The sequence below is a fragment of the Neisseria sp. P0001.S007 genome, assembly GCF_051963655.1.
Lineage (GTDB): Bacteria > Pseudomonadota > Gammaproteobacteria > Burkholderiales > Neisseriaceae > Neisseria > Neisseria subflava_A.
In genome coordinates this window covers 1-56,891 of record NZ_JBQCUB010000006.1, presented here as the reverse complement: position 1 = coordinate 56,891, position 56,891 = coordinate 1, and the positions used below count along the sequence as shown (strand labels likewise).

At 47.5% G+C, this 56,891-nt stretch carries 56 protein-coding genes and 1 pseudogene (1 of these 57 running past the window's edge); 30 read left to right on the top strand and 27 right to left on the bottom strand.

Annotation, left to right across the window (positions count from 1 at the left end):
• From hisH to ACTHRE_RS06760, 12 genes are all read left to right on the top strand, one after another.
• A protein-coding gene (gene hisH / locus ACTHRE_RS06815) for an imidazole glycerol phosphate synthase subunit HisH (protein ID WP_063069196.1) crosses the window boundary here: on the top strand, nt 1-243 show its end. It extends 402 nt beyond the left edge of the window; the window shows 243 of its 645 coding nt (coding positions 403-645); its start codon lies beyond the left edge, outside the window; it ends in the stop codon at nt 241-243.
• A gap of 73 nt (nt 244-316) precedes the next feature.
• Nucleotides 317-1,054 (top strand): 1-(5-phosphoribosyl)-5-[(5-phosphoribosylamino)methylideneamino]imidazole-4-carboxamide isomerase, encoded by a 738-nt coding sequence (gene hisA / locus ACTHRE_RS06810; protein WP_377073795.1) that lies wholly within the window; start codon nt 317-319, stop codon nt 1,052-1,054.
• 164 nt (nt 1,055-1,218) lie between these two features.
• Nucleotides 1,219-1,536, top strand: coding sequence for a hypothetical protein (locus ACTHRE_RS06805; RefSeq protein WP_003748653.1), 318 nt, complete (start codon nt 1,219-1,221; stop codon nt 1,534-1,536).
• 40 nt (nt 1,537-1,576) lie between these two features.
• Nucleotides 1,577-2,344, top strand: coding sequence for an imidazole glycerol phosphate synthase subunit HisF (hisF, locus tag ACTHRE_RS06800; RefSeq protein WP_107769204.1), 768 nt, complete (start codon nt 1,577-1,579; stop codon nt 2,342-2,344).
• A gap of 44 nt (nt 2,345-2,388) precedes the next feature.
• A complete protein-coding gene (gene hisI, locus ACTHRE_RS06795; RefSeq protein ID WP_070646206.1) occupies nt 2,389-2,796 on the top strand; it encodes a phosphoribosyl-AMP cyclohydrolase in 408 nt (135 codons plus the stop codon).
• 32 nt (nt 2,797-2,828) lie between these two features.
• A complete protein-coding gene (locus ACTHRE_RS06790; protein WP_003679440.1) occupies nt 2,829-3,152 on the top strand; it encodes a phosphoribosyl-ATP diphosphatase in 324 nt (107 codons plus the stop codon).
• A gap of 117 nt (nt 3,153-3,269) precedes the next feature.
• Complete coding sequence (locus tag ACTHRE_RS06785; protein WP_049329536.1) at nt 3,270-3,593, top strand: histidine triad nucleotide-binding protein; 324 nt, start codon at nt 3,270-3,272, stop codon at nt 3,591-3,593.
• Between the two features lie 35 nt (nt 3,594-3,628).
• Entirely contained in the window at nt 3,629-3,832 is a 204-nt protein-coding gene (tatA, locus tag ACTHRE_RS06780) for a Sec-independent protein translocase subunit TatA (RefSeq protein WP_003679438.1), read from the top strand.
• A gap of 3 nt (nt 3,833-3,835) precedes the next feature.
• Entirely contained in the window at nt 3,836-4,498 is a 663-nt protein-coding gene (gene tatB, locus ACTHRE_RS06775; protein ID WP_107868319.1) for a Sec-independent protein translocase protein TatB, read from the top strand.
• Between the two features lie 15 nt (nt 4,499-4,513).
• The gene (gene tatC / locus ACTHRE_RS06770; protein WP_377073794.1) at nt 4,514-5,290 is read left to right on the top strand and encodes a twin-arginine translocase subunit TatC; all 777 of its coding nucleotides are present in this window, start codon (nt 4,514-4,516) and stop codon (nt 5,288-5,290) included.
• Nucleotides 5,291-5,863: 573 nt separating this feature from the next.
• Entirely contained in the window at nt 5,864-7,249 is a 1,386-nt protein-coding gene (locus ACTHRE_RS06765) for a GntP family permease (protein WP_377073793.1), read from the top strand.
• Between the two features lie 91 nt (nt 7,250-7,340).
• Entirely contained in the window at nt 7,341-7,859 is a 519-nt protein-coding gene (locus ACTHRE_RS06760) for a gluconokinase, GntK/IdnK-type (RefSeq protein ID WP_377073792.1), read from the top strand.
• Between the two features lie 59 nt (nt 7,860-7,918).
• On the opposite strand, the gene dtd is transcribed toward ACTHRE_RS06760, so the two are convergent.
• From dtd to ACTHRE_RS06730, 6 genes are all read right to left on the bottom strand, one after another.
• Nucleotides 7,919-8,380 (bottom strand): D-aminoacyl-tRNA deacylase, encoded by a 462-nt coding sequence (dtd, locus tag ACTHRE_RS06755; RefSeq protein WP_293203834.1) that lies wholly within the window; start codon nt 8,378-8,380, stop codon nt 7,919-7,921.
• Nucleotides 8,381-8,476: 96 nt separating this feature from the next.
• Nucleotides 8,477-9,241 carry a peptidyl-prolyl cis-trans isomerase gene (locus ACTHRE_RS06750; protein ID WP_107868323.1) on the bottom strand — a complete coding sequence of 255 codons (765 nt, stop codon included), beginning with the start codon at nt 9,239-9,241 and terminating at the stop codon, nt 8,477-8,479.
• Between the two features lie 44 nt (nt 9,242-9,285).
• Entirely contained in the window at nt 9,286-10,158 is an 873-nt protein-coding gene (locus ACTHRE_RS06745; protein WP_440344918.1) for a peptidylprolyl isomerase, read from the bottom strand.
• A 69-nt stretch (nt 10,159-10,227) separates the two neighbouring features.
• Nucleotides 10,228-10,500: a BolA family protein gene (locus ACTHRE_RS06740; RefSeq protein ID WP_440344917.1), complete on the bottom strand. Its 273-nt coding sequence runs from the start codon at nt 10,498-10,500 to the stop codon at nt 10,228-10,230.
• Complete coding sequence (locus ACTHRE_RS06735; RefSeq protein ID WP_004519663.1) at nt 10,497-10,787, bottom strand: YciI family protein; 291 nt, start codon at nt 10,785-10,787, stop codon at nt 10,497-10,499. The genes ACTHRE_RS06740 and ACTHRE_RS06735 overlap by 4 nt, the downstream gene beginning before the upstream one ends.
• Nucleotides 10,787-11,320 carry a septation protein A gene (locus ACTHRE_RS06730; protein WP_070585001.1) on the bottom strand — a complete coding sequence of 178 codons (534 nt, stop codon included), beginning with the start codon at nt 11,318-11,320 and terminating at the stop codon, nt 10,787-10,789. Before ACTHRE_RS06730 ends, ACTHRE_RS06735 begins: the two co-directional genes overlap by 1 nt.
• Nucleotides 11,321-11,673: 353 nt before the next feature.
• On the opposite strand from ACTHRE_RS06730, the gene ACTHRE_RS06725 reads away from it, so the two are divergent.
• The 10 genes from ACTHRE_RS06725 to ACTHRE_RS06680 all read left to right on the top strand — a co-directional run bounded on the left by ACTHRE_RS06725 (nt 11,674) and on the right by ACTHRE_RS06680 (nt 25,920).
• On the top strand, nt 11,674-13,659 hold the full coding sequence (locus tag ACTHRE_RS06725; protein WP_440344930.1) for a FimV/HubP family polar landmark protein: 1,986 nt from the start codon (nt 11,674-11,676) through the stop codon (nt 13,657-13,659).
• A 231-nt stretch (nt 13,660-13,890) separates the two neighbouring features.
• Entirely contained in the window at nt 13,891-14,736 is an 846-nt protein-coding gene (gene truA, locus ACTHRE_RS06720; RefSeq protein ID WP_440344916.1) for a tRNA pseudouridine(38-40) synthase TruA, read from the top strand.
• 313 nt (nt 14,737-15,049) lie between these two features.
• The gene (gene porB / locus ACTHRE_RS06715) at nt 15,050-16,111 is read left to right on the top strand and encodes a trimeric porin PorB (protein WP_315037857.1); all 1,062 of its coding nucleotides are present in this window, start codon (nt 15,050-15,052) and stop codon (nt 16,109-16,111) included.
• A gap of 413 nt (nt 16,112-16,524) precedes the next feature.
• Nucleotides 16,525-18,870, top strand: a complete 2,346-nt coding sequence (locus ACTHRE_RS06710; protein WP_210400406.1) for a NosR/NirI family protein — start codon at nt 16,525-16,527, stop codon at nt 18,868-18,870.
• 109 nt (nt 18,871-18,979) lie between these two features.
• Nucleotides 18,980-20,947: a TAT-dependent nitrous-oxide reductase gene (nosZ, locus tag ACTHRE_RS06705; protein WP_070583437.1), complete on the top strand. Its 1,968-nt coding sequence runs from the start codon at nt 18,980-18,982 to the stop codon at nt 20,945-20,947.
• A 197-nt stretch (nt 20,948-21,144) separates the two neighbouring features.
• Nucleotides 21,145-22,506: a nitrous oxide reductase family maturation protein NosD gene (locus ACTHRE_RS06700; protein ID WP_432757690.1), complete on the top strand. Its 1,362-nt coding sequence runs from the start codon at nt 21,145-21,147 to the stop codon at nt 22,504-22,506.
• A gap of 59 nt (nt 22,507-22,565) precedes the next feature.
• The gene (locus ACTHRE_RS06695; RefSeq protein ID WP_107868278.1) at nt 22,566-23,459 is read left to right on the top strand and encodes an ABC transporter ATP-binding protein; all 894 of its coding nucleotides are present in this window, start codon (nt 22,566-22,568) and stop codon (nt 23,457-23,459) included.
• Nucleotides 23,456-24,286: an ABC transporter permease gene (locus tag ACTHRE_RS06690; RefSeq protein WP_070459269.1), complete on the top strand. Its 831-nt coding sequence runs from the start codon at nt 23,456-23,458 to the stop codon at nt 24,284-24,286. The genes ACTHRE_RS06695 and ACTHRE_RS06690 overlap by 4 nt, the downstream gene beginning before the upstream one ends.
• Complete coding sequence (locus tag ACTHRE_RS06685) at nt 24,283-24,777, top strand: nitrous oxide reductase accessory protein NosL (RefSeq protein WP_070459272.1); 495 nt, start codon at nt 24,283-24,285, stop codon at nt 24,775-24,777. The genes ACTHRE_RS06690 and ACTHRE_RS06685 overlap by 4 nt, the downstream gene beginning before the upstream one ends.
• 117 nt (nt 24,778-24,894) lie before the next feature.
• Nucleotides 24,895-25,920 carry an FAD:protein FMN transferase gene (locus tag ACTHRE_RS06680; RefSeq protein WP_440344915.1) on the top strand — a complete coding sequence of 342 codons (1,026 nt, stop codon included), beginning with the start codon at nt 24,895-24,897 and terminating at the stop codon, nt 25,918-25,920.
• Nucleotides 25,921-26,510: 590 nt separating this feature from the next.
• Here the strand turns inward: ACTHRE_RS06680 and ACTHRE_RS06675 are convergent.
• The 5 genes from ACTHRE_RS06675 to ybeY form a co-directional block, all read right to left on the bottom strand.
• The gene (locus tag ACTHRE_RS06675) at nt 26,511-27,422 is read right to left on the bottom strand and encodes a MetQ/NlpA family ABC transporter substrate-binding protein (RefSeq protein WP_440344914.1); all 912 of its coding nucleotides are present in this window, start codon (nt 27,420-27,422) and stop codon (nt 26,511-26,513) included.
• Between the two features lie 186 nt (nt 27,423-27,608).
• On the bottom strand, nt 27,609-28,295 hold the full coding sequence (locus ACTHRE_RS06670) for a methionine ABC transporter permease (protein WP_107868282.1): 687 nt from the start codon (nt 28,293-28,295) through the stop codon (nt 27,609-27,611).
• A 1-nt stretch (nt 28,296) separates the two neighbouring features.
• Complete coding sequence (locus tag ACTHRE_RS06665) at nt 28,297-29,034, bottom strand: methionine ABC transporter ATP-binding protein (protein WP_107868283.1); 738 nt, start codon at nt 29,032-29,034, stop codon at nt 28,297-28,299.
• Nucleotides 29,031-29,873, bottom strand: a complete 843-nt coding sequence (locus ACTHRE_RS06660; protein WP_107868284.1) for an HlyC/CorC family transporter — start codon at nt 29,871-29,873, stop codon at nt 29,031-29,033. Before ACTHRE_RS06660 ends, ACTHRE_RS06665 begins: the two co-directional genes overlap by 4 nt.
• Nucleotide 29,874: 1 nt before the next feature.
• Nucleotides 29,875-30,390 carry an rRNA maturation RNase YbeY gene (gene ybeY, locus ACTHRE_RS06655; protein ID WP_107868285.1) on the bottom strand — a complete coding sequence of 172 codons (516 nt, stop codon included), beginning with the start codon at nt 30,388-30,390 and terminating at the stop codon, nt 29,875-29,877.
• Nucleotides 30,391-30,508: 118 nt separating this feature from the next.
• Between ybeY and hemC the strand changes: the two genes are divergently transcribed.
• Entirely contained in the window at nt 30,509-31,444 is a 936-nt protein-coding gene (hemC, locus tag ACTHRE_RS06650) for a hydroxymethylbilane synthase (RefSeq protein WP_440344913.1), read from the top strand.
• A gap of 62 nt (nt 31,445-31,506) precedes the next feature.
• Here hemC and trhP read toward each other — a convergent pair whose 3' ends face one another.
• Nucleotides 31,507-32,862, bottom strand: a complete 1,356-nt coding sequence (trhP, locus tag ACTHRE_RS06645; RefSeq protein WP_070606783.1) for a prephenate-dependent tRNA uridine(34) hydroxylase TrhP — start codon at nt 32,860-32,862, stop codon at nt 31,507-31,509.
• 187 nt (nt 32,863-33,049) lie between these two features.
• Here trhP and ACTHRE_RS06640 point away from each other — a divergent pair.
• The 4 genes and pseudogenes from ACTHRE_RS06640 to ACTHRE_RS06625 form a co-directional block, all read left to right on the top strand.
• Nucleotides 33,050-33,154 (top strand): annotated as a pseudogene (locus ACTHRE_RS06640) (polymorphic toxin-type HINT domain-containing protein); the annotation flags it as partial.
• A 276-nt stretch (nt 33,155-33,430) separates the two neighbouring features.
• Entirely contained in the window at nt 33,431-33,745 is a 315-nt protein-coding gene (locus tag ACTHRE_RS06635; protein WP_377073803.1) for a GH-E family nuclease, read from the top strand.
• Between the two features lies 1 nt (nt 33,746).
• Nucleotides 33,747-34,277, top strand: coding sequence for an ankyrin repeat domain-containing protein (locus ACTHRE_RS06630; protein ID WP_296184646.1), 531 nt, complete (start codon nt 33,747-33,749; stop codon nt 34,275-34,277).
• A gap of 313 nt (nt 34,278-34,590) precedes the next feature.
• A complete protein-coding gene (locus ACTHRE_RS06625) occupies nt 34,591-35,337 on the top strand; it encodes an amino acid ABC transporter permease (protein ID WP_315037872.1) in 747 nt (248 codons plus the stop codon).
• Between the two features lie 75 nt (nt 35,338-35,412).
• On the opposite strand, the gene nagZ is transcribed toward ACTHRE_RS06625, so the two are convergent.
• The 10 genes from nagZ to ACTHRE_RS06575 form a co-directional block, all read right to left on the bottom strand.
• Nucleotides 35,413-36,498, bottom strand: coding sequence for a beta-N-acetylhexosaminidase (gene nagZ, locus ACTHRE_RS06620; RefSeq protein WP_440344912.1), 1,086 nt, complete (start codon nt 36,496-36,498; stop codon nt 35,413-35,415).
• Nucleotides 36,499-36,595: 97 nt separating this feature from the next.
• Entirely contained in the window at nt 36,596-38,116 is a 1,521-nt protein-coding gene (locus tag ACTHRE_RS06615) for a Na+/H+ antiporter NhaC family protein (protein ID WP_377073782.1), read from the bottom strand.
• Nucleotides 38,117-38,249: 133 nt separating this feature from the next.
• Nucleotides 38,250-39,749, bottom strand: a complete 1,500-nt coding sequence (locus ACTHRE_RS06610; RefSeq protein ID WP_070822867.1) for a DegQ family serine endoprotease — start codon at nt 39,747-39,749, stop codon at nt 38,250-38,252.
• A gap of 245 nt (nt 39,750-39,994) precedes the next feature.
• On the bottom strand, nt 39,995-41,248 hold the full coding sequence (gene hemA / locus ACTHRE_RS06605; protein WP_070646293.1) for a glutamyl-tRNA reductase: 1,254 nt from the start codon (nt 41,246-41,248) through the stop codon (nt 39,995-39,997).
• 147 nt (nt 41,249-41,395) lie between these two features.
• The gene (rpoH, locus tag ACTHRE_RS06600; RefSeq protein ID WP_377073781.1) at nt 41,396-42,259 is read right to left on the bottom strand and encodes an RNA polymerase sigma factor RpoH; all 864 of its coding nucleotides are present in this window, start codon (nt 42,257-42,259) and stop codon (nt 41,396-41,398) included.
• A gap of 282 nt (nt 42,260-42,541) precedes the next feature.
• Nucleotides 42,542-44,089: an apolipoprotein N-acyltransferase gene (gene lnt / locus ACTHRE_RS06595; RefSeq protein ID WP_371459871.1), complete on the bottom strand. Its 1,548-nt coding sequence runs from the start codon at nt 44,087-44,089 to the stop codon at nt 42,542-42,544.
• Between the two features lie 55 nt (nt 44,090-44,144).
• Entirely contained in the window at nt 44,145-45,011 is an 867-nt protein-coding gene (locus ACTHRE_RS06590) for a DUF808 domain-containing protein (protein WP_377073780.1), read from the bottom strand.
• 112 nt (nt 45,012-45,123) lie between these two features.
• Nucleotides 45,124-46,506, bottom strand: a complete 1,383-nt coding sequence (locus ACTHRE_RS06585; protein WP_107724174.1) for a TolC family protein — start codon at nt 46,504-46,506, stop codon at nt 45,124-45,126.
• A 63-nt stretch (nt 46,507-46,569) separates the two neighbouring features.
• Nucleotides 46,570-48,507: a MacB family efflux pump subunit gene (locus ACTHRE_RS06580; protein WP_377073779.1), complete on the bottom strand. Its 1,938-nt coding sequence runs from the start codon at nt 48,505-48,507 to the stop codon at nt 46,570-46,572.
• Between the two features lie 81 nt (nt 48,508-48,588).
• A complete protein-coding gene (locus ACTHRE_RS06575; protein ID WP_049331220.1) occupies nt 48,589-49,770 on the bottom strand; it encodes an efflux RND transporter periplasmic adaptor subunit in 1,182 nt (393 codons plus the stop codon).
• A gap of 289 nt (nt 49,771-50,059) precedes the next feature.
• Between ACTHRE_RS06575 and ACTHRE_RS06570 the strand changes: the two genes are divergently transcribed.
• Nucleotides 50,060-50,482, top strand: a complete 423-nt coding sequence (locus ACTHRE_RS06570; protein WP_107697200.1) for a type IV pilin protein — start codon at nt 50,060-50,062, stop codon at nt 50,480-50,482.
• Between the two features lie 117 nt (nt 50,483-50,599).
• Here the strand turns inward: ACTHRE_RS06570 and nusB are convergent, their stop codons facing one another.
• The 3 genes from nusB to ACTHRE_RS06555 all read right to left on the bottom strand — a co-directional run bounded on the left by nusB (nt 50,600) and on the right by ACTHRE_RS06555 (nt 52,046).
• Nucleotides 50,600-51,028 (bottom strand): transcription antitermination factor NusB, encoded by a 429-nt coding sequence (gene nusB / locus ACTHRE_RS06565; protein WP_070646317.1) that lies wholly within the window; start codon nt 51,026-51,028, stop codon nt 50,600-50,602.
• Between the two features lie 121 nt (nt 51,029-51,149).
• Entirely contained in the window at nt 51,150-51,629 is a 480-nt protein-coding gene (gene ribH, locus ACTHRE_RS06560; RefSeq protein WP_036493252.1) for a 6,7-dimethyl-8-ribityllumazine synthase, read from the bottom strand.
• 93 nt (nt 51,630-51,722) lie between these two features.
• On the bottom strand, nt 51,723-52,046 hold the full coding sequence (locus ACTHRE_RS06555; protein WP_070646332.1) for a DUF2185 domain-containing protein: 324 nt from the start codon (nt 52,044-52,046) through the stop codon (nt 51,723-51,725).
• 254 nt (nt 52,047-52,300) lie between these two features.
• Here ACTHRE_RS06555 and rnc point away from each other — a divergent pair, with 254 nt between their 5' ends.
• Complete coding sequence (gene rnc, locus ACTHRE_RS06550; RefSeq protein WP_440344911.1) at nt 52,301-53,038, top strand: ribonuclease III; 738 nt, start codon at nt 52,301-52,303, stop codon at nt 53,036-53,038.
• A gap of 65 nt (nt 53,039-53,103) precedes the next feature.
• Nucleotides 53,104-54,033: a GTPase Era gene (gene era, locus ACTHRE_RS06545; protein ID WP_036493257.1), complete on the top strand. Its 930-nt coding sequence runs from the start codon at nt 53,104-53,106 to the stop codon at nt 54,031-54,033.
• Nucleotides 54,034-54,097: 64 nt separating this feature from the next.
• On the opposite strand, the gene coaBC is transcribed toward era, so the two are convergent.
• Nucleotides 54,098-55,276 (bottom strand): bifunctional phosphopantothenoylcysteine decarboxylase/phosphopantothenate--cysteine ligase CoaBC, encoded by a 1,179-nt coding sequence (gene coaBC, locus ACTHRE_RS06540; protein WP_440344910.1) that lies wholly within the window; start codon nt 55,274-55,276, stop codon nt 54,098-54,100.
• 44 nt (nt 55,277-55,320) lie between these two features.
• Nucleotides 55,321-56,550 (bottom strand): tetratricopeptide repeat protein, encoded by a 1,230-nt coding sequence (locus ACTHRE_RS06535; protein ID WP_440344909.1) that lies wholly within the window; start codon nt 56,548-56,550, stop codon nt 55,321-55,323.
• Nucleotides 56,551-56,891 lie beyond the last annotated feature (341 nt).

Sequence of the window (56,891 nt, the reverse complement as noted above, 5' to 3'; positions counted from 1 at the left end):
GTGCGCCAAACCCGTCCGCATCCTTTATTTCAAGACATTGGGCAGAACGAGTATTTCTATTTTGTCCATAGCTATTATTTTGCACCGAAAAATGAAGAGATTGTTTTAGGCGTCAGTGAATATCCGAATGAATTTGCCTGCATTGTCGGTAAGGACAATGTATTTGCCACACAATTCCACACGGAAAAAAGCCATCAGGCAGGATTGTTGCTGCTGCGTAATTTTTTAAATTGGCAGATTTGAGACTTTTAACATAAATCTGCTAAAAATCGCTAATTTGTGTAAAATATACTGAAGTTGAGTAGAGGAGAAGAAAATGCTGTTGATACCTGCCATTGATTTGAAGGAAGGACGCTGTGTTCGCTTAAAACAAGGCTTGATGGAGCAGGCGACGGTGTTTTCCGACTCGCCGGCAGAGATGGCTTTGCATTGGCGCAATCAAGGTGCACGCCGTTTGCATTTGGTTGATTTGAACGGTGCATTTGCAGGAATTCCTCAAAATTTTCCGGCGATTAAAGAAATTTTGGCCGCCGTAGCTAAAGATATTCCGGTACAGCTTGGTGGCGGTATCCGTGATTTGGGCACCATTGAAAAGTATTTGGATTTGGGGCTGACCGATGTGATTATCGGTACGGCCGCGGTAAAAAATCCTGAATTTGTGCGCGAAGCATGTAAGGCATTTCCGGGTCAGATTATCGTCGGCTTGGATGCCAAAGACGGTATGGTGGCGATAGACGGTTGGGCAACGGTAACGGAGCATCATGTCGTCGATTTGGCCAAGCGTTTTGAAGATGATGGCGTCAACAGCATTATTTATACCGATATCGGTCGCGACGGCATGATGAGCGGCGTGAATATCGAGGCTACCGTCAAATTGGCTCAATCTGTGAATATCCCGATTATCGCGTCCGGCGGCTTGACGAATTTGGACGATATCCACGCATTGTGTGCCGTTGAAAAAGAGGGGGTGAGCGGTGCGATTACCGGCCGTGCAATTTATGAGGGAAGTATTGATTTCGCACAGGCACAAAAACTGGCCGATTCTTTGGCTTAAGTGTGTCGGATTATGCGGATAAGACCTTTCAGGCCATTAAAACGCAGCGGCTGACGCAGCACACAAAAATGCACTCAAAGGGATTGCCTGTATAGGTTATGGGTTTATATCTTTTTGAAATAATTATAAAAATAACCCAATCGATATTTTATTAAGGGATTAATATGCTTGAAGCGTTTGTTTTGGGTTTTTGGATTATCTGGTCATCCGATCGTGAAGTGTATCCGCTAAGCGAAAGTTTGTGGTTTACACTGATTGCTGTGATATTGCGGCAGCTGACGGCGTTTGATTTGCCGATTATCGATACCTATTGGATGATTTTCAATGGGATAGTGTGGGCATTTGCCGGTTTGATTTTTTCCATCGTCGGCCGTATCGACAGCAATTTCATTATTTCCTGTGTTTTGGCGATGATAGCCGGCATTGGTTATTTTCAGCTGTTGCAACATTTGCCGGATTGGTTGGGCAAATTTTTGGCCTGACAGTTTCAGACGGCCTGATAACGGATAAGAGGTGTTGAGTATGGCATTGGCAAAACGAATTATTCCTTGTCTGGATGTAAAAGACGGTCGCGTAGTAAAAGGCGTCAACTTTTTGGGTTTGCGCGATGCAGGTAATCCGGTTGACGTTGCCAAACGCTACAACGATGAAGGCGCAGATGAGTTGACCTTTTTGGACATCACTGCCTCCAGCGACAATCGCGACACTATTTTGCACGTTATTGAGGCAGTCGCATCACAAGTTTTTATTCCATTGACGGTCGGCGGCGGTGTGCGTACGGTTGCCGATATCCGTCGTCTGCTTAATGCCGGTGCCGATAAGGCCAGCATCAATACGGCCGCTGTAACCAATCCTGATTTGGTAAACGAAGCGGCCGGTTTTTTTGGTTCGCAAGCGATTGTTGTTGCCGTCGATGCCAAAGCGGTCAACCCTGAAAACACCCGTTGGGAAATCTTTACCCACGGCGGACGTAATCCGACCGGTTTGGATGCGGTGGAATGGGCTGTCGAAATGCAGCGGCGCGGTGCGGGCGAGATTTTACTGACCAGTATGGACCGGGACGGTACCAAGCAAGGTTTCAACCTGCCTTTGACACGCGCGGTCAGCGAAGCGGTCGATATTCCGGTCATTGCTTCCGGCGGCGTCGGTTCGGTCCAACACTTGGTGGACGGCATTAAAAAAGGGAAGGCCGATGCAGTGTTGGCCGCCAGTATTTTCCACTTTGGCGAAGCGAGCATCCGCGAAGCGAAACTGGCCATGCGTGAAGCAGGAATTGAAGTGCGTTTGTGATTGCTACCCAAAGGCCGTCTGAAAAATATGGGAGAAAGACGCACATGTCGAATATAAACGAAACGTTGCTGAATGCCGTAAAATTTGATGAGAAAGGTTTGGTTTGCGCGATTGCCCAAGATTGGCAGACACGCCGTGTGCTGATGGTTGCCTGGATGAACGCCGAAGCCCTGCAAAAAACCGTAGAAACCGGTTTTGCCCACTATTACAGCCGTTCCCGCCAAAAACAATGGATGAAGGGCGAAGAGTCCGGACATACGCAAAAAGTACACGAATTGCGCCTGGATTGCGATGGCGACGCAGTGGTCATGCTGATTGAACAAAACGGTGGCATTGCCTGTCATACTGGGCGCGAAAGCTGTTTTTACAAAGTTTGGCAAGAGGGCGCATGGCAGGCAGTTGATGCCGTGTTGAAAGACGAAGAAGCGATTTACGGACATAAACATCCTTAAGGCCGTCTGAAAGAAAATAAGAGAAACCGATCATGACCGATACTATCCTTACCCAAATTCAAAACGTCATCGATTCGCGCAAAGGCGGCGACCCTGATGCTTCTTATGTCGCCCAACTGCTGCACAAAGGCGAAGACAAGATTTTGAAAAAAGTCATCGAGGAAGCGGGTGAAACCTTGATGGCCTCTAAAGATGGCGGTGGCGAACATTTGGTTTACGAAGTGGCGGATTTGTGGTTTCATACCATGGTTTTATTGGCGCATCACGGATTGCGTGCCGAAGATGTAGTAAACGAGCTTGCGCGCCGTCAAGGTTTGTCGGGATTAGTGGAAAAAGCTTCTCGCAAAGAATCTTGAATTTATATTACAATCCCGTATTTGACCTGTTTCAGAATCCGTCTCCTGGGGCAAAAACGATTTCACTTTTTGGTTGAAACCCGTTACGCCCGTTTTCAGACGGCCATTGGAGCCATTATGGATAATTGTATTTTCTGCAAAATTGCAACCAAAGATATTCCGGCACAAACCGTTTACGAAGACGATGAGATGCTTTGTTTCAAAGATATCCGTCCTGCCGCGCCGGTGCATCTGTTGCTGATTCCGAAAGTGCACTTCGACTCACTGGCACACGCCACTGCCGAACATCAAACCTTGTTGGGCAAAATGATGTTGAAAGTTCCTCAAATCGCCCATGAGGCAGGTTTGACCGACGGCTTCAAAACCCTGATCAACACAGGCAAAGGCGGCGGACAAGAAGTCTTCCACCTGCATATCCATATCATGGGTACGCCCGCATAACTATTATCTATTTTTAACAAATTCAAGGATTTATCATGGGTAGCTTCTCTCTCTGGCACTGGATTATCGTACTGATTATCGTCGTTTTGGTATTCGGTACCAAAAAATTGCGCAACGTCGGCAAAGACCTCGGCGGTGCAGTGCATGACTTCAAACAAGGCCTGAATGAAGGTACAGACGGCAAAGATGCCAAAAAAGATGAAGTCATCGAACACAAAAAAGACGAAGACAAAGCATAATCCATGTTTGATTTCGGTTTGGGCGAGCTGCTGCTGGTCGGCGTTGTCGCCCTGATAGTGCTTGGCCCCGAACGTCTGCCACAAGCCGCGCGCACGGCCGGGCGTTTGGTCGGCAAATTGCAAGGATTCGTCAATAACGTCAAGCAGGAACTCAACACTCAGGCTGAGTTGGACGAATTGCGCAAGGTAAAGCAGGAATTTGAAACCGCCGCATCTGAGTTTCGCGACGGTATCAAAGACTTGGGCAACGATGCACAAAAAAATCTGAGCGATATTTCAGACGGCCTCAAGCCGTGGGAACGCCTACCTGAGCAGAAAACGCCTGCCGATTTTGGTGTGGATGAGTTGGGCAATCCATTGCCTGATCTGGCTTCAAGCAGCACTGAAAATGAAAGTGCGGCCCAAGCTTCTGAGCAGGGTGGGGCAGTGCAAACCCAAGAGCTTGTCGAGGCTGAAAATGCCGAATCCGAGCAAGACCGCGCTTGGCGTGAGTATTTGACGGCTTCGGTTTCCCCAGCTCCTGTGGTAGAAGTCAGCTATATCGAATCTCCTGCTGCCGATGTTCCTCCGCTGCATACGACTTCTTTGCGTAAGCAGGCGATGAGCCGCAAACGCGATATGCGCCCGAAATTCCACGCCAAGCCCAAACTGCGCGTCCGTAAGTAAAAAGTGAGTCAACCGGTGTCCGAACCTCAACACGAACAACCCGTCCAACCGCTTATCGAGCATCTTCTCGAGCTGCGCCGCCGCATGATGTGGATCGTCATCGGTATCGTCGTCTGCTTCTTGGGCATGATGCCGTTTGCCCAGCAGCTCTATACTTTTGTTGCTGAACCATTGATGGCCAATCTGCCTAAAGATACCAGCATGATTGCGACCGATGTGATCGCGCCGTTTTTTGTGCCGGTAAAGGTTACCTTGATGGCGGCGTTTCTGCTGTCGTTGCCGCACACGCTGTATCAAGTCTGGGCGTTTGTCGCCCCGGCTTTATACCAAAACGAAAAGCGTTTGATTACGCCGCTGGTGTTGTCCAGCGTAACGCTTTTCTTCGTCGGTATGGCGTTTGCCTATTTTCTGGTGTTTCCCGTTATTTTCAAATTTTTGGCCGGTGTAACCCCTGTCGGCGTCAATATGGCGACCGATATCGACAAATACCTGTCCTTTATTTTGGGCATGTTTGTCGCATTCGGTACGACGTTTGAAGTTCCCGTTGTTGTGGTGTTGCTTGCAAAAATGGGCATTGTTTCGACCGCTCAGCTTAAGAACGCCCGTCCGTATGTTATCGTGGGTGCGTTTATCGTGGCCGCAATCATCACGCCGCCTGACGTAATTTCTCAAACCCTGCTTGCTGTTCCGCTGATTCTGCTCTACGAAGCCGGCATTTGGTTCAGCCGTTTTGCCAAGGCCAAAACGCAGCAGGAAGATGAGAATACACCGCAGCCGCCGGCGGAAATTTGAGAATTAAGGCCGTCTGAAGAATTTTTCAGACGGCCTTTGTATCATGGCACTTTCAGTTTTTAAGAAAAAGCATGATGGATGTTCAGTTAATCGTGCAAAAACGTTACAGCGCTAAATCTTTTAATGTGACTAAAAATTTCGACCGAGGATTTTGCCGAAATCGAAGCAGTAATGCGTAACAGTCCCTCATGCCTCAATGGGCTGGTACTCTGAAGATGATTTCAATACCAAACTGCCGGAATTACGTTTGGAAAATGGGGTAATTTGTACCAAGGCATAAGCCAAAAATATTTGATTTTAGGTAATTGAAAAAATATTCGTTTCTATTTTATTAAAAAGTATGATGTCAGGCCGTCTGAAAATTAACTACGTTTCAGACGGCCTTTTTGTCACCCTTGTTTTTCGTTGTAATCCTTATTTATCAAGCATCTTACAAAAAGGGTTTTGAAAAAGAGAAGTTTATATTTTGACTAAATCCAGCCGTATGAATCCATAGTGAAATGTGTTATCTTATCTACGTGTGTTAAGAAACATTAATAAGTTTGTATTTTTCTTACAGAGAAAGGCTTCAAAATGGATGGATGGACTCAAACGCTGAGTGCCGGTACTTTGCTCGGTATTGCCGCAGCAGCGATTTTGCTGATCTTGATTTTGATTGTAAAACTGCGCGTTCATGCCTTGCTGACGTTGGTATTGGTCAGCCTGCTGACTGCCATCGTAACAGGTCTGCCTATGGGCAGTATCGTCAATGATGTGTTGGTCAAAAACTTTGGCGGCACGCTCGGCAGCGTGGCGTTGTTGGTCGGTTTGGGCGCAATGCTCGGCCGTTTGGTGGAAACTTCCGGCGGTGCCCAGTCTTTGGCGGATGCGCTGATTCGGATTTTCGGTGAGAATCGTGCGCCATTTGCTTTAGGCGTAGCTTCTTTAATTTTCGGTTTTCCGATTTTCTTTGATGCCGGTTTGGTGGTGATGTTGCCGATTGTGTTTGCAACGGCACGCCGCATGAAGCAAACTGTTTTGCCCTATGCGTTGGCATCTATTGGCGCATTTTCCGTCATGCACGTTTTCCTGCCGCCTCATCCCGGCCCGATTGCTGCTTCTGAATTTTATGGCGCAAATATTGGTCAACTGCTGATTTTGGGTTTGCCTGTTACCTTGATTACTTGGTATTTCAGCGGCTATTTATTGGGTAAGATTTTGGGCCGCAGCATCCATGTGCCCGTTCCTGATCTGCTCAGCGGCGGTACGCAAGATAACGACCAACCGAAAGCGCCTGCAAAGGCATCTACCGTCGTCGGTATTATGCTGATTCCTATGCTGTTGATTTTCTTGAATACCGGTTTATCTACTTTGATCAGCGAGAAAATGGTCAGTGCGGATGAGGGCTGGGTGCAGTTTGCCCGAATGCTCGGTTCGACCCCGATTGCTTTGCTGATTTCTGTTTTGGTAGCCCTGTATGTATTGGGTAGTAAACGTGGCGAAAAAGCCAGCGCTTTGGAGAAAACCATTGATGGCGCATTGGGCCCGGTTTGCTCGGTTATTTTGATTACCGGTGCAGGCGGTATGTTCGGCGGCGTATTGCGTGCTTCCGGTATCGGTAAGGCTTTGGCTGACAGCATGGCTGACTTGGGTATTCCTGTTTTACTGGGCTGTTTCTTGGTGGCTTTGGCTTTGCGTATTGCGCAAGGTTCTGCGACTGTTGCCCTGACTACCGCTGCCGCGTTGATGGCACCGGCCGTTGCGGCGGCAGGTCTCAGCGATTGGCAGATTACTTGCGTGGTATTGGCGACGGCGGCAGGTTCCGTCGGTTGCAGCCACTTTAACGATTCAGGCTTTTGGCTTGTCGGCCGTCTGTTGAATATGGATGTGCCGACGACCTTGAAGACATGGACGGTCAACCAAACACTTATCGCACTCATCGGTTTTGCTTTATCGTCAGTGTTGTTTATCTTGGTTTAATCGAAAATGGCCGGCGGATAGTGTTTTTGAGATAACACAATCCGCCTGTTTTCAAATACCGTTAAAATCTAGATAAACAAGGAGTAGAAAAATGACGACACATTTTGTCATGATGGGCGTGTGCGGTTGCGGTAAAACCACTGCCGCATTGTCTTTGCAAAAACATCTCAACCAATGCCCGTATGCCGAAGGCGATGATTTCCATACTCAAGCCAACCGCGACAAAATGGGTGCCGGTACTCCGTTGACGGACGAAGATCGCTATCCTTGGCTGGGCAATTTGCGTGACTGGATGACGGAGCAGGCAAAAAACGGGGAAAAATATTCCATCGTTACTTGTTCCGCACTCAAGCATCACTATCGCGATATTCTGCGTGGTGCGGAAGGGAAGGTGGCTTTTATTCATCTGACTCCGCCTCAAGCAATCAATCTCGAACGTATGCTGTCGCGTCAGGGGCACTATATGAAAGCCGGAATGCTGGATTCGCAGCTGGAGATTTTGGAAGAGCTGGGTGCGGATGAGTACGGCGTTAAAATCGACAATCCGGGTTCGCCTGAAGCCGTTGAGGCAGATATTGTGAATTGGGTGAAAGCGCAAGGCTTGATTTAGTAATGATCAGAAATGGAAAGGCCGTCTGAAATCTTTCAGACGGCCTTTTTTGATGGGATTTAGAATGTTTTTTGCGAGTCAAGCAATAAGGTAACTGGCCCGTCATTGCAAAGGGAAACCTGCATATGGGTTTGGAATCTGCCGGTTTCGACAGTCAGTCCATGTTCGCGCAAAAGTTGCGCGGTATATTGATAAAGCTTATCCGCTTGTTCGGCAGGGGCGGCATTGGAGAAGGACGGACGGCGGCCGCTGCGTGCATCGGCGTAAAGGGTAAATTGGGAAACCAATAATATCGAGCCGCCGACATCTTTGAGCGATAAATTTAATTTGCCGTTTTCGTCTTCAAAGATGCGCAGGTTGGCGATTTTGTCTGCAATGTATTTGGCGTCCGCTTCTGTATCGGTGTGGGTAACGCCGAGCAATATCATAAATCCGTTGTTGATTTCGCCGCAGGTTTCGCAGGAGTTTTCGGACAAAACGTCAACTTTGGCTTGGGTAACTTTTTGGATAACAGCGCGCATAATATTTTGTGAATACAAGGAGTTATAAAAAAGGGCGTAAGATACGCCCTCTGGGTTCAAATATGGTTTCAGACGGCCTGAAACTATTGAATTAATTTACGGATTAATGCCGTTTTCTTTCAAGATACGTTCGATCTGATTCTCGACTTTTTGTCGTTTAACGGCTTGGGCAATCTGATTGCGTACCAGTTCGAAAGGTTCGGCATTAGGATCACGTTCTACAGCACTGAGTTTAAACAGATAAAAACGGCTTTCCATCTGAATCGGCTCATGCGTTACATCGCCTCGGTTCATGTCGGCAAAAGCGGTAGCCAGTTGAGGAGAGAGCTGCTGCGGAGAGATGAAGCCATCGAACTCTTGTTCGGGGTTGGGATAGCGTTTCATCAGTTCTTCAAATGACAAGCCTTTGAGCAGCAGTTCTTGCGCGGCGCGTACTTCGTCGGCTGAAGCAAAGCTGACTTGTTGCAGCTTGATAATACGTGTTTGATGGTCGTAGAAACGGCGCAACTCAGCATCGTCAACCGCGGTTTGACGTTCTAGATAAGCAGCGTATTGGTTGGCATAAAACTCAGCTTCAACGTTTTTAAGCTGATTCTGCACTTCTGCATCTTTGTCCAAACCAGCCTTGATGGCTTCATTTTTCAAAATTTCCAAAGTCTGCAAACGTGTAACCACATCTTTGCGGATTGCCTGGCCATCGGGTTTGGCAGTCTGGTTGGGATGTTGATCGGCCTGTCTCAATACTTCGGCGACCATGCTGTCGATACGGGCGGGATCGATTTCAGGCGCTTTGGCGGTTGCTAAGCTCACGGTTGACAAGGCGAGGATAGCCAAAACGGCAGTTTTGGGCTTGATGTTCATGTGAGTTCCTTATTGCCCGCCGCTATCACGGCGGGCACCTTATATTATTTGTTGACTTTGATGCTGGCTTTTTTCAGTAATGATTGAATGGCCGCATCAACACGGGCTGCCTGTAAGTCGCTGCCAATCTCGTTTTTAGCGACTTCGTAAGAAGGTACGGTAACGTTACGGCGGTCATTGACGTAGAAAACGGCGTACAGATTACCGTTTTGCAGTGGAGTTTTAGTGTACGCACCTTTTTTCAGGTCTTTGACTGCAGCGTAAAGCGGAGGCGCTGATTCTTGCAAATCTTTAAGCGGAACATAAGCTTTAGGGATGCCGCCGGCTTTTTTGGCCGCTTCGTCAATTGAGTATTGGTTCAATACCGAAACAAAGCTTTTTTTCGCATCCAAATCGGCAATGGCTTTTTGGGCATTGCTGTTGCTGTCGGTTAAGATTTCGCCCAGTTGGACTTCCTGAGTACCTTTATAGAAGTTGCTGAAATCGTTGTAAGCGGCTTTGACATCTTTTTCTTGAACAGGATTTTGACGGACGATATGTGCTGCAAAAGCTTGGCCCAATAAATCTTTTTCGAAAACTGCCCATTCGGTTTTGAATGTGGCTTTTTTATCTGCGCCTTGTTTGGCGGCATCAGCACGCGCTTGTTCCAATGCTGTTTTGAATTCAGCGCTTTGATCCAGTTTTAATTTTTTGGCTTCTTGGGTAACAACAGTGCTGATAACTTGGCGTTCAGTCAGCATTTGACGCAATTCGGGAGTGTCTTGAACGTTCGGGTTGCTGGAGCGTACGGAAGCAACTTGGTCATCGATAACGCTGCTGTCGATGGCTTGACCGTTGACGGTCACCAAAGTTTGGGCAAACAGGGTGCCGGAAGTCAGAGCAAGCATCAAGGTTGAAGCAAAGTAGGTTTTTTTCATCGTATTTCTCTTTTAAATTAATGATTGGAAATGAATTAATGATTAGAAATCAAAGTTTAAGTAGTAATCTTAATGGAAGTATTCGTCCGGCGTGGCCGCTTTGATACTGAGTGCATGAATCAGGCCGTCTGAAAACAAGTCTTGTAAAAGCTGCTTAATCATACGTTGCCGCTGAAGGCGGCCAATGTTTTCAAATGAGTTGCTGACCACCACTATAGCGTAATGCCCACCGCCTTTATTGCCGGAATGGCCGGCGTGCAGATGGCTTTCATCTTCAAAATCGAAGAACTCAGGCTCAAGCGCCTGCAGGCGTTCCTCGATAATTTGACGCATATTGCTCATTTGAACACGGCTTTAAAGGGTTTAATCAATACTTCTGCGTATACGCCGGCATCGACGTAAGGGTCTTGTTCAGCCCATTCTTGTGCAGCGTCCAAAGATTCGAATTGAGCCACAATCAGGCTGCCGGAAACGCGTTCCGGATTATCTGGTAAAGGATTGGGGCCTGCAGTCAGCAGACGGCCTTGCGCTTTCAATTCTTCTAAGCGTGCTAAATGAGCAGGGCGTGCTGCCATGCGTGCTTCGTGGACATCTTCGGCATCAGTGGCCAAAAGCATGAAATATTCCATTATTGATCCTCCTTAGGCTGGAAACGCATCAGATACATACCCTGTGCGATGGAAAAAATGATTGTAAAACCCAATGTGCCAAACAGTTTGTAATTGACCCATTGGTCTGGAAAATACGTAAAGACAAAGAGGTTGGCCGCACCCATAAAAATCAGGAAGCCAATCCATGCATAAGTCAGGCGCGTCCATACAAAATCAGGGAGCTGCATTTCTTTGCCCATGACGGCTTTAAGCCCGTTTTTACCGGCAAGGTGGCTGAACAGCATGACGATCGCCCCGATCCAAAACAGAACGGTCGGTTTCCACATGATAAAGCGGTTGTCTTTCAGCAGAATCGTTGCGCCGCCAAAAAAGACAATCAAAATCAGGCTGACCCATTGCATGGTATCCAGTTTGCGGTGTTTCCAAAAGGTCAGCGCAGCTTGGGCAATGCCGACTATAACCGCAACAGCCGTTGCGGCAATCATGTCTTTGGTGATGATGTATGTAATGAAAAATAAGAATACGGCGAATAAGTCGCTCAAAATCTTCATATGTTAATGATGAAACTAATTGAGTAAATGCTAATCATACAGGGAGATGTGTTTTTTTGCACCTTTCCCCTTAACTTCAATACCACATATATTTATATAAAATATTTGTTTTGGGTTGGCGAAATTTGTAAAAAAGAAACACAAGCATGCAAAAGTAATAGATTTGCTAAGGAATTTTAGGCTGAATAGCCTCTATTGCTTGGCAGGAATAGGTTAAAAATATATCATGACGTAATATCTAGTAAATATATGGTTAAATGCGCGCACATTGGGTAGTACCATAATTTTCGAACAGGGGATCCGTTTTGAAAAAACATCACAATATTAAATTAATTACAGCTTCTATCGCTTTAATGACATCGCTCAGTGCCTCTGCAGGTTTGGGCGGCTTGAATGTTCAATCTCATTTGGGTGAGCCTTTTACAGGCAGCATCACTGTGACTGGCGAGGAAGCTCAGGCTCTGCTTAATGGCGGTAAGGCCACTATTTCAAATGGCAATTTGCGCGCGGCGGTACGCAAATCAGGCGATAAGGCAGTCGTTACTATTCGCTCTTCTAAAGCCATCAAAGATCCTGTTTTGGTTTTCCAAGTAGGTGTCGGCGCGCAATCGCGTGAATACACCGCTATTATCGATCCGGCCGGATATGATTCTAAAGATGCTGCATCTGTTCGTACCCGTCCGGCTGCTGAATCTCAATCCTCCGAGCCGACGCACAATGCCCAACAGCCTGCAACAAAAAATAATAAAGCAGCAGGTAATCAGGTAGCTCAAGCGCGTAAGGATGTGCAGCGTAAGGCTGAGAAAAAACAAGTTCAGACGGCCCCTGCTAAAAATGACACTGCCTCACGTTTAGGCAGACAGCATTTGGTGCGTACGGGTGAAACCCTGATGGCCATTGCGTCGAGCATCCGTCCGCAAGGTATGACCTTGGATCAAACCATCCAGGCTTTGGTAAATGCCAACCCGGATGTGTTTATTGATAATAATGCCAACCGTATGTTGGCAGGTAAAGTGCTGAATATTCCAAATCGTAGCGAATTGCAACGCTTGGCTGCTTCTGCTCCTGCTAAAACTAATACGGCAACAGAAAAAGCTAATGAAACCGCTAATACAACAGAGGCTAAAACAGAAAAACCTGTTGTTCAGCCTGATGCTCAAACTGAAGCTCAGGTTAAAGATGCTGGCGTAAATACACAGCAACAGGAAGAAGTAAAACAAGCTTCAGCTGAACAAACAGAACAAGCAGCATCTGCAGCGGTTAATGAAAAAGCCGCATCGACTGTTCCTGCGTCCGATATTCAAGAAGCTATGGCTTCCGATGCTCAAGAGAATGTAGTGGCTTCTGAGCCTGTTGCAACCACTGATTCTGTCGCGGAGCAAACAGAAAGCGAATCAGATGGTAATTTATGGAAATGGTTATTAGCAGGCGGTGCGGCCCTTATTGCTGCTTGGTTGTTGTTAAAAGCTGCCGGTAAACGTAAAGATGAGCCGGAAGCAGCGCCTGTAAGCCGTAAGGATGAAGAAAAGGCCGTACAGAAAAATGTTGCTGCTTCAGCTGCTGCGGTTGCTGCAACTAAAGTAATGCCGTCAGAAAAAACTCAAGACGGTCTGTTTATCGAAGATGATTTCGAAGATGATGTAGTTATCAATGAAGTAGAAGAATCTTCCACTATTAATGATGTCAAACTTGATTTGGGTAAGATTGACAATAGTCAGACAGGTATTCTTTCAGGTGCAGTAACGCGTGATGCAGAGACAGAGCAACGTCGCTATGCTGATTGGGATAGTATCGAATCAACAGAAAGCGTGTATGAGCCTGAACCAGAAAATCCATATCAGCCGGTATCCGTTGTTATGCCTGAACGTAAAGAAGAGCAGGCAAATACATTTGTTGAGTTTGATTTTGCGACAGAGACAAAAGTCTTCGAGTCGCGAAATGAAGAGCCACTCGAGTTTACGGTAGATACCCCTGAAGATTCAGACGGCCATGTGCTGCCATTCGATGTCAAGCAAGATCAAGACTTGCAAATTCAAGAAACCAAAGAAGAAGTGGAGAAAGAAGAAGCTGCTTCTGAGTTTGTGATTGAAGAAGGTGCATTGGAATGGGGATCTGAAGATGTTTCAGTGGCCGCCGATAAAAGCAATAGTGAAAGAGGCTTTGTTTCAGAATCAGTCGGAATAACTGCACCGTTTGAAGCTAAATATGATTTGGCTAAGATGTACATCGAAATCGGTGATCCTGAAGCAGCTCGAGAAACATTGCAAGGGCTGATTGAAGAGGCTGAAGGCGATATTCTGCATAAAGCCCAAAAACTGATGAAAGAACTTGGCGCATAAGTGCCAGTAAAATGAAGATGCCGTTTCAGACGGCATCTTTTTTATGGTAAATTAAAAAGCAAGATTTTGGCTGAGTCTATTGTCAGTTGAGTAAGATTTCAGCTTTATGTGATGGTTGAAGATGAAGGCCGTCTGAAATACATAATGGATGGAGGCGTGTGTTGATCACGCCTTTTTAATATTTGTTACTTACGCGTAGGCAACAATATCAATTTACAAGAAGTATAAGAAATGACTGAACAAGCAAATACAATTGGGCATCTCGTGCAGCGTTGGGCTTTGACCCTCTCTTATGATGGAAGCCGTTTTTATGGTTGGCAAAAACAGGTGGGAGATTTGCCGACTGTTCAGACGGCCTTAGAGCAGGCGTTATCTTCAATAGCAGGGGAGCGAATTAATACCATTGTTGCGGGAAGGACGGATACGGGTGTGCATGCAACTGCCCAGGTAGTGCATTTTGATACATCAGTAAGTCGTCCGGAGCAAGCATGGGTGCGTGGTGTCAATGCACATTTGCCTGATGGTGTTGCTGTGTTGGTTGCGCAAAAAGTTGCACCTCATTTCCATGCCCGATTTGATGCTTATGGTCGCCATTATCGTTATTTATTGGAATCCTCACCGGTTCGTTCTCCATTATTGGTTGGCAGAGTAGGGTGGACGCATTTGAAATTAGATTTAAATCTGATGAGGCAGGCTGCTGCCTTATTGGAGGGTGAGCATGACTTTTCTAGCTTTCGAGCGGCCGAATGTCAGGCGAAATCCCCTATAAAGACACTATATAGTACAAAGATTAGTGGAACTTCTCGCTATCTGTGCCTTGATTTGCATGGGAATGCATTCTTACATCATATGGTACGCAATATTATGGGGGCATTGGTGTATGTGGGTAGCGGCAGAATCAGTGTGGATGAGTTTGAGTCGGTTTTTCATGCAAAAAGTAGATTGAAGGCTCCACCAACTTTTATGTCTGATGGTCTGTATTTAACAGGTGTTGACTATCCTGATGAGTTTGGGGTGACACGACTATCTTTGCCCGAGTGGATGAGCGTTCTAGGTAATGATTTTCAGACGGCCTGACTGCGGATTGTTGGTATAAAAGCAACAAAATAGCGTGATTGATGTGTACACTGATAAAGTGTTGTAAAAATGCAAATTTGGGTTTTGAAGAAATTTATCATTGATTTTAAATAATAAATTTCTATTTTTTGGGTTGTCTCTGCCTTTGTTTGGTTTCTGCGGTAGTGGGGGGGAATTGAATAAAGTTTGTTTTTTTAGAAAGGAACAATTATAGTGACAGTCATGGAATCGCTGATTCCAGCGATAAAGTAAGCCTAAGCGGATTGTCCGGTCTGCTTAAGTTATTTCTTCACAATAGAAAAGGAATACAGCAATGAAAAAATCTCTGATTGCTCTGACTTTGGCAGCTCTGCCTGTTGCAGCTATGGCTGATGTGACTCTGTACGGTCAAATCAAAGCTGGCGTAGAAATTTCTAAAGTAAAAGAGGGTAAGACTTCTTCTAAAACTGCTACTGAGATTGCTGACTTCGGCTCTCGCATCGGTTTCAAAGGCCACGAACACTTGGGTAGCAACCTGAATGCTATCTGGCAAGTTGAACAAAAAACTTCTATCGCCGGTGGTGACTCTGGTTTCGCTAACCGTGAATCTTTCTTGGGCTTGGAAGGCGGTTTCGGTAAAGTTCGTGCCGGTAACTTGAATACTGCTCTGAACGACAGCAGCGATAGCTTCGACCCTTGGGAATCTAGTAATGCTAACGCAGACGCTCTGCAATTGGGTAAAATCAAACGTGTAGATTCTCGTAAAGTATCTGTACGTTACGATACTCCTGTATTGGGTGGTTTCAGCGCAAGCGTACAATACCAACCACGTGACAATGCTAACCCTAGCGACAAATACACTCACACTGTGAAAAGCCGTGAGTCTTACGACTTAGGTCTGAACTACGAAAACTCTGGCTTCTTCGGTCGCTATGCTGGTTCTTATGCTAAACGTGCTGACTTGACTTCTGGTTACCTGGATGCGTTCAACAGCAACACTACTTTGACTGCTGGTACTTATAAAGATCACCAAGCTCACCGTCTGACTGCTGGTTACGATGCTAACAACCTGATGGTTGCTGTTGTAGGTCAATACGAAGGCTTCAAAGCTGACGTAGCTGGTGCTAAGAAAAACGAACGTACTGAAGTTGGTGCAACTGCTGCTTACCGCTTCGGTAATGTAACTCCTCGTGTTTCTTACGCTCACGGCTTTAAAGCTAAAGAAGAAGGCGTGAAACAAGAGAACAGCGCTTACAACCAAGTTATCGTTGGTGCTGACTACGACTTCTCTAAACGCACTTCTGCCCTGTTGTCTGCCGGCTGGTTGAAAGAAGGCAAAGGCGATGCTAAATACGAGAAAACTGCTGGTACTGTTGGCCTGCGTCACAAATTCTAATCTGATTTAAGATTAGTCTGAAAAAGAGCCTGTTTTATACAGGCTCTTTTTGTTTTCGTAGGGAGTGTATTTTGTTATTGCAGGAGCAGATTAAAGTATTTTCGATATTTTTTCAGACGGCCTATGGGAATCTAAACCGGGTTATATTCTATTAAATATATGCCAAACAAAATTTTGGAAATTGTTTTGAGTATTATTATAAATAAGTTAACAATATAAAGATGGTTATTGAATTAAGTTGATTTTCCTATATTTCATGTCTACTAATAAAAGATTTATTTTTATAGTTCTAAAGTATTATTAGCATGTAGAATTTGGTTTTAAGATTTGTAAATTTGATTTTAATCAAATTATTGCTGATAGATGATTCATATAATATAAGTGTTTAGAGTATCGATATATCGGGAATAACCATGTCCTGTCTTGAAATGAAGTGCTTAAGTGGCATTTGGAAACGAATCCTTGTGCTGTTTGCTGTGTTTTCTATGATGATAGTAAGCCTGCCTGCTTACGCGGAGCGCTTGCCTGATTTCTTGGCAAAAGTTCAGCCTTCTGAAATTTTTCCTGGTGCTGATCGCTACGGCAAACCGGAAGGTAAGCCTTTGGTTGCTCGTGTATATAAAGGCGAAGAGCAGCTTGGCTTAGTTTATATCACGACTGATGTGGTCAATACGCGCGGTTATTCGAGTAAGCCGATTGATACGATGATTGCATTGGCGAATGATGGCACTATTGCGGGAGCAAAATTGGTTGAACATCATGAACCAATTATGCTGATTGGTATTCCGCAATCCCGAGTCGACAAATTCATTGATAAATATATTGGCTTAAATTTCATTAAAAATCCTCCGCAGCCTGGCGTGGCTCCTGCTGATATCATCAGTGGTGCGACTGTAACGTTAATGGTGATTAACGACAGTATTCAGCGTTCTGTCAAATCGGTTATTCATCAATATCATTTGGGTACAGATAAAGCGGCTCAAGCAGGTGCTGCTGCTTCTGGTGAGCAGGCTGCAAATGAGCCTGCGGTTCAAACTCGCCCTCGTCGTGCTGTGAATCCTGATAAACAAGACATCCAGTCTTGGAATGCACTGTTAGAACAAAAAGCTGTTGGTCATCTGCATATTTCTGTTGACGATATCAACAAACTGTTTGAAAAAGGCGGTAAAGCTGGTGTTGCTGAGCATGCAGAGCAGGGTGATGGTAACGATACATTCGTTGATTTATATGTTGCTTTGGTCAGCCAACCTTCTATCGGTAAAAGCCTTTTAGGTGAGGCCGGTTGGAATAATCTGCAAAAACGTTTGCAACCAGGTCAACAGGCGATTATGGTTGCCGGTGAAGGCCGATACTCTTGGAAGGGCTCAGGCTATGTGCGTGGCGGTATCTTCGACCGTATCGAAATGATTCAGGGCGATACCAGCTTCCGTTTTACTGATGCACAACATGAGCGTGTAGTTGCTTTGGCAGCGGAAGGTGCACCTGCATTTAAAGAGGTCTCTTGGTTTACCATCCCGGAAGGTGTGGAATTTGATGCTGCTGAGCCATGGCGTTTACAACTGATGATTCAACGTGTGTTGAGCGTTAACGATAAAGCTTTTGTGAATGCAGATTTGGATTACGAATTGCCAAAAGGCTACTATGTCGATGATCCAAAAGCACCACCTGTTGAAATCAGCGCGCCGGTTGAGCAAGTTGCGGCTGTAGCTTCAGCTCCTGAAAGTACGGGTATTGCCGAAGATGCGACTGCCGGTGATGATGGTGTTTCCAACCAACTTTGGAAACAGGTTTGGAAAGCCAAACAAGGTCAAATTATTGTTGTCGGTATTGCTTTGACAATTCTCCTGTTGGTATTCCTGTTCCAAGACTGGATTGTACGTTACGAAAAATGGTATGACCGTTTCCGCCTCTGCTTCCTGACATTTACCTTAGTTTATATTGGTTGGTATGCGCAAGCTCAATTATCAGTTGTCAATACGCTCACCTTATTCTCCGCGGTTTTGACTGAGTTTCACTGGGAATTCTTCCTGATGGATCCGCTGGTGTTCATTCTGTGGCTCTTTACAGCAGCGACCATGCTGTTGTGGAATAGAGGTACGTTCTGTGGTTGGCTGTGTCCTTTCGGTTCATTGCAGGAGTTGACCAATCGTGTTGCTAAAAAATTGGGCGTAAAACAAATTACTGTGCCACATTTATTGCATACGCGCCTGACAGCCATTAAATATGTTATCTTCTTCGGTTTGCTGGCTATTTCCCTGTACGATTTGGGCACTGCTGAAAAATTTGCAGAAGTTGAACCTTTCAAAACCGCAATTATTCTGAAGTTTATGCGCGAATGGTGGTTTGTATTGTTTGCTGCAGCTTTGTTGATTGCCGGTTTGTTTATCGAACGTTTCTTCTGTCGTTATCTGTGTCCTTTGGGTGCGGGTATCGCATTGCCGGGTCGCTTCCGTGTGTTTGACTGGCTGCGCCGCTATAAAATGTGTGGCAACCCTTGTCAGATTTGTACACATGAATGTCCGGTACAGGCTATTGCACCAGAAGGCGATATCCATCCGAACGAATGTATCCAATGTCTGCATTGCCAGGTAATGTATCACCACGATACGCGTTGTCCTCAAGTAGTGGCAACGAATAAGAAAAAACAAAAACAAGCGGCGGCAAAATCTGAGCAGCATGATGCGGCAGCAACGCAAAATGCCCAAGAACAAGTTGTTCGGTTTGTTAAAAAAGAATCAGCAATTAGTGTTGATAAGTAGTTATTTATAAAATAAAAGAGGGCTGTATCGGCAGCCCGACTTAGAAATTTTTTCATCGGCAGGCCGTCTGAAAAAAATCGGCCGCCGGATTTTATCCAAGGAGTGTCGTATGTCAGACGAAAAATTAGAACAAAACGGCTTAAGCCGTCGTTCATTCTTAGGTACTGCCGCTGCTTCCGGTGCAGGTATTGCCGGTGCCGGTTTGTTGGGCTTGGCCGGTTGCTCTAACGGTGAGGGTGATAAAGCTGCTGCTTCTGGCGCAGCTCCTGCTGAAAAAGCAGCTGCTCATTCTGCCGAGCCGGGCAAAATGACTTCCGAAGTGGGTCCAGGTGAACTTGACCAATACTACGGTTTCCTGTCAGGCGGTCAATCAGGCGAAATGCGCTTGATCGGTTTGCCATCTATGCGCGAACTGATGCGTATCCCAGTATTCAATATGGACAGCGCTACCGGTTGGGGTCGTACCAACGAGAGTCTGAGCGTTTTGAACGGAAACATTACGCCGGAAACCCGTAAATTCCTGCAAGACAGCGGTCTGCGTTGCTACCCTAACGGCGACTTGCACCACCCGCACTTGTCTTTCACCGACCAAACTTACGATGGCCGTTATGCTTACGCCAACGATAAAGCAAACACCCGTGTTTGCCGCGTCCGCTTGGATGTAATGAAAACCGATAAAATCATCGATATTCCTAATGCTTCAGGTATCCACGGTCTGCGTCCGCAACGTTATCCGAAAACCGGTTACGTTTTTGCCAACGGCGAACACATTGTTCCAGTTGACGGCGTAGGTAAATGGGATGATGCGAAAACTTGGAATGCCGTTTATACCGCAATTGACGGCGAAACCATGGAAATCGCATGGCAAGTTTTGGTAGACGGTAACTTGGACAACGGCGATGCCGACTACCAAGGTAAATACTCTTTCTCTACCTGCTATAACTCTGAGCGCGCTCTGACTGTACAAGGTGCATCTTCTAACGAACAAGACTGGTGTGTGGTATTTAACCTGGCCGCCATCGAAGAAGGCATCAAAAAAGGCGACTTCAAAGAAGTTAACGGCGTGAAAATGTTGGACGGTCGTGCGGAAGCCAACTCTCCATACACTCGTTACATCCCGGTTCCTAACTCTCCTCACGGCTGTAATGCAAGCCCTGACGGCAAATACATCATGCTCAACGGTAAACTGTCTCCAACCGTTACCGTATTGGATGTTAGCAAACTGGATGACTTGTTTGCAGGTAAAATCAAAGAGCGCGATGTTGTCGTAGCCGAGCCTCAACTGGGTCTTGGCCCATTACACACTGCATTTGACGGTCGCGGCAATGCCTATACTACATTGTTTATCGACAGCCAAATGGTGAAATGGAACATCGACGATGCGATTAAAGCCTACAAAGGCGAGAAAATCGATCCGATCAAACAAAAACTTGACGTTCACTATCAACCTGGCCACAACCACACTACCATGGGCGAAACCAAAGAAGCCGACGGTAAATGGTTGGTGTCTTTGAACAAATTCTCCAAAGACCGCTTCCTGAACGCAGGTCCTCTGAAACCTGAGTGTGACCAATTGATCGACATCTCCGGCGATGAAATGCGTCTGGTTCATGACAACCCGACTTTTGCAGAGCCACATGACTTCTGTCTGGTTTCTGCTTCCAAAGTGAATCCAAGCAAAACTTGGGACCGCAAAGACCCATGGTTCTGGAAAGATGCTTTGGAACAAGCGCAAAAAGATGGCGTTGAGCTGGAAAAAGCCGCTAAAGTCGTACGCGAAGGCAACAAAGTACGCGTGTACATGACTGCCGTTGCGCCTGCATTCAGTATCCCTCAATTTGAAGTGAACCAAGGCGACGAAGTGACCGTATACGTAACCAACGTTGAGACCATTGAGGACTTGACTCACGGCTTCACTTTGGAAGGCTACGGTATCGCTATGGAGATTGGCCCGCAAGCAACATCTTCTGTAACCTTCAAAGCAGTTCGTCCAGGCGTACACTGGTACTACTGCCAATGGTTCTGCCACGCATTGCACATGGAAATGTCAGGCCAAATGATTGTTAAACCAAAATAATTTTGGTTTGATGATTTAATCCTTTAGGCCGTCTGAAAAGACATTCTTTCAGACGGCCTTTATAGCAAAGCTGTTTGTCAGCTAGTTGGCAATGAGATATAAGCCATCATCAGACAGCTTTGCTATAACATCAAAATACCTGTTTCTGCATAGGTTTATCATGTAGAAAACAGGCCGTCTGAAATTGAGATATGATTATGACGCATACACCATCCCATCGTTCCAAATGGCAACGTGCCGCATTCGTATTGCTATTGGGCAGTATGGTTCAGACGGCCTTTGCCGCAGTCATCAACGTATCCGCACAAGACAATCTCAATGATGCTTTAGCGCGCGCCCAAGCCGGCGATACGCTCAAGCTTGCCTCCGGTACATACAAGACCAAACTCTATATCGACAAACCGATTACCATTGAAGGTCCGGCCGACCGCTCCGCCAAGATTGTCGGCGACAGGAGCGGGCGTACCATTGCCGTTCATGCGCCTGACGTAACTCTGCGCAATCTGACAGTTTCCAATTCAGGCTTGAGCCTGCCGGCCATGGATGCGGGCATTTATCTTGAGGAAACGGCTCCGCGTGCATTGGTTGAACACAATAATGTCTTGGACAACTCTGTTGGCGTGTACATTCATGGCGCGGCAGAATCGATGGTGCGCGAAAATAAGATTGTCGGGGAAGCCACATTGCGCGTGAATGAGCGCGGTAATGGCGTAACGGTTTGGAATGCGCCGGGTGCGCAAGTAATCGACAACGATATTTCCAAAGGCCGTGACGGTATTTTCTCCAACACTAGTACCAAAAATACCTACAAAGGCAATCGTTTTAGCGACTTGCGTTTTGCAGTGCATTATATGTACACCAACGACAGCGAGGTCAGCAACAATATCTCCGTCGGCAACAACATGGGTTATGTGCTGATGTTTTCCGAACGCCTGAAAGTGTATGGCAACATTGCCGTTGGCAGCCGCGACCAAGGCATTATGCTCAACTACGTCAACTATTCCGATATTAACGACAACATTATCAACAAAGCCGGTAAATGCGTATTCGCCTATAACGCCAACTTCAATAAAATTTTTGACAACCATTTTGAAAACTGTCAAATCGGCATTCACTTTACCGCGGCTATTGAAGGCACAAGCCTGTCCAATAATTCGTTTATCAACAACGAAAGCCAAGTTAAATACGTCAGCACCCGTTTCCTTGATTGGGGAGAGGGCGGCCGAGGCAATTATTGGAGCGACAACAGTACATTCGATCTTGATGGCGATGGTTTTGGCGATAATGCCTATCGACCGAACGGCATCATAGACCAAATTATTTGGCGCGCTCCCGTGTCCCGTCTGCTGATGAACAGTCCTGCCGTCAGCATTGTCAAATGGGCGCAATCTCAGTTCCCCGCTATTTTGCCGGGCGGCGTCATCGACAGTAAGCCATTGATGAAACCGATCAGCAACAAAACAAGCACCAAATACGAAGCCATGAAGGATGAGCTGTTGCACGAAGCCAGTACGCGCCAATCCGATTGGAGCGATGCCGAAAACGGATCTTTGAATTAAACATGTTTTCAGACGGCCTTTTGAATGAGGCCGTCTGAAACAGCACAAAGGAATTATTCATGACCAACCACGTCGAATTAAGAAACGTGACCAAACAATTCGGTAGTCAAAAAGCCGTCAACCAAGTCGATTTAGTCCTCAAAGCAGGCGAAAGCGTCGGCATGGCAGGGCATAACGGTGCAGGCAAATCCACCATCATGAAGCTGATACTCGGCCTGATTACACCGACCGAAGGCGAAGTCATGTTGCTGGGCGAGCGTACCGGCAGCAAGGCAGGCGCACTGCTTCGCAGCCAAATCGGCTACCTGCCTGAAACCGTCGCGCTTCATCCTTCATTGACCGGCATTGAAACCATGGATTTCTATGCCAAGCTGAAAAAACAGCCCTTGAGTAAAAACCGTGAGTTGTTGGAACGCGTCGGTATTTCTCAAGCGGCACGCCGCCGTGTCGGCACTTACTCCAAAGGTATGCGCCAGCGTCTCGCTTTGGCACAAGCCTTGTTGGGCGAGCCTAAAGTCTTATTGTTTGACGAACCGACCACAGGCCTTGACCCGGCTTCACGCCAAATGTTTTACGAAGTCGTGCGCGAGCTGAATGGACGCGGTGCGACCGTATTGCTCAGCACGCACGCGCTTGCCGAACTCGATGGCCACGCCGACCGCATTATCGTCATGAAAAACGGTGTGAAAGTTGCCGATGGCAGTATGGATGAGTTGCATATTCAAAGCGGTTTGCCGTTGACCGTCAATGTCCGTTTGAAAGAAGCGCGTCCGTTGAGCGAGCGTTGGCAGCCGCTTTCAGACGGGCTGTCGTATAAAGCGCAATGTAAAGCCGAAGAGCGTATGGGGCTTTTGAGTGAATTGGGTGATTTGGGCAACCTTGCCTATATCGATATCCATACCCCGACACTTGACGATATGTACGCACAATTCTTAAAAAGGGAAGACGTATGAACCCCGTTTGGATTATTACTGGCAAAGAAGTCCGCGACAGCCTGCGCAACCGTTGGGTCCTCGCCGCCGCACTCCTGCTTGCCGCGCTTGCCCTGTCATTGGGTTTCCTGGGCAGCTCGCCTACCGGTACAGTCAAAGTCGATCCGTTGACCGTTACCGTTGTCAGCCTCTCCAGCCTGTCGATTTTCCTGATTCCGCTGATTGCGATGTTGCTCTCTTATGATGCGCTGATTGGCGAAATCGAACGCGGCACGATGGCGCTGTTATTGAGCTATCCGATTTCGCGCAACCAAATCCTTGCCGGCAAATTTATCGGCCATCTCATCATCCTTGCCCTTGCCACCACGGCAGGCTACGGATTGGCGGGCATTACCCTCCAGCTTGCCAACGGCGGCTTTGACCTTGCCGCATGGAAACCTTTTGCCCTCCTGATTGTTGCCAGTGTGATTCTTGGTGCAGCCTTTTTGTCTATGGGTTATTTGATTAGCGCAAAAGTCAAAGAACGCGGTACTGCCGCCGGTATCGCCATCGGCGTATGGCTGTTTTTTGTGGTGATTTTCGATATGGCGCTTTTGGGTGTTTTGGTTGCCGATACTGAACAAGTTATTACCGCGCCTGTTGTAGAAACCATTCTCTTGTTCAATCCTTCCGACATTTACCGTCTGCTCAACCTGACCGGTTATGAAAACACCGCAATGTACGCAGGGATGGCCGGTTTGAGCGATCAAATCAGCCTGACTATGCCGGTTTTGCTGACGGCGCAGGTATTATGGGTTATCATTCCCTTGGTCTTGGCCGCCTGGATTTTCGGAAAGAGACAAATATGAGAAAAATATTATTTACAGCATTCACCATCCTTGCTTTATCTGCTTGTAGCAAAGAGGAAAATACTCCTCCGCCTACGCCCCAACGAATCAGCGACAGTGCAGTCGGTCATTACTGCAGCATGAATTTGACCGAACACAACGGCCCTAAAGCGCAAATCTTCTTGAACGGCAAACCTGACAAACCGGTTTGGTTTTCCACCATCAAGCAGATGTTCGGCTATACCAAGCTGCCCGAAGAGCCTAAAGGCATTCATGCCATCTATGTCACCGATATGGGCAAAGTCAAAGATTGGGAAAAACCCAATGCCGACGCCGAATGGATAGATGCGAAAAAAGCCTATTACGTCATCGAAAGCAGCTTTATCGGCGGCATGGGTGCGGAAGACGCGCTTCCGTTTGCCGACAAAGCTCAGGCTGAAAAATTCGCCAAAGAAAAAGGCGGCAGAGTAGTCGGTTTTGCAGAGATGCCCGACGAATACATTTTCAAGTAAAACAATCAATAAAGGCCGTCTGAAACTGTTTCAGACGGCCTTTATGTTGGAAGCTGTCGATTGATGATTTAATGAATGCGGCTTTCAATGTAAAGATAAAAATCCAAGGAATACTTTATGTCCACCCCCTTAACGCGCCGCCGTTTCCTTGCCATCGCCGCCACACTTGCCGCCGGTGTCGGCATTCCTTTTGCCATCAGCCGCAAAACCACTCAGCTGATTCATCCGGCCAGCCTAAATCAAGAAGAGCAGCCAGTTATTTGGAGAGGCATTGCATTGGGTTCGGGTGCGGAATTGCGGTTGTTCGACGTTGAGCGCAAGCAGGCGGAAATATTGGTCAACAAAGTATTGGCGGAAGTCTCACGATTGGAAAAAATCTTCAGCCTGTATCGGGACGACAGCCTGATCAGCCGTTTAAATCGAGAAGGCCGTCTGAAAAATCCACCATCCGATTTTTTGCAGCTGCTCAGCATCAGCCGAGATATCCATCAGCTAACGCAGGGTGCATTTGATCCCAGCATTCAGCCTTTGTGGAATCTGTATGCCGACCATTTTAGACGAAACCCCAAAACCGAAACACCGCCATCCGAACGCAGTATTAAAGAAACGCTCAAATTAGTGGATTTCAACAAAGTCGATTTTGATACCAAAGAAATCCGTTTTGCCCAAAAAGGCATGGGCTTGTCGCTCAACGGCATTGCGCAGGGCTATATCACCGACAAAGTAGCCGAATTGTTGAAGCAGCAAGGCGTTACCCAGGCATTGATTGATATGGGGGAAATTTACGGCTTTGATAATGCCAACCAGCGCGAATGGAATGTCAGTATTCGCAATCCCGACCAAGAAGACCAAATCCTGACCACCATTGCCATGAAAAACCAAGCGTTTGCCACATCGGGCGGCTATGGCACGGTAATGGACGAAGCTGGCAAATTTACTCATCTTTTTGATCCGCGTACAGGCGGAAGCCAACCGCGTTATAAAAGCATGAGCGTCATGGCGGAGAGTGCGGCGGTTGCCGATGCCTTTTCTACCGCATTCTCCATTATGGATGAAGCAGCCATCCGTACTGCGGCTCAAGTTAAAAAGGCACAGGTTTGGCTGGTGATGCTGAATAATGAATTGAAGAAGATTGGAAGTTGAGGAGAAGGGCAGCCTTGCCTGTGATTTTGACTATGTGCATAGGGCAGGGAAGGTTCGATTACTGAAATAATGGAGGATAAAAAAAGAAGGGCTGCCCAAGGGGGCAACCCTGAAACTCTTGCAGCTGGGAGTAATTAGCAAGAGATTACGACACTTAAAACAAAAATTCACTCATTTCAAAGCATGAAGCTTTAATATCTAAGCAATACGGTTTCAACCGCTCAAACCCCTTCGATACGGAGAAACACAACATACATGGGAAAATCCGACAAAGTGGTTTGAAGCAATTCAGATGAACGGTCTGTAATGCAGATAACCGGATGTCTTTAGATGAACGGTATAATATCAGGATAAACGGAACATTACTAGTGAATATTATAAAAAATTAGAATAATTCATTTAGTAATTGATTTTATTGAATAAAAATATGACTTTTATTGAACTTTTTTACAACATATTGATTTGGTTTTAAAAAGGGAATTATGTAAGTATTTGGCGTTAATCAAAAAACTTGTTTTGAGCTTTGGGAATAGATAATCAATAGAAAAAGGCCGTCTGAATGTTCAGACGGCCTTTTTTCAAAAAGTTACTTATTTGGTTGCAGAAGCAGTAGAAGCAGCTTCGGCTTGAGCGCCTGCAGCTGCGTTTTCACCCCATGCAGCAGGATATTTGTAACCGGCAAAGCGTTTTTGTGAGTAAGCTTTGAACTCGTTAGAGTTGTAGGCTTCGGTTACATCTTTCAACCATTGGCTGTCTTTGTCGGCAGTGCGGACGGCAGACCAGTTAACGTAGGCAAAGCTTGGCTCTTGGAACAGGGCTTCAGTCAGTTTCATGCCGCTGCTCATAGCGTAGTTGCCGTTAACGATGGCAAAGTCAACGTCGGCACGGCTGCGTGGCAGTTGGGCGGCTTCAAGCTCTACGATTTGGATGTTTTTTGGATTTTCGGCAATATCGTTTTTAGAAGCAGTCAGCGGGTCAACGTCGGCTTTCAGTTTAATCCAGCCCAATTCGTTCAACATAACCAATGCACGGGCAAAGTTGGACGGGTCGTTAGGTGCAGAAACGCTGACGCCGTCTTTCACTTCGTCCAAAGATTTCAGTTTGCCAGGGTACAGGCCCAAAGGAGCAGTCGGTACTTGGAAGGCTTCTACGATGTCCAGTTTGTGTTCTTTTTTGAAGTCGTCCAGATAAGGTTTGTGTTGGAAGATGTTGATGTCCAATTCGCCTTCAGCCAAAGCAAGGTTGGGGCGAACATAGTCGGTGAACTCGATCAGTTTGACTTTATAGCCTTTTTTCTCCAAAGCCAGTTGGATTTGGTCTTTTACCATATCGCCGAAATCGCCGACGGTTGTACCGAAGACGATTTCTTTTTTCTCTGTACCGTTGTCGGCAGAAGATGTGGCAGAAGCAGCAGGCGTACTGTCTTTTTGACCGCCGCAGGCAGCCAGTACGATGGCCAGCGCAGCGGCTGAAAGGGTTTTGAAGAATGTGTTGGTTTTCATATTTTGCTCCTGATGGATGATAAAACGGTTTCAGACGGCCTCAAGCTGCCGCCGTTAAAAAAGAGGAATTGTAAATCTATTTTGGAAATATGAGGACGTTTTTTGTAAATTTATTTGGAATATATGCCCTAAATAGATAACAGGCCGTCTGAAAAATAGTAAGTCCATTTCAGACGGCCTGTTTGCTTAACGTTTATCCAGTTTGCGCGCCAATCTGTTGCCGATACCTTGAATCAGGATAACGAGTAAAACCAGGATGGTGACAATGAAGATGATGACTTCCATTTGATAGCGGTAGTAGCCGTAACGGATGGCAAGGTCGCCCAAGCCGCCGCCGCCAATCATGCCTGCCGCTGCGCTGTACGACAGAAGGCCGATAGCCAGTACGGTAATGCTGGAAACCATACCTGCGCGCGCTTCATTCAAAAGCACTTTGCAGATGATGCTCATGGGTGAGGCACCCATTGCGGAGGCCGCTTCAATTACGCCTCTGGGTACTTCGCGCAGGTTTTGCTCGACCAGACGGGCGAAGTAGAACAGGCCGGATACGCTCAGTACCAATGAGGCGGCAACCGGGCCGATGGTCGTGCCGATGATGGCGCGTGTAACAGGAATCATGGCAATCATCAGGATGACGAAAGGGAACGCACGCATCAGGTTGACCAGGTTGTCCAAAAACAAATTCAGCTGTTTGTTGTAGTGCAACTGATGGCTTGACGTCACAAACAGCAATACGCCCAAAATCGTACCGAAGATAACGGCGAAAGTAGTCGATAGGCTGACCATAATAAAGGTTTCGCCCAAGGCTTGGATAATTTCGCCCTTCATGCTGACGATGGTCGCAACAGCACTTTCAAATGTTAAATCTGCCATATTAGTCCTCTCGAATCAGCTCTTGCCCGATTTCGGATTGGGCATGGATTTGGTTGCCGTGTACTTCAATGATTTCCAGCAGACGGCCTTTGTCCAAGAGGGCGGCACGGTCGCACAGGCGGCGGATAACGCTCATTTCGTGGGTAACGATGACGATGGTTACGTTGAAACGTCGGTTGATGTCTTCCAAACACTTCAAAACGCTGCGCGTAGTGGCGGGGTCGAGGGCGGAAGTGGGTTCGTCGGCGAGGATGACTTGAGGTTGCGGCGCCAGCGCACGGGCAATGCCTACACGTTGTTTTTGACCGCCAGAAAGTTGGGACGGGTAATGGTTGACACGGTCTTGCAAGTCAACGATTTCCAAACATTCTTCAACACGCGCTTGGATTTTTTTAGACGGCCATTTGGCAATTTCTAAAGGAAAGGCAACGTTTTCGGCAACAGTACGGTTGCTTAAAAGGTTGAACTGTTGGAACACCATGCCGATATTTTGTCGGGCGTGGCGCAGTTGCGTGGCGTTGAGCGCGGTCAGTTCTTGGCCGCATACGCTGACGGTACCTGTATCCGGACGTTCCAATAAATTAATCAGGCGCAGCAGGGTGGATTTGCCTGCGCCGGAATAGCCCATCAGGCCGAAGATTTCTCCCTGTTTGATTTCGAGGCTGGTCGGCTCGACGGCGACAAAGTCTTTGTTGTCGCGTGTTTGATAGTGTTTGGAGACGTGATCCAGAATAATCATGGTTTATCCGTGTTTTCTTTAATTCGTGTGGCCATCAGGGTGTGCAGACGGCGGTTGTCGGCGCGTGCGACGGTAAATTGCAGGCTGCCGATGATGACTTTTTCGCCGCGTACGGGCAGGTGTCCCAATTCTTGAATGACCAGGCCGCCGATGGTATCGGCTTCTTCGCTGCTGTATTCCGTACCGAAGAAGGTGTTGATGTCTTTGATTTCGGTGGCCGCGTGGATGCGCCAGCGTTCGGAAGAAACGGCATGGATATTGTCGGCGCTGTCGTCTTCGTCAAACTCGTCTTCGATTTCGCCGACGATTTGCTCGATGATGTCTTCAAAGGTTACCAGGCCAGATGTGCCGCCGTATTCGTCGATGACAATCGCCATGTGGTTGCGCTGTTCGCGGAACTCTTTTAAAAGGGAGGTCAGTGATTTGCCTTCGGGCACGAAAACGGCAGGGCGCAAGACAGATTTCAGGTGGAACTGCTCGGGGTTAAACATATATTTGAGCAGGTCTTTGGCATGCAAAATACCCAAAACTTCGTCTTTGTCTTCGCCGATGACGGGGAAACGCGAATGGGCGGTTTCGATGACGTAGGCCGTGATGCGCTCGATGCTGTCGTTCTCTTTCAATACGTTCATGCGGCTGCGCGTAATCATCGCGTCACGCACTTCCAGCTCGGCAAAGTCCAATACTTTTTCCAGCCGGGTCAGTGTGTCGGCGTCAAAAACTTCTTGTTCGTGCGCTTGGCGCAGCAGAGTTAATACGTCTTCGGCGGAGTCGGGCTCGCCGGCAAGTCGGGAGATCAGGCGTTCGAAAAACTTTGGTTTCGACTGCGTACCGTCCATTTTAATATTCGTCCTCTTGGTAGGGGTTGGGGAAGCCTGCCGCCAGCATCAGGCGGATTTCTTCGGCTTCCATTATTTCGGCTTCATCGTCTTCAATGTGGTCGTAGCCCATCAGGTGTAAAGTACCGTGTATGGTCAGGTGGGCAAAATGCTGCTCGGGTGTTTTGCCTTGTTCGGCGGCTTCTTTCAAAACCACTTGCGGACAAATCACCAAATCGCCATATAGGTCGTCTGAAAACTGGTCGGGCAGGATTTCGCCTTCGTTGAGCGCAAAACTCAATACATTGGTGGCGTAATCTTTGCCGCGGTAGTCGCGGTTGTAAGCGCGGGCTTCTCCTTCATCCAGAAGAATCAGGCTGATGTCGGCGCGGCGGTATTCGTTTTTTAAGGCAGACCATGCCCAGCGGTAAAAATCGCGTTCGCTCGGAAGGTTGGCGGCGGAAGAAGCGTTTTCAAAGTGCAGATGAAAACGTTGCCGCTGTAAGGATAAAAAAGGATATTGTTTGGCGCGTTTCATGTTGTCCCGAAAATTTGGTTTTTAGGCGTAAATATAACATATTCACCCCCATGTCGTCTGAAAAACCGCCCAAAATATGATAGACTTCATGCCGTTTTCCATCTTTCAGGCAACCATTATGAACCCGAAAAAACTCGTTATCGCCAGTCGCGAAAGCCTGCTTGCCATGTGGCAGGCAAAACATATCCAAGGCCGTCTGAAAGCCCTGTATCCCGATTGCGAAGTCGAGATTTTGGGCATGACCACGCGCGGCGACCAGATTTTGGACAGAACTTTGTCAAAAGTCGGCGGTAAAGGCTTGTTTGTCAAAGAGTTGGAACAGGCTTTGTATGACGGTCGGGCCGACTTGGCCGTGCATTCGATTAAAGACGTACCGATGGATTTGCCTGAAGGTTTCGCGCTTGCGGCCATCGGCGAACGCGCCAATCCGTTTGACGCGTTTGTGTCCAACCAATACGCGCGTTTGGAAGAAATGCCCAAAGGTGCCATCGTCGGTACATCCAGCCTGCGCCGCGAAGCCCAGTTGCGTGCGCGCTATCCGCATTTGGTTATCAAACCTTTGCGCGGCAATGTGCAAACCCGTTTGTCCAAACTCGATAATGGCGAGTACGACGCGATTATCTTGGCCGCCGCCGGTTTGCAGCGTCTGGAATTGGACGAACGCATCCGCATGATTTTGTCGGAATCCGACAGCCTGCCTGCCGCCGGACAAGGCGCATTGGGTATTGAAATTGCAGCGCATCGCGAAGATTTGTACGAAATCTTAAAGCCTTTGAGCCACGATACCACACACGCCTGCGTTACGGCCGAACGCGCTTTGGCGCGCGCTTTGGGCGGAAGCTGCCAAGTGCCGCTGGCCGCATATTGTACTGAAGAAAACGGCTTGCTGACCTTGCGCGGCTTGGTCGGCCATCCTGACGGTTCGGTTATTTTGCAGGCGGACGCGCAAGCCCCAGCCGAATACGCCGATGCCTTGGGTCGTGCAGTCGCCAAAAAACTGGCGGATGATGGTGCGGAAGAATTGATTGCCGCCGTATTGCAAGAACAGGCTTAAAACAACATAGATCATTTAAAAGGCCGTCTGAAACTTTCAGACGGCCTTTATTTTGTTGATGCTTAAGGATTCATAATCCGCGCAACCAAAGCTTTTTCTTTGCCCTGCATGTTAGGGATTTTGACCTGAATGCCGTTGCCTGGGGCAACATCGACAGGCTGGCCTTTGCGGGTCATTTGTTCCAATTTGATGGTTTGGTTGCCGCTCGGGTGGATGATTTCGAGTGAATCGCCGATGGCAAAGCGGTTTTTGACTTCGATGGTCGCCCAGCCGTTTTCATCGATTTCGGTAACGTGGCCGACATATTGGCTTTGTTTGGCGATGGAGTGGCCGGTCAGGTAGTTTTGGTAATCCTGAGTTTGGTGGCGCTCGAGGAAGCCGCTGGTGTAGCCACGGTTGGCAAGGCCTTCGAGTTCGCTCAACAAGCCGTAGTCAAACGGACGGCCTGCAACGGCATCGTCAATCGCTTTGCGGTAGGACTGGGCCACGCGTGCAACATAATAAAGTGATTTGGTGCGGCCTTCGACTTTGAGGCTGTCTACGCCGATTTTGGCCAGTTTTTCAACCACTTCAATGCCGCGAAGGTCTTTGGAGTTCATGATGTAGGTGCCGTGCTCGTCTTCCATAATCGGCATCATTTCGCCCGGGCGGTTGGACTCTTCAATCAGGAAAACTTTGTCAGCGTATGGGTGGCGTTTTTGACCATTGATGCCTTCAAAGTTTTGGTTGGCTTCTTCTTGGGCTTTTTCAAAGTTGAAACCTTGCAGAAGCTGGGCATCACCCGCGTCGCTTTCGACGGCATTGTGGACTTTGTAATCCCAACGGCAGGAATTGGTGCAGGTGCCTTGGTTGGGATCGCGGTGGTTGAAGTAGCCGGAGAGCAGGCAGCGGCCTGAGTAGGCGATACACAATGCACCGTGGATGAAGACTTCGAGTTCGATGTCGGGGCATTCTTGGCGGATTTCAGCGATTTCTTCCATGCTCAATTCGCGCGACAGAATAATGCGTTCGACGCCGATGTTTTGCCAGAATTTCACGCCCCAGTAGTTGGTGGTGTTTGCCTGAACGGATAGGTGGATCGGCATTTCCGGCCATTTTTCGCGCACGGTCATGATTAAACCTGGATCCGCCATAATCAGCGCGTCGGGTTTCATGGCAATCAAGGGTTCCATATCGGAAACGAAGGTTTTGAGTTTGGAGTTGTGCGGCAGCGTATTGACGGTCAGGAAGAATTTTTTGTTGCGCTCGTGCGCTTCTTTAATGCCTTGCTCAAGGACGTCGAGTTTGGCAAATTCGTTGTTGCGGGCGCGCAGGGAGTAACGCGGGCTGCCGGCGTAAACGGCGTCTGCGCCGTAGTCGTAGGCGGCGCGCATACGTTCGAGGCCGCCTGCAGGCAATAAGAGTTCGGGTGCTTTCATGTTTTATGCTTTTTAAAATGTTTTCAGACGGCCCTCAAGGGAAGAGGGAAGGCCGTCTGAAAGATGTTTGAAGAATGGGCGGATTATCCGCTGTTTTTGTGTTTCGGTCAATTTTGTGTCGGGTTTGCGCTTTGTTTTTTATACGGAAAATGTCCTATCAGAGAATAACTAATGGCAGACGGTAAAAGATGTTAGCATTAAGGCTAAGAAGTTGAATGCATATAACTTAACGGTTGAAAATGACCATACTTACTTCATTAAAGGAGCTAATAGTGATTCGGATGGAGTATGGGTGCATAATGATTGCTGGCATGCTTTGCCAGATGGTGTTCAACGAATAGGCGAAATTGAAGGTTATCATGCTTATAAGTTTAAAAATCAGGATGGAAAAGAAATTACTGTGATCAAAAAAGACTTAAATCGTTTTGAAACAGTGAATCATAACGCAGGAACAGATCCTCATTTTAATAGACTATCTCAACGAATTGATGAGCAAACAGGACGTTATTTATCGACAGATAAACCTGTAGATCAATTTTATAATCGCTCCTATCTTCGTTCTGATACCATGAAGAAAATCTTTGAACAATACGAGGCTCTACCTAATGGTGATTACCGAGATAAGATTACTCGTGCGATAATCAAAGGACCAATCGATATAGGACATGCATATGGCTGGGAGCATAGACGATTATCTCTTGCAGCTAAAGAATTAAATTGGAGTCAAAAACAATTTAATGATTATGTAAATGCAAGACCTAATAAATTTAGGTTAGAAAATATGTCTGAAAATCGGAGTCATAGAAATGAGATGCCGGGAAATGGTGATATTCAAAAAATTAAAGAGGATATGAAATTGTTTTTACACAAAAGAGGAGACTAATATGACAAATTTATATGAAGAATATAAAGATGACCCTAAGATGCTTGTTGCGATATCAGATAGAGAAGGAAATATCGCAATGCTGGAGGATATTTTCTTTATAAGTAAAAAGTTAGATATTCACTATGTATCGGCAGACAAATGGAATTGGCTACACCAGTGTAATTTAATTTTTGCGGCTCCATTGTCGGTTGTGGAGTTTTATATAAAACATGGAGTGGAGATTAATGCGCAAGATATGTACGGAATGACTCCTTTGCATTATGCATTACGAAGTAAAAATGCTGAGGCGGCGATAGCGTTGCTCAAAGCAGGAGCAAATCCTAATTTACCCAACCAAGATGGTTTAATCCCTTTATCTATGATTGGATATATCCCAGAGAGATTGGATGTTTTAGAGCTTATGCTTCAAAAAGGGGCAAATGTGCATTACTTAGTAAATGAGGATGAAACCATTCTTGAAAGTTATAAACCTACAGCTAATGAGCCTCAATTAAAACCAATTTATGAATTGATGAAAAAATATTTGTAGTGTTAAATATTGAGTCTATCGGAAGTATCAAGTTCGGTTAATTTTTAGTGAGTTTAAAAACTTCTTAGAAATTAACCGCACTTTGTTTTCAGCCATTTAGCTTAAGTTTTTTGCGATTTTTGTCAAAATATGCTAATTTTTACTATGATGAAAGGTAAAAAGTGGCTGCAATACGTTGGGAATGTAAAAAAAGCAGGGTTGGGCGGAATAATTTAACAAAAAACCGTTCAAGCAATGTATTTTCTTGTAAAATATCAAGCTTCATTTTAAAAAATATTCGGATTAGTTACCGATTTTGACCGACGGAAGGGTTATGGATTTTCGTTTTGACATTATTTATGAATACCGCTGGATGTTTTTTTACGGCGTATTAGCGACGCTGGGAATTACAGTGGTTGCAACGATAGGCGGTTCGATTTTAGGTTTGCTGCTGGCATTGGCTCGTTTGGTTAATCCGGAAAAAGCCGGTGCGCCGATACGTGCCTTGGCTTGGGTGTTGCGTAAGATTTCTTTTGTGTATGTTGCGTTGTTCCGCGGTACGCCATTGCTTGCTCAAGTTATTATTTGGGCTTTTGTTATTTTCCCATTTTTTGTACATCCTACCGATGGTGCATTAATCAGCGGAGAATCTGCAATTAATTTTCGTCGTTCTTATGGCCCATTGATCGCTGGTTTAATGGCTTTGATTGCCAACTCAGGTGCATATGTTTGTGAGATTTTCCGTGCCGGTATCCAGTCGATTGATAAAGGCCAAATGGAAGCTGCGCGTTCTTTGGGTCTGACCTATACCCAGGCGATGCGTTATGTGATTTTGCCTCAGGCTCTTCGCCGTATGTTGCCGCCACTTGCAGGTGAATTTATCACACTTTTGAAAGATAGTTCTTTGCTGTCTGTTATTGCAGTTCCTGAACTTATGTCTGTTCAAAAAGCAATCACAGGTCAGTATTCGATATTCCAAGAGCCACTTTATACGGTTGCATTGATTTATCTTGTATTGACAAGTGTATTAGGATGGGTATTCTTACGTTTGGAACGTCGCTATAACGTAAAACTTCATTAATTAGGAAGACAAAAAAGGAAGACTTTTTCAAGTCTTCCTTTTTTATTTGCCGTCAATGTTTCAGACAGCCTTGAATCAGAATGCTTCGCCGACTTTGACACCGCCTGCGATGTCTTTTGGTGTTGCCAGTTTGGCAGTTGCTTGTTGGGCGGCTTGGAATGCTTCGGTTGCCATGATATCGGCAGCTTCTTGTACGGTCAATGTGTTGGACATGTATTGCCAACGGGCGGCCAAATCGGCGTTTGCCGGTGCGTGGAAACCGTCTCGCAATTCATCTACCAAGTCAGGACGGTTGCACACCAGTACAATATCGCAGCCTGCTTCAAAAGAAAGGCGGGCGCGTTCTTTAATACCGCCGACACCGCATGCGCCTTCCATGGTCAGGTCGTCTGAAAAGATAACACCGTTAAATCCGATTTCTTGGCGCAGGATTTGTTTCAGCCATTTTTCGGAGAAGCCGGCAGGTTGGCTGTCGATTTGCGGGTATACGACGTGGGCAGGCATGACTGCGGCCATGCCTGCTTGGCTCAATGCTCGGAATGGGATAAGGTCGGCGGCTTCGAGCGCTTCGCGGCTGCGTTCGTCGCAAGGCAGGACGTGATGGCTGTCGCCTTCGACAAAGCCGTGGCCAGGGAAGTGTTTGCCGCAAGATTTCATACCGCCTTTGTTCAGACCTTTTTGCAGGGCAAGGGCAAGTTGGGTCACGATGTTGGCGTCGCGGTGGAAACTGCGGTTGCCGATGACGGCGCATTGACCCCAGTCCAAATCCAATACAGGTGTAAAGGATAGGTCGATACCGCAGGCGGAGAGTTCGGTTGCCAAAACCCAGCCGACTTGTTCTGCTTGGGCGCAGGCGGCTTCTTTGCCTTCGTTGTCCCAAATTTCGCCCAATACGTTCATGGCCGGTAGGCGGGTGAAGCCGTCAATAAAACGTTGAACCCGTCCGCCTTCGTGGTCGACGGCGATGATGAGTTCAGGTGTACGGACGGCTTTGATTTCTTGAACCAAAGCTTTGAGCTGGGAAACGTTTTCAAAGTTGCGGCGGAACAAAATAACGCCACCGACGGCAGGGTCGAGCAGGCGTTGTTTTTCTTCTTCGGTCAGATGATAGGCGGCAACGTCGGCCATGACTGGGCCGCGTGGAAGATGAGGCGTATTCATTGTTTTGTCCTGAATAATGTATATATTGGATAATCGTTATGTTCAGACGGCCTGAGAGTATAGGAATATCTCAGGCCGTCTGAATATTGGTTTTGAATTAGGCAGTTGCTTTTTTCTTGTCTTTTAAGATCAAAATCAACACAACCATCACGATGCCGGTTACCACAAAACCTAAAGGCGCAGAACCGGTCATGCCCAGTGCAAGGTAGCCTGTGGCAGCAGATGCGGCTACGGTCAGCGCATAAGGGAATTGCGAGGTAACGTGGTCGATGTGGTTACAGTGTGCGCCGGTAGAAGAGAGGATGGTGGTATCGGAAATTGGCGAGCAGTGGTCGCCAAATACGGCACCGGCCATTACGGCAGACATGCAAGGGATAATCAGCGAAGGTTCAACTTTGACGGCCATGGCGGCGGCAATCGGCAACATGATGCCGAATGTGCCCCAACTTGTGCCGGTAGCGAAGGCCATCACGCCTGCGAGCAGAAACAAAATCACGGGTAGGAAGCCTGCGTGGATATTGCCTGCCACCAAAGTGGAGAGGTATTCGCCGGTGTGCATCTCACTGACAACGGTGCTGATGATCCATGCCAAAATCAAGATGGTAATGGCACCGCGCATAGAGATGATGCCCTGCCAAATGGCTTTAGGGTAATCGTTGGTTTTGATGGTGCCGATGGTGCAGAGGATGACGGCCAATACACCGCAAGTACCGCCGAATACGAGGGAAGTGTTCACGTCGGTATTTTCAAACGCGCTGAGCAAAGAGAAGGTTTCAGAAGCTTGTGCGCCAGTGTAAATCATAGCGGAAACAGTGGCGATGATCAGTACTAAAACCGGCACAATCAGCGCGAATACGCGGCCGTTAGGATGGCCTGTTTCAATGGTTTCATCATGAGTTTCGTTCAAAGCGGCGCGTTCCAAACGAGCCATAGAGCCGATGTCGAAGGAGAACCAAGCAACGACAAACACCATAATTAATGCGAAGACGGCGTAGTAATTCATCAGGCTCATGGCCACGAATGCGCCCATTGGTGTGTAGTCTGTGATGTTGTAAGTCACCAAAAGGCCTGCCAAAGTAGCAATAATCGACGCCCCCCAGCTGGATACAGGCATCAAAACGCACATCGGCGCGGCAGTGGAGTCAAGGATATAAGCCAGTTTGGCGCGGGAAACTTTGAATTTGTCGGTTACAGGGCGGGCAATCGCACCGACGGCAAGGCTGTGGAAATAGTCGTCAATAAAGGTAACGAATACCAGACAGGCGGTCAGCAGCTTCGCCCCGCGACGGCCTTTGATGTGCTGTTTTGCCCAATCGGCAAATGCTTGGTTACTGCCGGAATGCGTCAGCAGGGAAGTGAAAATCCCCAAAAGCACCAAAAAGAGCAGGATTTTGGGTTTGCCCAAAGACCAATCGCCGTCCGCCCAAGTCAGGCTGACCGCCATGTCTTTTAAGTGAATCAAGGCATCGAGTGGATTACCGCCTACCAGCAGGAATGAGCCGACGATAATGCCGACACCGAGGGACAGCAATACACGGCGCGTGGCAATGGCCAAGGCGAGCGCAATGGCTGCCGGGACGATGGATAAAATAGAATTCGAATAATTAATAAGTTGCATAATTATATTGTATATAAGCGGTGAAATATTTTCAGACGGCCTAAATTGGAAGACGGATAACAAAATACCCACCGCCTCTGACAGATGGGTATTTTATCATCTAACACATCATCATGCCGTCTGAAAAATCGGACTACTGCAGATTTAGCGCGAGGAACAAAGTATTGCCGTCGCGTTGTACCAAAAGCGGTACGTTTTTGCCTGAGCTTTCCAATGCGCTACGGAAAGTGGATTCGTCATTGACGCTGATTTGGCTGACGGCAATGATTTCGTCGCCGCGTTTGAGGCCGGCACGTTCGGCCGCACCGCTAACGCGCAGAACGATCAAGCGTTGTTTGCCGTCGGCGTTTTCAACCTGCAAAGTCAGGCCTGCGTTTTCAACGGTAAAGCCGTCATGGCCGCCTTCGTGTTGCGGATGTTCGGCTTCTTTTGCAGAAGTTTCCGTTTGCTCGGCTGCGCTGCCAAGTTTGACTTTGACATCGGTTTGTTTGCCGCCGCGCCAAATACTCAAAGTCACTTCTTTACCCGGCATAATCGAGCCGACCATAACAGGCAAGTCGCTGGAAGCGCGGACTTCTTCGCCGTTAACTTTGCGTACGATGTCGCCAACCTGCAAACCGGCTTGTTGTGCCGCGCTGTTCGGCATGATTTTGGCAATCAGTGCGCCGCTTGCTTTGTCTAAACCGAAAGATTTGGCCAAATCGTAAGAAACTTCTTGAATAACTACGCCTAATTGACCGCGTTGGACTTTGCCGTTGGCTTTTAATTGGTCGGCCACATTCATGGCGACATCAATCGGAATGGCAAACGAAATGCCCATGAAACCGCCGCTGCGGCTGTAAATTTGCGAGTTGATGCCGACTACTTGGCCGCGGAGGTTGAATAGTGGACCGCCTGAGTTGCCGGGGTTGATGGCAACGTCGGTTTGGATGAACGGCGTATAGTTTTCATTCGGCAGGCTGCGGCCTTTGGCGGAGACGATGCCTGAAGTTACGCTGTTGTCAAAGCCGAAAGGTGCGCCGATGGCGGCTACCCATTCACCCGGTTTCAAATCTTTCGGATTGCCGATTTTGACAACCGGCAAGTCTTCTTGCGGCTCGATTTTTAAGAGGGCAACGTCGGATTGAGTGTCTGAGCCGACCAGTTTGGCCGTGTATTCGCGTTTGTCGTTGAGCAGGACTTTGATATTGCCCATGCCGGCAACCACGTGGGTATTGGTCAGGATATAACCGTCTTTGCTGATAATAAAGCCGGAACCGAAATTCAAAGCGTCGCTTTCGGTATCTTCTTGCGGCATGTCGGGCATATTGGGAACAAGGCGCTTGAAGAACTCGTAAAACGGATCATTGTCGGGGAATTGGCTCAGGTCCATGCTGTGGTCGTCATCCGGTGTCGCGGTGCGTTTTGCCGGTGTCGCTTGAATATTGACGACTGCCTGTCCTTCGTTTTGTACCAGTTGGGCGAAGTCGGGCAACAGCATACCGACTTTCCCGTCATCGGTATTGGTTTCTATGCGTTGGACGAGTTCTTTGTTTTCGTCTTTGTCGAAAAAGGTGCTGACTTTGTCGCAACCTGAAAGAAGGGAAGCTGAGAGAACAGCAAGGGCCAGATATGTGTTTGTTTTAATATTCACGAAAGTTCCTTTTGCCGGTGCCTATCGTATTGTCGGCATGCGTTTGAGCCGGCAGGCAGTTTTATTGTTTGAATGCTGTTTAAATGTATAAGGTAGGATTTTTACACTTTAACGGTTTTTTTTCAAGCATTTCATTTTAAATGAAAAAATGATAATTGGGATTTTATTGTTTTAAGGCCGTCTGAAAACTTTGGAATATGACCTGTCGGTCGGTTCGCTTCTTTCAGACGGCCTTTAAATTGAGGTCAGTCGTGTTGATCTAAATGGTAGATCTGCGCCACGGCATCGATTAATTCGCTGTTGTCCGAGCCAGCTTTATTGAGTGTGCGTGTCGGAGAGTGGAGCAGTTTGTTAGTCAACTGAATGGAGAGGCGTTCGAGGACATCCTCGGCGGATACGCCTTTTGCCAGTTGCTTCATGGCATTTTCCAATACTTGGCGGCGCGCGCGTTCGCCTTCGTCGCGTAAGGCGCGGATAAGCGGAACGCTTTGGCGGTTTTTCTGCAGGCGGATAAATTCGCTGACTTTTTCTTCCACCATGCTTTCAGCCGCTGCCGCTGCCTTTTTGCGCGCGTCTTTACCGCTTTGGACAATGTCCATCATGTCGTCTACGGTATAGAGATATGCGTCTTCCAATTCGCCGACTTCGGCTTCGATATCGCGCGGAACGGCCAAATCCAGCAGGAAAACAGGCATGTTGTGGCGTTTTTTCAATGCGCGCTCGACCATGCCTTTGCCGACGAGTGGGAGTTGGCTGGCAGTGGAAGAAACAACCACGTCGTAATCGTGAAGAATATCGGGTAATTCGTTCAGCAGGCAGGCTTCGGCGTTGACACCGAGTTTGTCGCACAATTCCTGCGCGCGCTGGTGTGTACGGTTGGCAACGGTAATGAGCTTGGGATTTTTGGCGGCAAAATAAGTGGCCACCAGCTCAATCATTTCGCCTGCACCGATAAAGAGGACGTTCAGATCGGAAATGGAAGGGAAGATTTGCTCTGCCATTTTGACCGATGCAGAAGCCATGGAGACGGAGTTTTCGCCGACAGCAGTGTCGGTACGCACTTCTTTGGCAACGGCAAAGGTTTTTTGAAACAGGGCGTTTAAGTGGGTGTTGATGCTTTCCTGTTCTTGCGCAACGCGGACGGCATCTTTGATTTGACCGAGAATTTGCGGTTCGCCCAAGACCATGGAGTCCAAACCGCAGGCGACGCGGAAGGCGTGGCGGACGGTTTCATTGTTATCCAAGGTATAGAGGTAAGGGCGGATTTCTTCGACAGGCAGGTTGTGATATTGCGCCAACCAGTCGATGATTTTTTCGGTTTCACCGACGCAGTAAAGCTCGGTGCGGTTGCAGGTAGAAAGAATAACTGCTTCTTCCGCCGCCTCACTGCGCGCGAGGTTGGACACGGCATCCGGCAGATTTGCAGCTGCAAATGCCAGTTTTTCGCGTATGCTCAAGGGCGCGGTTTGATGATTGAGTCCGACGACGGTAAGTTGCATGGTTATGGTATGACTGGGTAGTGTGTGTGGTGGGTATTATAGCTTAAGTGGGCTTTAAAATGAATGTGTTGGGGGAGAAGATGCAATGAGGTTTGCCATCGAAAAGGCCGTCTGAAAAGATTCAGACGGCCTTTTATCAAGAAAGGCTTAAACGGCTTCAGCTTCTTCTTCCAAGAAACCGCGCAGTTTTTGCATGGCTTTGGCTTCGATTTGGCGGATGCGTTCGGCAGATACGCCGTATTCGGCAGCCAATTCGTGCAGGGTCAAACCGCCATCGTCTTGCAACCAGCGGCTTTCAACGATACGGCGGCTGCGGTCGTCCAGTTGTGCCAAGGCGTTTTGCAGACCTTCGGTTTGCAGGGCGTAGTGGGCTTGTTTGGACAACTGGCGGCTAGGCTCTGCATCGTGATCGGCCAACCAGTCGATAGGGGCGAAGTTGTCTTCGTCATCGTTGTTTTCTGCCATGATGCCGATATCGTGACCGGTCATGCGTTGTTCCATTTCCAAGACTTCGGACAATTTGACGCCCAAATCGTCGGCGATTTCTTGCGCTTCTTTTGGAGACAAGGCATTCAGGTTTTTACGCATGCTGCGCAGATTGAAGAACAGTTTGCGTTGCGGTTTGGTTGTGGCAACGCGGACCAAACGCCAGTTGCGCAAAATGAATTCATGGATTTCGGCTTTAATCCAATGCACGGCAAACGAAAACAGGCGCGCGCCGCGGCTCGGTTCGTAGCGTTTGACGGCTTTCATCAGGCCGATATTACCTTCTTGAATCAGGTCGGCTTGGTTGAGGCCGTAGCCGTCGTAGCCGCGTGCAATGGATACGACGACGCGAAGATGGGACAGAATAAGTTGTTTGGCGGCATTGAGGTCGCCTTTTTGTTGACGTTCGGCCAGTTGTGTTTCTTCTTCGGCGGTCAGCATTGGAATGCTATTGACAGTATGAATGTATTGCTCGAGGCTACCGTTGCCGCTGTGGATAACGGGTAATGCAAAAGCTTTATTCATAAAAGGATGCTCTCCTTGATTAGGCCGTCTGAAAACGGCTTTTGTTTATTTGTGTGACAAGCAGTATAACACTGCCTGTGGTTTGTTTTGTTATGGGTTGGATTTTTTCTGTAAATTAACGATAGATTCAATAGTTTTTACTGCTTGAATCTCAAGGTTTGATTGTCTTAGAAAATTTGAGTGATTTGCTAGGTTTTGGATAAGTATATTACAAACATTTCTGTATGTAAATAGTTTTGGTAATAAAAAAAGACCTTGTATAACAAGGTCTTAAAAATTTTTTTATTCTGGTTTCTTCCGGCCAATCAGGATAAGGAATACGCCGATAACGGCCAAAATGCTGATAAGCCATGTTGAGCCGCCTGCTTTCATATAAGGCGTTTCGCCGATATAGCCTTTGACGTGGCCTTCGAGGACGGTTTCTGTATCCGGTTGGGCTTCGGCAACAATCGTACCTTTAGGGGAAATAATGGCGGTCGCGCCGGTATTGGTGGCGCGAACTATGTAGCGGCCCAGTTCCATTGCACGCGCTTGGGACTGTTGAAGCTGCTGATACATGGCATTGGATTTGCCGTACCACGCCATATTGCTGATGTTGGCGAGCAGGGTGGAGCGTTTCGCCGTTGCGATGAGTTCGTCGCCGAAACCGTCTTCATAGCAGATATTGAAGGCGACTTTTTGATCTTTCATCACCAAAGGCGCCTGGTTGTCGCCGCCTTTTTGAAAGTCGGCCAAAGGCATATCCATCATTTTATAGAGACGCTCGGTAATGGCGGGCAAGGGTTTGTATTCACCAAAGGGAACGAGGTGGTTTTTGGCGTAGTAGGGGATAACATCGGAAGTGCTGTTGTGATAGTCGCTCAAATTGATGACTGCATTTTCGTAGCCGTTGCCGTCGGGCGTATATTGGCTGATGCCGATGGCCAACGCGCTGCCGTTGCTTTGCGCTTGCTCGGCGAATTGTTCCAAGATACCTTCGGGCAGGTCTTGTCGCATCAGCGGCAGGGCAGTCTCAGGCAGAATGACGATGTCGGCACTGGTCTTGCTGATTTGTTCGTAGTATTTCTGAATGGTCGGAATGATTTGCTCTTCCTTCCATTTTAGATTTTGCTCGATATTGCCTTGAATCAGGGCGACCGTGCTGGTGCTGCCGTCGGGGCGGGTGTATTCGGTTTGTTGGGAAATGTAGCCGACGGAGCAGAGCGCAACGATAAGGAATAAGGGCAGCAGGCGGTGTTTCAGACGGCCATGGTTGTCAATCAGCAACACCAGCCATGTGCTGAGGAAAGCGGTTGCCAGGGTGACCATATGAATGCCGCCCAAAGGTGCGAAACCTGCCAACGGACTGTCTTTGATGATTTGGGAATAGCCGATTGCGCCCCAACCGAATCCGGTCAGGAAACGTTCGCGGGCAAATTCTGCCAGCGTCCACAAAATCGGCAACAGCAGGCCGGTTTTAGCCCAGCGTGACAGGTTGCATTTTCTCCACACCCAAAAACAGATGGCCGGATAAAGCGCGAGAAAAGCCGGCAGCAGGAAGGTGAGGGGGATGGCGTATGAATCCGGCAAACCCGAAACATCATGCAAGGCAGTGTGTATCCAATAAAACTGCGCCGTATAACCGATTAATCCGAACAGATAGGCTGTCATGACGGCAAAGCGCGGACGTAACTCAATCAGGCGTATCAGTGCGCCAAACAACAGCGGCATCAGCCAAAAATGATAATACGGGGCGAAAGTGAACGGTGTCGCGGCGGCAATCAAGATGACCAGCGGCCAGTAAAGCAGCGGATGTTGCCAATATTGTTCGAGTTTACGGAAAATATTCATGCTTTAAATGGTATTGAGGCCGTCTGAAAAGTTTTCAGACGGTAGGGAAACAAAATCAGTCTTTTTGAAACAATTTCATTGCAGGCAGGACGATTGCGCAAGCCAATGCGCCGGCGGCTACTCCGACCACCAGATTGGCGATATGTTCCATCATGCCGCTGTCCCAATGCTGCGCATGGAGGAAATCGTGCAAAAAGCCAAGGTTGTGGGCGATCAGTCCGCCGCCGACCAAGAACATCGCCAGCGTGCCGACAATGCTCAAGCCGCGCATAAACCAAGGCATAAATGAAATTAAACCGCGTCCGATGCCTTGTACGGCGGCGCTTTTTTGGCGCATCAGCATCATACCGAGGTCGTCAAGTTTGACGATAATGCCGACCAAGCCGTACACCAACACCGTCATGCCGATACCGATGGCAACCATAACCAAAGAACGCGTCATCAGGTCATATTTTTCGACAACGCCCAGCGCGATAATGATGATTTCGGCGGAGAGGATGAAATCTGTACGGACCGCGCCTTTAACTTTTGTTTTTTCGTCTGTGACTTCAGGCTCGGCATCGTGTCCGTCTTCGTGTTCATTGCGGTGTAGAAATTTGTGCAACAGTTTTTCCACGCCTTCAAAACACAAATACACACCGCCTATCATCAGCAAGGGCGTAATCAGCGCTGGCAGGAAAGCGGAAAGCAACAGTGCAAGCGGCACCAGAATCAGCTTATTGACCAGAGAGCCTTTTGCCACCGCCCAAATAATCGGCAATTCGCGCTCGGCGGATACGCCGGTTACCTGATTGGCGTTGAGCGCCAAATCGTCACCGACCACGCCGGCGGTTTTTTTTGCGGCGACTTTGGTCATCATCGCTACGTCGTCCAAAACGGCGGTAATGTCGTCCAAAAGCGTAAAGAGAGAGGCGAAGGCCATAATGTTGTCCGGATAAAATCAAATAAACGCGCGATTATATATGAAAATTCAGTTGCTTGAATGTTTTTCAGACGGCCGTTGACGGAAATTAACCAAAGGCCGTCTGAAAATGCTATTTCGGCGTATAACGTCCTGCCATGGCTTTATACACCATATTTTCGTATTTTAAGGCTTCATAGCGTTGGTTCAGCAGGTTTTGAGCCGAGCTATATTCCGAATTCAAAGCCTCCAGCCAGTCTTTCAGTTCGTTTTTACCGTGTTGGTAGCGTACTTGATAGTAATGGCTGTTTTTCTTGTCCAACTGATAACGTTGTTCTTGATTGGCAAGGCTGGCCTGCGCGTTTTTGTAGGCAAGGTAGTTGGTGTTGACCTCGTTGAGCGCGGTGGTCAGGGCTTTTTCAAAATTCAGCTTGGCACTGTCCATCTCCGCTTGTACGGTTTTGTCTTTCCATTTCATGGTCTGCCAATTAAGGAAAGGCAGATTGATGGTGGCCGATCCGCCTAACATGGGGATATTGAACGTGCTTTTCGCTTTATCGGAAGACGTACTCAAACTTGCGCCCAAAGTAATCGACGGATACCAACTGCGTTTTTGCGCGTTGACCAATTGTTGCGACGCTTGCAGGCGGTATTCGGCGGCGCGCAGGTCGGGGCGGTTGGCCAAAACGGTAATCGGTACATCCAAGTTCACGCCTTTGACCGGCAACAGGCGGAATTGTGCCGGATCGGCGGCCATGTTTTCAGACGGCCTTAAATTCAACAAATTACGCAAAACCTGTTTTTGCGTATCCAAATTGTTTTGCAAAGACAACAGGTTGTTTTCCGCGCTCAGCAATGACTGTTTGGCTTGGGTCGGCTGACTGGAGTCGGCACGGCCGTAGCGGAATTTGGCATTCGCAATGCGGTTGATTTCCTGATATTGCTTCAGCGATTTTTTTGCCAACTCGATGGCTTCGTTCAGGTAGGCGATATTGAAATACGCATCGGCGACATTATTAATCAAAGTCAGGCGTGTGTTGGCCATGTCTTCATGCGTGGCTTGATATTCCCATACCTGAGCATCGGCAGTGGCACTGAGTTTACGCCATAAATCCAATTCGTAGCTCAAGCCAAGCTGGCTGCTGAAGGTATTGCCGTGGCTGCCGGTTTTCAGGTTTTTAGAAGCGTTCGCGCCCAACGATCCGCTGAACGAAGGCACCAAATCCGCGCCCAAAATATTGGCTTGGTACAAAGCCTTGTTGACGCTGATGGCCGCCTGTTTCAAATCGACATTGTTGGCCAACGCCTGCTCCATCAGAGCATTGAGTTGCGGGCTTTGGTAGATTTCCCACCAGTTGCCGTTTACATTGTAGCGTTCGGCAGTTTCCGCCGCGCTCATGACTTGGCCGGTTGCTTCCAGCGTAAGGTTCGGGTTGGCTTTAGACGCGGCGCACGCACTTAGGGCAAGGGCAATAGCCAATGATAAGGCTGCTTGGGAAAAAGGTTTCGTCTTCATAAAAAATCTTTCGGGTAACAGCATTTCAGACGGCCTTAAGATAATAGGTCGTCTGAAACATAATCAATCCTGAGCCAGCGCATCAATCGGGTTGAGCTTGGAAGCCTTGTTGGCAGGCATAAAGCCGAATGCGACACCGATGGCGGTGGAGCAGACCACTGCGCCGATGACGGAAGTCATGGAAATGCTCATCGGGAAGTTGGTGACAAAGTAGTTGAACACCAGGCTGATGCTTGCGGACAACAATACACCTGACAGGCCGCCGATGATACAGATTAAAACGGCTTCAATCAGAAACTGCTGCAAAATATTGTTGCGGCGTGCGCCGATTGCCATGCGGACGCCAATTTCTTTGGTGCGCTCGGTAACGGAAACCAGCATGATGTTCATCACGCCGATGCCGCCGACCACCAAAGAGATGACCGCAATGGAAGAAATCAGCAGCGTCATGGTACCGGTCGTGCTTTCAACCATTTCTTTGATGCTGTCGCTGTTGTTCATAAAGAAGTCTTCTGTACCGTGGCGTGCTTTCAGCAGCTCGGTCAGGCTTTTTTCGGCAACTTGCGTGTTGGCATCGTCTTTGATTTTGACAACGATGGAGTTAGTATGGCTCTCACCGGTAATTTGATGCATGACCGTTGTATAAGGCGACCAAAGCATCAGTGAGTCGGAATTACCAAACGAGTTGTCATCCTTTTTCATAATGCCGATGACGGTTAACGGGCGTTTTTTGAAAAGGATGGTTTTGCCTAAAGGATTGACACCTTCGCCGAAGAGTTTGGTTTTGGTGTTTTGGTCGATGACGACGACTTGGGCATCGGTTTTTACATCGTCATCATCAAACAGACGGCCTTCTTCCAATTTTAAACCGCGCACGTCGAAATATTGTTCGCCTACGCCGTAAAGCGAGGCAGTCAGGTCGGTGTTGCGGTAGGTTAAGGTGCCGCCGGAGCTGGTTTGAGGGGTGGCGGAGGCGACGTAACTTTGTTGGCTGATGGCTTTTGCGTCATTAATCGTCAGTGTCTTGATTCGTCCGCTGCGGCGGTCGCCAAAACCACGGCCGGGGAAGATACTGATGGTGTTTGTGCCCATCGAGTTAATGTCTTCCAGGATTTTTTGTTGCGAGCCATTACCTAAGGCCACTACCGATACCACCGAAGCGATACCGATGATAATCCCCAGCATGGTCAGCAGCGAACGCATTTTGTGTGCCATAATCGCCTGCACAGACATTTTGAATGCTTCCATAAATTGATCGTAATAAAACGACCAGGAAGCTTTTTCTTTAATCCTCTCCACTTTGCTGGGTGGAATGTCGGGATTTTTAGACGTATCCGAAATAATCTGACCGTCGCGGATTTCAATGACGCGGTTTGCGTTTGCCGCAATGCCCGGATCGTGGGTGACCATAATCACGGTATGCCCGTTTTCGTGCAGCTTGTGGATGATTTCCATCACATTTTTACCGCTGGCGGTATCCAATGCGCCGGTTGGTTCGTCGGCAAAGATGATTTCGCCGCCGTTCATCAACGCGCGGGCAATCGAAACGCGTTGTTGCTGACCGCCGGAAAGCTCGCTGGGTTTGTTGCCTTCTTTATTTTGCAAACCCAAATCGCCCAACAGTTTTTCCGCACGTTCCGCGCGCTCTTTACTGTCCATGCCCATATACACGGCAGGCAGGGCGACGTTGTCCCGGGCGGTCAGCGAGCTTAACAGGTTGTAACGCTGGAAAATAAAGCCGAAACGCTCACGGCGCAAAGCCGCCAGCTCATCCGGCTGCATTTGCGATGTTTCGATGCCGTCGATTTGATAAGAGCCGGAAGTGGCGGTATCCAGACAGCCCAAGATATTCATCAGCGTCGATTTGCCTGAGCCGGACTGGCCGATAATCGCCACAAAGTCGCCTTTCTCAATAGAAAGGCTGACATCTTTCAATACGTGCACACGGTTTTCACCGCTACCGAAAAAACGGTTGATATTCTTACATTCGATTAAACTCATAATCTTTCCGGGCGAAAAATAGAAATACAGGAACTAAGGCCGTCTGAAACACAGCCAAACCTTTCAGACGGCCTTAATCAATCAGCGAGGAGGGCCGCCGCCCATCATCGCGCGTTCACTGCTCTTATTCTTTTCATCTGCGCTCATTTCAGAAACGATCACTTTTTCGCCTTCTTTCAAGCCGCTTTTGATTTCGGTATTCATGCTGTCTTTCAAGCCGACGGTCACTTCGCGTTCTACCGCTTTATTGTCTGCGCCCAAAATGCTGACATAGGATTTGCCGTTATGCTTTTTCACGGTTAGCGTCGGTACCAGTAAAACATTCTTCACGCCGTTGATTTCGATCGTGTTTTGAGTGGTCATGCCGATAGAAAGTTTGCCTTCGGGATTCGGTACAAGTGCACGGGCATAGTAGTAAATCGCATTGGAAGTCGTGTCCGTGCTGCTGGTGTAGTTGCCCAAAGACATGGTGGTCAGGCCGGGGTCGACACTGTCTAATTTCGCTTTAATCGGGGTGTCCGGCTCGGACAAAATGGTGAACGAAATATCCTGACCGGCTTTGACTTTCGTGATGTCGCCCTCTGCAATCTGCATTTTGTTTAACATGGTTTCCAGATTTGCTAGCTGGATAATGGTCGGCGTAGATTGCGCTGCATTGACGGATTGGCCTTCTTCAACAGGAATGGCGACCACAGTACCGTCCATGGTGGCGGTAATCCGCGTGTGGCCTAGTTCGGATTCGGCTGTATTGATGGAGATTTTTGATTGTTTAATGGAGGCCTTCAGTTCAGCAACATTGGCTTTGGCTGCGGCTAAAGAGTCTTGTGCAGATTCCAAGTTTTCCTTGGAAGTTGCCTGTTCTTTCCATAAGGCAAGTTCGCGTTTATATTTTTTCTCTGCACTGGAAAGCGCGATTTCGGCAGAAACCAATTTTGCCTGATAGGTTTCCAGTTTGGATTTTTCGGTATTTAAGGTATTGATCTGATTGGTTGAGTCGATTTCCGCAATCAGATCGCCTTTTTTCACTTGTTGGCCCAGTTTCACATACAGTTTTTTAATCTGACCTGAAGCTTCCGCGCCTACGGATACCAAATTGGAAGGTGAGATTTCGCCGGTTGCCGACACGGTTTGACGGATATCGCCGCGTTTGACCACTTCTGTAATAAAAGAAGACTGAGGCTCAGGCTTCATCAAAGACCAGCCGCCGAAAGCCGCTGCTACTACAACAGCCGTACCGGCCGCCCACTTGAAAACTTTAGACATATAAAAGGAACCAATTCAATAAAATAACGTTGCAGACAAGCAATAAATGTATTGATAGAAACAAAAAAACAACTGGATTTTACTGTAAAGACCAAGGCCGACCAAGAGACGGTCGGCTTAAATTGAAGTTTAACTTATTGAAATAAAAAATAAAGGGCAGTAAACATTTTTCAGAACTTGCACCTCATTTACATAAATTCCCAAACTCCCTCCGAATCTGAACATTTAAGCCGCAAGAAAACTACTATAATATTCATGTCTTATTCTAATTATTTACGACATAAATACAATGAAACACCAACAAGGCTTCACGCTTATCGAGCTGCTGATAGTCGTTGTGATTGCAGCCATTCTCGCTACCATCGCATATCCGTCTTATCAAAACTACATCCGCCAAACGCGCCTTGCCGCCGTCCGCACGCAGATGCTGCATAACGCCCAACAGCTCGAACGCTACTACACTCAAAAAAGGACATTTAAGGATTTTCCTGATAATGAGGATTTTCCTGCTAAAAATTTACAGCAGAATCAATATTTTGATATTGGTTTTGAAGGTACTCCTTCCGATTCAGGTTATATTTTGAAGGCAGTGCCTAACAAAGAAACCAACGCAAATGAAACCTGTACCGTTTATTACAACGACAGCGGTATCATCTGGGCAAGCAGCGACAAGCAAAACTGTCCCGGTTATGAAATGCCAAAATCAGAATAAATCGAAAGATAAAAGGCCGTCTGAATTTCAGACGGCCTTTTTGATGGTTTGGCTGTATAAGGACATTAGCTTAAACAGGGCAAAGATCGGTAATCCCGACCTGATGCGAAGTCAATCTTAGCCTTTGCGGCGCGGTTCGTCAGGGCGGATGCGGGAAGCCAGTTGGTCGAGGATGCCGTTAACGAATTTATGGCCATCGGTGCCGCCGAAAGTTTTGGTGACTTCGATGGCTTCGTTGATGATGACAGGGTAGGGGGTCTCAGGCATGGTGCTCAGCTCATGGCAGGCAACCAGCAAAACGGCGCGTTCGATAGGACTGAGGTCTTTTTCGTCGCGGTCGAGCAGGGGGCTGATTTTTTCCATGTATTCTGCGGCATGGGTTTGTGCGCCGAAAAACAGTTTGTTGAACAGTTCTTCATCCATATTGGAAGATTGGGACAGTTCGTGGATGTTTTTAGCGATTTCAGGAGCGGCGGTTTTGTTGATGCCTGCTTGATAAATGGCTTGTACGGCAAGCTCGCGTGCGCGGCGGCGTGGGCTTTTCATGGGTATTCCTTGTGAAGAGAGTGCCGATGGTTGTCGGCTGAATATTGAATGATTCAGACGGCCTCAATGTCATGATTGGGAGGCCGTCTGAAAATATGCGGTATTCAATACGGGGAGAAGCTTATTCTTCGTCGTCTTCGTATTGTTCTGACAAAAGATGGTTGACCAAGTTGGCACATTCTACGGCAACTTTGGCGGCATCGGAGGCTTTTTCTTCGATGCGTGCAACGGCTTGTTCGTCGTTTTCAGTCGTTAGGATGGCGTTGGCGATAGGGATGTTGTAGTCAAGGGCAACGCGGCTGACACCTGCGCCGGACTCATTAGATACCAATTCAAAGTGGTAAGTTTCACCACGAATGACAACGCCGATAGCAATCAGGGCATCGAATTGTTCGGATGAAGCAAGGTTCATCAGCGCGATAGGCACTTCAAGCGCGCCAGGAACGGTGGCAAGCGTGATGTTGTCTTCGGATACACCCAATTCTTTTAAGGTGCGGCAGCAAACTTTGACCATTTCGCTGCCGATTTCGTTGGTAAAGCGGGCTTGAACGATGCCGATGCGCAGGTTGGTGCCATCGAGGCGTGGTTCGATAATGTTCATGATGATTCCTTCAATATTTGTGAAATAGGGATTCGGCTCGGTTTCAGACGGCCTTGTTATAAAGAAGGCCGTCTGAAACGAAATGGGGATGGGTTATTCTTGCGGCTGCCAATCGGCAACGGCTTGGAACTCGCCGTCTTCGTTCAATTCCCACGCGCTGCCTTCTGCCTGAGTCAGCAGGGACGCGATATCGGGATTATCTGTGGTAATGGCGGAGAGGCTGACAATGCTAAAATTGTCGGGATTGTCGGTGTATTCGTCGGTTTCGTCGCCGCTGAAAATACGCCAGCCGCTGTCGTTTTCAAATACGGGGGCTTCGCGGTAGAGGAAGCCGACAGATTCTCCTTGTTCGGCGACGGTGTTGGTGACGATGCAGCGGTCGAGCGCTGCGGCCAATGCTTGGGCAAATTTGTTCATAGAGTTGACAAAGAGATGATTTGGCATGATTTTACACGATTCGCCGCTTTTCCGCACGGATGTGTGCAGGGGCGGTTTGATGGTACAATGTCGGCAAGTGTCGTCAGGTTTGAACATGACGGCTTTTAATTGTTTATCGGCTTGAAGGACGCAAGAAACAATGAGCCAAAATAAAAAAGTTGCCGGTGTAGCCTTTTTATTTTGTTTCACTGCGGATGAGGCGTGTTTTCCGGCTGTTTTTTTGAAAGTATGGAATGAAACCTGATTTGCTCAAACAGCAGGCGCATCGAGAACAGCAGGCGCATCGAGCGATTCAAAAGCGTCTGGGCTATGAGTTCCGCAATATGGAGCTGCTTCAGCAGGCTTTGACCCACCGCAGCTACAATGCCAAACACAATGAGCGTTTTGAATTTGTCGGCGATTCGATTTTGAATTATTCCGTGGCGCGGATGTTGTTTGACGCGTTTCCGAAATTGTCGGAAGGCGAGTTGTCACGGATGCGTGCGGCTTTAGTGAATGAAGGCGTATTGGCTGAAATTGCGTTGGAAATGAATGTCGGAGACGGTTTGTATCTAGGGGCCGGCGAGTTGAAGAGCGGCGGTTTCAGACGGCCTTCGATTTTGGCCGACGCGATGGAAGCAATGTTTGCGGCGGTCAGCTTTGATGCTGATTTTTCTGTGGCGGAAAAAGTGGTTCGCCATTTGTTTGCGGAACGTGTGAAACGTGCGGATTTGAATATCGGCAAGAAAGACAGTAAAACCGCTTTGCAGGAAGCCTTGCAGGCACGCCGCTTTGCCCTGCCAAAATACCGAATCGAAGAGCAGGCGGAGCAGACGGCTGATGCGATGTTTGTGATTTCCTGCGATTTGGGCGAACTCGGTTTCATCTGCAACGCACGCGGCAGCAGTCGGAAAGTGGCCGAGCAAAAAGCGGCATGTGAAGCCTTAGAGTGGTTGGAACAGAAGTTTCCTTTGAAAAAAGCTAAAAAATAATATTTCAGACGGCCTTTGAGAAAATGCAAAGGCCGTCTGAAACAATCAAGAAAGTCATATATAACATGGATATCGAAACCTTTTTGCAAAACGAGTCGCAACACCCGACGGATTATCGTTGCGGCTTTGTGGCCATCGTGGGTCGACCGAATGTCGGCAAATCCACGCTGATGAACCATTTAATCGGTCAGAAAATCAGTATTACCAGTAAAAAAGCACAAACCACGCGCAACCGTGTCACCGGTATTTACACCGACGATACGGCGCAATTTGTGTTTGTCGATACGCCGGGTTTTCAAACCAATCACCGCAATGCGTTGAATGACCGTCTTAATCAAAACGTAACCGAAGCGTTGAGCGGCGTGGATGTGGTGGTTTTTGTGGTGGAAGCCATGCGCTTTACCGATGCCGACCGCGTGGTGTTAAAGCAGTTGCCTAAGCATACGCCTGTGGTATTGGTAGTCAATAAAATCGATAAAGATAAAGCCAAAGATAAATTTGCGCTTGAGGCTTTTATCAATGAAGTACGCCAAGAGTTTGAATTTGCTGCCAGCGAGGCAGTCAGCGCGAAACATGGCCTGCGTATTGCCAATCTGTTGGAACTGCTCAAGCCGTATCTGCCGGAAAGTATCCCGATGTATCCGGAAGATATGGTGACGGATAAATCCAGTCGATTCCTGGCGATGGAGATTGTGCGCGAAAAATTGTTCCGCTATTTGGGCGAAGAGTTGCCGTATGCGATGAATGTTGAAGTGGAGCAGTTTGAGGAAGAGGAAAGCGGACTGTTCCGCATTTATATCGCAGTGTTGGTCGATAAAGACAGCCAAAAGGCGATTTTGATTGGCAAGGGTGGAGAGAAATTGAAGAAAATTTCTACTGAAGCCCGCCTTGATATGGAAAAATTGTTTGATACCAAAGTCTTCTTGAAGATTTGGGTGAAAGTGAAATCCGGTTGGGCAGACGATATTCGTTTCCTGCGCGAATTGGGTTTGTGATTTAATGTATTCAAACAAAAGGCCGTCTGAAAAATTTTCAGACGGCCTTTTGTTTTTTGTTTTATCAAGACAACAATTCAGCCAGGCGTTTGACGATTTCATCCGCTGCTTGGCGTTTCGATGTTTCCGGAAATGAGGTTTCGGCAAGGTCATCAATAATGGTGATTTGATTGGTTGGCTTACCCATGGAAACGGAAACTTGGTTGGCCACCAGCATCGGTACGTTTTTGCGCAAACGTTTTGCCCGAGCAAATTCCAAAACCTGATGGCTTTCCGCAGCAAAGCCGACGCAGAATGGTGGGGAAGGCAGGGCGGCAACGGATGCGAGAATATCCGGATTTTCCGTCAGTTCGATAATCGGGGGCTGATTGCCGTTTTTCTTCAGTTTCTCGTTGCTGCTGTTTTTGACTTTATAGTCTGCAACGGCTGCAACGGAAATAAAGACATCTTGTTCATGGATATGGCGGTGAACTGCCTGATACATGGCTTCTGCGCTGACAGCCTGTTCAGAATGAGCCAAGCCTGCGGGTAAGGCCGTCTGAATTTGACCGTAAATCAGCGTGACTTCCGCTCCGGCAGCACGGCACGCACGCGCTAAAGCCATACCCATTTGTCCGCTGGAAATATTGGTAATGCCGCGGACAGGATCGATGGCTTCAAACGTTGCACCGGCAGTAATCAGAACTTTTTTGCCACTCAGCAGCTTGGGTGTCCATAAATCCTCTAACAAATCTGCCAGATCGACCGCTTCGACCATTCTGCCTGTACCTGTTTCGCCGCAAGCCTGTTCACCGCTGTTTGGGTAAAGCACGGTAATGCCGTCTGAAACCAGCTGCTCAATATTGCGCAGGTTGGCAGGGTTGCTCCACATTTCAACATTCATTGCAGGCGCAACAGCCAAAGGGCATTTCCTGGCTGCTACCAAGTTGGTCAGTAGATTATCAGCCAATCCGTTGGCAATTTTGGCAATCGTATTGGCAGTTGCAGGCGCAATAAGAAATGCGTCGGCTTCCCGCGTCAGATTGATGTGCGCCATGCCATTATTGGAAGCACCTGAATAGGTATCCGATAAAACAGGATTGCCGGTTAAAGCTTGGAAAGTCAGCGGGGAGACAAATTCCGTCGCAGAATCCGTCATCACTACTGATACAGAATGTCCTTGCTTTTTCAGCAGTCTGACCAGTTCGCAAGATTTATACGCCGCAATACCGCCGGTAATGCCGAGGAGAATGTGTTTGCTCATAAATAACGGGTTCATTAAATGAGATATATAGGAATCAAATCAAATTAGATTTGTTCGATGTTGATTCTGGCCAGTTTTGCTTTAATCGCATTACCATATCTCTTTGGTAAGAATGCTGAAACCGCTCCGTTTTTCACTTCAGTCACATAACTGCAGACTTTAAATTCAGGAACAACATTGAGCGAGTAGTCCGGATTGACCAAAGGCGAAGCACTGGAGTACAGCGTCCATCTTGCCAGACTGCCGTCTTCATAATCAGTCGTTGCGTTAAAGCTGGTGACCCCTTCGCTGAAAGCGATTTGATAATTAGAGTAGAACTCGCCGGGAATTTTGTGTGCATTACAGAAATCAAATAATCTGTCATGTGCAAACAGATTCTGACGGATATAGGCCCACAATTCTTTTTCTAGAAAATCTTGGTCGGCAAAATGTCTGGAAGGGTAGCCCTCATCGACAAAGTTTTGAATCCTTTCCTGCATATCTGGGACTGCACCCGCTTTAGCCCCCCACATACCCGCAAGAATCAGGGCAGTATGCGAGCCTGAGTCGCGAATAGTGTGGAATAGGGTGCTACTTTTTATCCATTCGGATACGGCCGCTGCATCACGATAACAAATAATAGAATCTGCATCACGGAAAATAACGTATTCAACCTCGGGATCATTAATGGCAAGAAAGCGCCACATCGTGCCCGGCCAGTTGTCCAATGGAGCGCCAACTTTAATCACTTCGGCACCGTTATTTCTAAATCGTTGAATAGCTTCAGCCGATACAGAATCGTCGACATAAAAACGGCATGTCCAACCAGGGAAAAGCACAGGCGCAAGCTGGGTATTTAAGACAGCAGGTTCAATATATTTGGAATTATTGCCAAATAAAGAAAAGGAGATAATCCGTTTGCCGTTTTTTGGAGCTGGTGTCGGAATGATTTCATGTTCTAGGTCTGGGATGGCTTTATCTTTTAGAACCAAAGCCTGATGACCGTAAAACCCGGTTTTTTCCCAGTTATCTAGAGCGCCGTAAGCATGTGCAAGTAAATCCAAAGCAGGAATATAGGTGCTATCCAGCTCTAGCGTTTTCATTTCAGCCTCAATGGCTTTTTCCCATTTCAATTGCTTCAGATAGGCATAAGCAACTTTATGATGATATTCGACTGATTGGGGATTGAGAAGGCAAAGAATCTCGGCACGTTTTAGCGCTTCCTCGTAATTTTCCTCTTCAATAAAAGAGTGATATGCTTGTTCAAATTTTTGTTGAATCTTTTCGTTACTCATAATAGGGACTATTCTAAATTTATGATTGTTTTATTGGAGAAAGTAGAGATTGTAAGAGTAGATGGGACTAAAGCGCCAGTAATATAGAGATATAGAGTGTTTGAATGTGGCAATTAAGAGTAAAGCCGCAGGAGTATTTATCTTTGGGTATCTGTTTTATCTATCGAACGATAAAATCCAATAAATTTTAAATTATTTAAATACAGATAGTTGTGAAAATTTTTAATTTTTTTTGAAATTGGGTGTTGACTGGTTTTGTGATGGGGCGTATAGTTCGGTTCTTCGCTGCTGACGCGGTGAAGAAAACGAAGCAGACAGTATAACACAGTTAGTTAAAATTT

Excerpts from the sequence above, each read along its gene's own strand:
- hisA (WP_377073795.1), top strand. The coding sequence starts at position 317 with ATGCTGTTGATACCTGCCATTGATTTGAAGGAAGGACGCTGTGTTCGC.
- ACTHRE_RS06805 (WP_003748653.1), top strand. The coding sequence starts at position 1,219 with ATGCTTGAAGCGTTTGTTTTGGGTTTTTGGATTATCTGGTCATCCGAT.
- hisF (WP_107769204.1), top strand. The coding sequence starts at position 1,577 with ATGGCATTGGCAAAACGAATTATTCCTTGTCTGGATGTAAAAGACGGT.
- hisI (WP_070646206.1), top strand. The coding sequence starts at position 2,389 with ATGTCGAATATAAACGAAACGTTGCTGAATGCCGTAAAATTTGATGAG.
- ACTHRE_RS06790 (WP_003679440.1), top strand. The coding sequence starts at position 2,829 with ATGACCGATACTATCCTTACCCAAATTCAAAACGTCATCGATTCGCGC.
- ACTHRE_RS06785 (WP_049329536.1), top strand. The coding sequence starts at position 3,270 with ATGGATAATTGTATTTTCTGCAAAATTGCAACCAAAGATATTCCGGCA.
- tatA (WP_003679438.1), top strand. The coding sequence starts at position 3,629 with ATGGGTAGCTTCTCTCTCTGGCACTGGATTATCGTACTGATTATCGTC.
- tatB (WP_107868319.1), top strand. The coding sequence starts at position 3,836 with ATGTTTGATTTCGGTTTGGGCGAGCTGCTGCTGGTCGGCGTTGTCGCC.
- ACTHRE_RS06765 (WP_377073793.1), top strand. The coding sequence starts at position 5,864 with ATGGATGGATGGACTCAAACGCTGAGTGCCGGTACTTTGCTCGGTATT.
- ACTHRE_RS06760 (WP_377073792.1), top strand. The coding sequence starts at position 7,341 with ATGACGACACATTTTGTCATGATGGGCGTGTGCGGTTGCGGTAAAACC.
- dtd (WP_293203834.1), bottom strand. The coding sequence starts at position 8,380 with ATGCGCGCTGTTATCCAAAAAGTTACCCAAGCCAAAGTTGACGTTTTG.
- ACTHRE_RS06750 (WP_107868323.1), bottom strand. The coding sequence starts at position 9,241 with ATGAACATCAAGCCCAAAACTGCCGTTTTGGCTATCCTCGCCTTGTCA.
- ACTHRE_RS06745 (WP_440344918.1), bottom strand. The coding sequence starts at position 10,158 with ATGAAAAAAACCTACTTTGCTTCAACCTTGATGCTTGCTCTGACTTCC.
- ACTHRE_RS06740 (WP_440344917.1), bottom strand. The coding sequence starts at position 10,500 with ATGAGCAATATGCGTCAAATTATCGAGGAACGCCTGCAGGCGCTTGAG.
- ACTHRE_RS06735 (WP_004519663.1), bottom strand. The coding sequence starts at position 10,787 with ATGGAATATTTCATGCTTTTGGCCACTGATGCCGAAGATGTCCACGAA.
- ACTHRE_RS06730 (WP_070585001.1), bottom strand. The coding sequence starts at position 11,320 with ATGAAGATTTTGAGCGACTTATTCGCCGTATTCTTATTTTTCATTACA.
- ACTHRE_RS06725 (WP_440344930.1), top strand. The coding sequence starts at position 11,674 with ATGACATCGCTCAGTGCCTCTGCAGGTTTGGGCGGCTTGAATGTTCAA.
- truA (WP_440344916.1), top strand. The coding sequence starts at position 13,891 with ATGACTGAACAAGCAAATACAATTGGGCATCTCGTGCAGCGTTGGGCT.
- porB (WP_315037857.1), top strand. The coding sequence starts at position 15,050 with ATGAAAAAATCTCTGATTGCTCTGACTTTGGCAGCTCTGCCTGTTGCA.
- ACTHRE_RS06710 (WP_210400406.1), top strand. The coding sequence starts at position 16,525 with ATGTCCTGTCTTGAAATGAAGTGCTTAAGTGGCATTTGGAAACGAATC.
- nosZ (WP_070583437.1), top strand. The coding sequence starts at position 18,980 with ATGTCAGACGAAAAATTAGAACAAAACGGCTTAAGCCGTCGTTCATTC.
- ACTHRE_RS06700 (WP_432757690.1), top strand. The coding sequence starts at position 21,145 with ATGACGCATACACCATCCCATCGTTCCAAATGGCAACGTGCCGCATTC.
- ACTHRE_RS06695 (WP_107868278.1), top strand. The coding sequence starts at position 22,566 with ATGACCAACCACGTCGAATTAAGAAACGTGACCAAACAATTCGGTAGT.
- ACTHRE_RS06690 (WP_070459269.1), top strand. The coding sequence starts at position 23,456 with ATGAACCCCGTTTGGATTATTACTGGCAAAGAAGTCCGCGACAGCCTG.
- ACTHRE_RS06685 (WP_070459272.1), top strand. The coding sequence starts at position 24,283 with ATGAGAAAAATATTATTTACAGCATTCACCATCCTTGCTTTATCTGCT.
- ACTHRE_RS06680 (WP_440344915.1), top strand. The coding sequence starts at position 24,895 with ATGTCCACCCCCTTAACGCGCCGCCGTTTCCTTGCCATCGCCGCCACA.
- ACTHRE_RS06675 (WP_440344914.1), bottom strand. The coding sequence starts at position 27,422 with ATGAAAACCAACACATTCTTCAAAACCCTTTCAGCCGCTGCGCTGGCC.
- ACTHRE_RS06670 (WP_107868282.1), bottom strand. The coding sequence starts at position 28,295 with ATGGCAGATTTAACATTTGAAAGTGCTGTTGCGACCATCGTCAGCATG.
- ACTHRE_RS06665 (WP_107868283.1), bottom strand. The coding sequence starts at position 29,034 with ATGATTATTCTGGATCACGTCTCCAAACACTATCAAACACGCGACAAC.
- ACTHRE_RS06660 (WP_107868284.1), bottom strand. The coding sequence starts at position 29,873 with ATGGACGGTACGCAGTCGAAACCAAAGTTTTTCGAACGCCTGATCTCC.
- ybeY (WP_107868285.1), bottom strand. The coding sequence starts at position 30,390 with ATGAAACGCGCCAAACAATATCCTTTTTTATCCTTACAGCGGCAACGT.
- hemC (WP_440344913.1), top strand. The coding sequence starts at position 30,509 with ATGAACCCGAAAAAACTCGTTATCGCCAGTCGCGAAAGCCTGCTTGCC.
- trhP (WP_070606783.1), bottom strand. The coding sequence starts at position 32,862 with ATGAAAGCACCCGAACTCTTATTGCCTGCAGGCGGCCTCGAACGTATG.
- ACTHRE_RS06635 (WP_377073803.1), top strand. The coding sequence starts at position 33,431 with ATGAAGAAAATCTTTGAACAATACGAGGCTCTACCTAATGGTGATTAC.
- ACTHRE_RS06630 (WP_296184646.1), top strand. The coding sequence starts at position 33,747 with ATGACAAATTTATATGAAGAATATAAAGATGACCCTAAGATGCTTGTT.
- ACTHRE_RS06625 (WP_315037872.1), top strand. The coding sequence starts at position 34,591 with ATGGATTTTCGTTTTGACATTATTTATGAATACCGCTGGATGTTTTTT.
- nagZ (WP_440344912.1), bottom strand. The coding sequence starts at position 36,498 with ATGAATACGCCTCATCTTCCACGCGGCCCAGTCATGGCCGACGTTGCC.
- ACTHRE_RS06615 (WP_377073782.1), bottom strand. The coding sequence starts at position 38,116 with ATGCAACTTATTAATTATTCGAATTCTATTTTATCCATCGTCCCGGCA.
- hemA (WP_070646293.1), bottom strand. The coding sequence starts at position 41,248 with ATGCAACTTACCGTCGTCGGACTCAATCATCAAACCGCGCCCTTGAGC.
- rpoH (WP_377073781.1), bottom strand. The coding sequence starts at position 42,259 with ATGAATAAAGCTTTTGCATTACCCGTTATCCACAGCGGCAACGGTAGC.
- lnt (WP_371459871.1), bottom strand. The coding sequence starts at position 44,089 with ATGAATATTTTCCGTAAACTCGAACAATATTGGCAACATCCGCTGCTT.
- ACTHRE_RS06590 (WP_377073780.1), bottom strand. The coding sequence starts at position 45,011 with ATGGCCTTCGCCTCTCTCTTTACGCTTTTGGACGACATTACCGCCGTT.
- ACTHRE_RS06585 (WP_107724174.1), bottom strand. The coding sequence starts at position 46,506 with ATGAAGACGAAACCTTTTTCCCAAGCAGCCTTATCATTGGCTATTGCC.
- ACTHRE_RS06580 (WP_377073779.1), bottom strand. The coding sequence starts at position 48,507 with ATGAGTTTAATCGAATGTAAGAATATCAACCGTTTTTTCGGTAGCGGT.
- ACTHRE_RS06575 (WP_049331220.1), bottom strand. The coding sequence starts at position 49,770 with ATGTCTAAAGTTTTCAAGTGGGCGGCCGGTACGGCTGTTGTAGTAGCA.
- ACTHRE_RS06570 (WP_107697200.1), top strand. The coding sequence starts at position 50,060 with ATGAAACACCAACAAGGCTTCACGCTTATCGAGCTGCTGATAGTCGTT.
- nusB (WP_070646317.1), bottom strand. The coding sequence starts at position 51,028 with ATGAAAAGCCCACGCCGCCGCGCACGCGAGCTTGCCGTACAAGCCATT.
- ribH (WP_036493252.1), bottom strand. The coding sequence starts at position 51,629 with ATGAACATTATCGAACCACGCCTCGATGGCACCAACCTGCGCATCGGC.
- ACTHRE_RS06555 (WP_070646332.1), bottom strand. The coding sequence starts at position 52,046 with ATGAACAAATTTGCCCAAGCATTGGCCGCAGCGCTCGACCGCTGCATC.
- rnc (WP_440344911.1), top strand. The coding sequence starts at position 52,301 with ATGAAACCTGATTTGCTCAAACAGCAGGCGCATCGAGAACAGCAGGCG.
- era (WP_036493257.1), top strand. The coding sequence starts at position 53,104 with ATGGATATCGAAACCTTTTTGCAAAACGAGTCGCAACACCCGACGGAT.
- coaBC (WP_440344910.1), bottom strand. The coding sequence starts at position 55,276 with ATGAGCAAACACATTCTCCTCGGCATTACCGGCGGTATTGCGGCGTAT.
- ACTHRE_RS06535 (WP_440344909.1), bottom strand. The coding sequence starts at position 56,550 with ATGAGTAACGAAAAGATTCAACAAAAATTTGAACAAGCATATCACTCT.